The sequence below is a fragment of the Adlercreutzia shanghongiae genome, assembly GCF_035830635.1.
Taxonomy (GTDB): Bacteria; Actinomycetota; Coriobacteriia; order Coriobacteriales; family Eggerthellaceae; genus Adlercreutzia; species Adlercreutzia shanghongiae.
This window is the reverse complement of the sequence record NZ_JAYMFI010000037.1, coordinates 1-44,330: the sequence shown is the minus strand read 5'-3', so window position 1 is coordinate 44,330 and position 44,330 is coordinate 1. Positions and strand designations below refer to the sequence as shown.

The window sequence follows — 44,330 nt, the reverse complement described above, 5'->3', positions numbered from 1 at the left end:
AACCATACAGAACTGCCCTCAACTCCCTTTTCCACGGAGAAGACCATACTTTTGTATGGTTTGCGGAAAGAGCCGAGGCGAGGGGCAACGGGGCGAGGCGAGGCAGGAGGGCTGTCAGACCACGCGGGTGGCGAGGCGAGACGGAGGGGCACCCTCGACCGGATCCACCTCCCTCGCCTTCGTCTCGCCCACATCCTCGTCTCCGCCCCGCACCCTCGTCTCGCCTCGCACCCTCGTCTCGCCCACATCCTCGGCTCCGCCCCGCACCCTCGGCTCGCCCCGCAACTCCCCCGGCGCAAACTATGCAAAAGTACAGTTTTCTTCCTTCAAACCATACAGAACTGCCCTCAACTCCCTTTTCCACGGAGAAGACCATACTTTTGTATGGTTTGCGGAAAGAGCCGAGGCGAGGGGCAACGGGGCGAGGCGAGACGGAGGGGCTGTAGGGGACCACGCGGGTGGCGAGGCGAGACGGAGGGGCACCCTCGACCGGATCCACCTCCCTCGCCTTCGTCTCGCCCACATCCTCGGCTCCGCCCCGCACCCTCGGCTCGCCCCGCAACTCCCCCGGCGCAAACTATGCAAAAGTACAGTTTTCTTCCTTCAAACCATACAGAACTGCCTTCAACTCCCTTCTCCACGGAGAAGACCATACTTTTGTATGGTTTGCGGAAAGAGCCGCGGCGAGGGGCAACGGGGCGAGGCGAGACGGAGGGGCTGAAGCGGAGCGGAGGGGCCGCAGCGGGGCGGAGGGGCAGCGGGGCAAGACGGGGCGGAGGGGCTGCAGCGGGGCGGAGGGGCTGCAGCGGGGCAAGACGAGGCGGAGGGCTGCAGCAGGGCGGAGGGGCTACAGCGGGATTACGCGGGTGGCGAGGCGGGAGGCTAGGGCTGGGGAATGGGAGACGAAGATAAGACCCAGGTCGCGCTGGGCGGCCTGGTGCAGGAGCACCGACCAGATTTGGGCCTGGGTGACGGCATCGAGCATGGTGGAAATCTCGTCGGCGATAAGGTAGCGCGGATTCGCGAGCAGGGCGCGGGCGATGCAGAAGCGCTGCATCTCGCCGCCGGAGAGCTCGTGGGGGTAACGGGCGAGCCAGCGCGACTGAATGCCGAGGGCCTCGAGAAGAAGCGCGGTGGAAGACTCCGAGAGGCTCTCGCGCGGCGAGCGTATACGAGCGCGACGGCTTCGGCGGCCCCCTTCGTCCGCATTCGCGCCTTGCCCGGCAAGGGCCTCCATAAGGCTCGCCTCCATGCGCAGGCGCGGGTCCAGGGCGCGCTCGGGGTGCTGGCCGATGAGCTGCACGGGGCACGGACCCTTCTTGGGAAGCGGTGCGCCATCGACGAGTACCTTGCCTGCCTGCGGGGCGAGGTAGCCCGCAAGTACCCGGCACAGCGTTGTTTTGCCGGCGCCCGAAGGAGCAGCAATCTGCACGCGCTCGCCCGGCGCTATGGAAAGCGAGAGATTTTCGAAGAGAACGCGGCCGTCGAAGGCGACGGTGAGCTTGCGGGCTTCTAGCATGAGGGAGTTCCTTTGTCGGAAGCGTCATGGGTTCCGGCATCATCAGATGCCGGAACAGAGGGGCGCCCGAAGTCGCCCCCTACGTTTGAAGTCGAGGCGGTCGGGGCAGAGGCGATTGGGGCAGAGGCGGTCGGGGCAGAGGCGGTCGGGGCAGAGGCGGTTGGGGCAGAGGCGGTTGGGGCAGAGGCGGTTGGGGCAGAGGCGGTCGGGCTCAAGGCGGGGGCATGCTCCGTAGGGGCGGTGCTTGCGACTCCCTCCCGAACCGGTTCCACCTCCGAAGTCGCAAAATCGTGCTCGGGCAGGGCGTGCCAGAGTTGGCGGGTGAAGGGATGGGTGAGCGTTTCGGGCGAGGCGAAGGCGGCGACCGAGGTCTCTTCCACCACGGTGCCGTCGCGGAAGACGGCGACGCGGTCGGCCACGGTGAGGGCGAGCTCGATGTCGTGGGTGATGAGCACCACTCCCCCGCCTCCATCGGCAAACGCGCGAAAGTCCTCCAGAGCCTTCACGGCCAAGGGCAGATCGAGGCCCGGCGTGGGCTCGTCGGCCACGATGAGCTTCGGCTGCTCCATCAGCGCGCAGCACAACAGCACGCGGCGGGCCATGCCGCCGGAAAGCTCGTGGGGATACATCCGCGCCACGGCTTCGGAAAGCCCGTAGCGGGCGAAGAGCTCCTGGCGCCGGGCGCGACGGCGGGCCGCATCGGCACGACGAGCGGCCCCGCGACCCTGCGGCGTCCCTTCCACCTGGCGTCCCACGCGCATGAGCGGATCAAGGCTTGCCACCGACTGGGGCACAAACGCGATGCCGCGCCCGCGCTCGGCGGCAAGGGCGGCGGCGTCCATGGCCCGGCCGTCGAACCAGATGCGGCCGCGCACGAGGGCGTTGGGCTCGAACAGGCCCAAAATGGCATCGGCGAGCAGGGTCTTTCCCGATCCCGACGCGCCCACCACGGCCACGATCTCGCCCTCGTGCACCGAAAGGCTCAGGGAGTGAATGACCTCCACCTCCCGCTGAGGCGCATCCAGGAAGCGGCAAGGCGCGCTGGCGCGGCGCCGTTTTCGCAGAGGATTGCCGCGCGAATCGCTTTTCCCGAGCGCCTTGCCCCGCTCGTTTTCGCCGAGGCGCCCTTCCGCGCCGTCTTCGCTTTCGGCGCCATCCTCGTCGCGCTCCTCGTACATGCGGAAGGCGACAGAAAGGTTTTCCACCGTCAGCAGATGGTGGCCGTGCACATGGCGGGAATCGGCCGCGTGGGAATGGTGGTGGTGCACCGGCGATGCGCCATGGTCGAGAGATTCGTGCCCTGCGCCGCCGAGAGCCTCGTGCTCCGCGCGTTTGCCGAGTGGTGTGTGCTCCATGCTCCCCTCCTATTCCTGGGCGCTCAGCGGGTCGACGAGCTTGCGAAGGCTCGTGCCCACGACGTCGAACAGCATCACGCAGGCCACGAGCGCGAGTCCCGGGAACACCGCGAGCCACCACATGCCCGCCGAGAGATAGCCCATGGCCTCGGAAAGGATGATGCCGATGGCAGGCATCTCAGGCGGCAGGCCGAAGCCGAGGAAGGTGATGGCGGCCTCGTGCAGAATGGCGTGGGGAAACAGCAGCACGAGCCCCACGACGAACTGCGGCAGCACGAAGGGCAGCATATGGCGCACGGCGATGGAAAGGCGGCTCGCGCCGAGACGGGCAGCCGCGGCGACGAAATCGGCCGAGGCGCACTGGAGAATCTCGGCGCGCAGGACGCGGGTGAGGCTCGGCCAGTGCGTGAGGGCCACGCCGACGGTGACGCCCCAAAAGCCCTTCCCCAGCGCATAGGAAATGAGAATGAGCAGCACGATATGGGGAATGCCCATCACCAGGTCGGTCAGCCAGCTGACGGCGTGGTCGGCCCAGCGCGGTCCCAGGGCGGCAGCGGCGGCCAGGGCCAGGGCGATGAGCGAGGAGGCCACCGCGGCACCCAGCCCCACCAGCACGCTCGTAGACAGGCCCGCGAGCGTGCGCAGGAACATGTCGCGGCCCATCCAATCGGTGCCGAAGGGGTGCGCAAGGGAAGGCGCGAGGTTCTTCGCGGCGAAATCGGTGGCCTGGGCGGCGGGCCCGACGATAAGCCCCGCCACCACGACGGCGACGAGCAGCAGCGCGCCTCCCGCCGCGAGCGCAAGGGCGCGGCGGCGATTGGGAAGCCGGCGGCCGCGAGGCGCCGAGAGCACGGGAGCGGCCGACGCATCAGGCGCGGCATCGGCAGCGGCCCCGGCGGAGCCGAGAGCCGCAGAGCAGGCAGCATCAGTCATCGGGGACCTCCTTCCGCGGAATCCGGATCCTTCGACTCGCTTCGCTCGCCCAAGATGACATGAGAAGGTTGATCGTCCCCCACAGCGAGGAAAACCCGCGCATCAGTGTCATCCTGCGCGGAGGCGCGCGGCGGGCGACCACCCGTGTCATCCTGCGCGGAGGCGCGCGGCGCCGGAGTCGAAGGATCTCCACCTGCATCTCGGCGCACAGGGCGCATGCGCGGGTCCACCAAGCCGTAGATGAGGTTCGCGGCCAAGTTCCCCGTGAACACGAGCGCCGCCGACACGAGCGCGATACCGGCGAGCAGGGCCACGTCGCCCCCCAGACCCGCGGTTACCGCGGCCTGACCGAGCCCGGGATAGCTGAACACCTCTTCCACGAGCACCGAGCCGCCGAATATCTCGGCGATTTGGGAGAACTGCAGGGTAATGGCGGGAAGGGCCAAGTTGCGCAGACCGTGGCGGGCCATGGCCTCGCGGCGCGTAAGCCCGCGGGCCCGGGCGAAGCGGACATAGTCGCTGCCCAGCACATCGATGGCCTTGGCGCGGGTGTGCAGCGCCACGTTCGCCACGCCCACCACTGACAGCGTGATGGCCGGCAGCGCCATATGGCGCAGCGCGTCGGCAAAGGTGACGTCGGCAGCGGAGACGCCCACCGGCACCGAGAAGCCGAGCGGGAACCACCCGAGCCCCACCGCGAAGACCATGAGCAGCAAAAGGCCCACCCAAAACGTCGGCGAGGCGGCGAGCACGAAGCAGTAGGCGCAGACGACCTTGTCCAGCGCACGGCCCTCCCTCAGCGCCGCCGCCACGCCGAGGCCAAACCCCAGCACGCCCGAGACGATCCAGGCCACGCCCATAAGCGCCAGGGAATTGCCCGCCCGGGAGGCAATGACGTCGGCCACGGGCATGTTATAGCGCAGCGACAGCCCCATATCCCCTCGCAGCAGATCGCCGAACCAAGCAACGAACCGCTCGTGCATGGGAACGCCCGCGCCCCAGTAAGCCGCCAGCGCCTCCCGCTTCTCCTCGCTCATGCCCAACAGCGCCGCCTGCCCCACATTGGCCTGCAGCGGATCGACCGGCGATAAGCTCACCAGCGCGAAGGTAACCACGGCCACCGCCACCATCAGCAGCAAAAACCGTCCGATATGCTCCAAGACAAACCGCGTCATTCCAACAAGGTCAACCTCTCCTCGTTCGGGCCGGCAGGGGCGTCGGCGCCTTTCTCTGAACACTGCCTATAAAACGCGGCCAAAGGCCGCCCGTTGAATACATGAAGGAGCGCAGCGCCTGAGGCCGAAGGCCGAAAAGCGAAGCGGGAAAGTCGACGACGCCCCTGCCGGTCCGAACGCCGAGGAACCCCTAGCTCCACGACCACCGATCGATGTTGTTCACCAGCGACCACCCGTGCCCGTGAGGGTGCGGCTTCTGCTCCGCCACCTTAAGCCCGTCGCGCTCGAAGTACAGGTGGTCCACGTTGGCAAGCCACACCCAGGTAGCCGCCCCTTCAGGCGCCACGCCGGTCTTCGTGGCCGCATCCCACTGGGCGGCCTGGTAGAAGGGATAGGACTCCTCCACGGTGCGGGCCGCCTGGGCCGCCTCCAGGTTGGCGTCCACCTCGTCGCTCATGTACTGGGCGTAGTTGCCCCAACCCGCAGAGTAGGTGAGCTCGTAAAGCTCCACCGGCGAGTTGGAGCCCCAGCCCCACAGCACCGGGTCGGCGTACTGGCGCGTGTAGATGTCGTCCCAGCTGGCCCCCTTGGGCGTGACGGCTATGCCCAGCGCAGCGCACTGGTCGGCGAAGTCGTAGGCTAAGGCCTGGCGGGTGGAATCGCCCGCGGCGTAGTACAAATCGAAGGCGCAGGGCACGCCGTCGCGGGAGCGCGCACCGTCGTCGCCGCGGGCCCATCCGGCCTCATCCAGCAGGCGCTCGGCGGCCGCGACATCGGTTTCCACGCGCATGGCCGCACTCGACCAGGGCATGCCGTCGCCCACAGAGTAGGCGGCGCGCCCGAAACCGGACAGCACGCGCTCGATCATGGCCTCGCGGTCGACACCGCAGTTCAGCGCCTGGCGCACAGCGATGTCGCAGGTCACGTCGTTGCCGCCGAGGTACACCATGTCGCCTTCCACCACCACGTCGGTACCGGCGGGATTGCACGGCAGCGAGATGCCGCGGGAATCCACCGAGGCGCAGTTCAGCAGGCGGTAGCCCGCGGGCACCGCGCCGGCAAGAGCCGCCGAGGTGTAGGCCACATCGGCCACCCCCGAGCTCGCCGCGGCCAGCGACGCGTCCTCTTCCATGAACAGCACCACCACCCGGTCCATGAGCGGCTTCTCGCCGTAGTAGTCGGGATTGGCGCGCAGAATAACCTGCTGGCCGCGGTCCCACTGCTCCAGCATATAGCGGCCGCTGCCGATGGGGTTCTCGCCGTAATCGGCCCCGTAGGCATGGGCCGGCACGATGCCCACCACGGCCAGCGTGTACAGAAGCGCGTTGTTGGGGCGCTTCATGGCGATCTCGCAGGTAGTGGCATCAAGGGCGCGGGCTTCCTGCACCATGGACAGGTCGGCCTCGGCACCCTCGCCGCTGGCAATGCCGTTGATGGTGAAGGCCACGTCCTCGGCCGTCAGCGGCACGCCATCGGTGAACTTCACATCGTCGCGGATGGTGAACGTCCAGGTAAGGCCGTCCTCGGAACAGGAGTAGCCGGTGGCCAGGTCGTTCACGAAAGCCAGGTTGTTATCGGTGGCGATGAGGGTGGACTGGATGAGCGGCTCGTGCACGTGCTCGCCGGCGCCCCAGCCCACGAGCGGGTTGAAGCCGGCCGCCGGCTCGGAGGAAGGCGTCATGGTGATGACCACCTGGCTTACGCCGCTGGGTTCCGCACCTGCTCCCGCGGCCGCATCGGCAGCCGCGCCCGAAGCGCCCGCTCCCCCGTCGCCTCCGCACCCTGCCAGCGCACCGGCGCCCACGACGCCCGCAGCGCATCCGCACGCTTTCAGAAACGACCTTCTCGACAACGCCATGGCAACCCCCTTGTGGTGTTACATCTCTTCAAGACGTAACAATACCACAGAACGCCGCCTAGTGTTACGAAATTCAGTTTCGTAATCCCAAACGGCCTCTTGCGAAAAACGAAAGGAGGCGAGGCAGCCTACTGGCCCATCATGTCCTGGATCTTCTTCAGGTCCTTCATGGACATGCCGCCCATGCCCGGAATGCCCAGGCCGCGGCGGCGCTTCCCCTTCTTCCCCTTCTTGCCCTTGCGAGACGCCTGCTGCTCCATGCCGGCCGTGGCCTGCTTCACCATCTTCTTGGTCTCGTTGAACTTTTTCATCATCTGGTTCACGTCGGTCACCGTGACGCCGGCGCCACGGGCGATGCGCGCACGGCGGCTGCCGTTCAAAAGCTCGGGCTTGGCGCGCTCGGCTTTGGTCATGGAGTTGATGATGACCTCCATGGCGTCGAGCGCCCCCTCGTCCACCTGGCCGGACGCGAGCGCCTTGTCGCCGCCGGGCAGGGCCGAGACGAGCTTCTGCACGCCGCCCATCTTGCGCATCTGGGCGTTCATCATCACGAAGTCGTCCAAGGTGATCTGCCCGCGCATCATGCGCTCGGCCTCGAGCTCCTCTTCCTCCTGTTGCTGCACGCGCACGGCCTGCTCGATCAGCGACACCACGTCCCCCATGCCGAGGATGCGCTTGGCCATGCGGTCGGGATGGAACACCTCCAGGGAATCGGGCTTCTCGCCCGAGGAGATGAACTTGATGGGCTTGCCCGTCACCTCGCGCACGGACAGCGCGCCGCCGCCGCGGGCGTCGCCGTCCATCTTCGACATGATGACGCCGTCGAAATCCACAGCAGCGGAGAAGGCCTCCACGACGTTCACCACGTCCTGGCCGGTCATGGCGTCCACCACCATGAGAATCTGGTCGGGCTTCACGGCCTGCTTGATGGCCTGGGCCTCCTCCATCATGTCGGCGTCCACGTGCAGGCGTCCGGCGGTGTCGATGATGACCACGTCGCGCAGGTTGTCGATGGCGTCCTGGATGCCCTCGCGCGCGATGGCCACCGGGTCGCGCCCGTCGCCGCGGTACACGCGCACGCCGATCTCGTCGCCCAGCGTTTGCAGCTGGTCGGCGGCGGCGGGACGGTATACGTCGCCGGCGATGAGCAGCGGGGCGTGGTTCTCCTGCTTCAAGCGATAAGCCAGCTTGGCCGCCGCCGTGGTCTTGCCGGAGCCCTGCAGGCCCACGAGCATGATGACGTTGGGAATGCGGCTGCCCAGCACGAGCCGCGAATCGGTGCGGCCCAGAAGCTCGGTGAGCTCGTCCAGCACGATCTTCACCACGTTCTGCGCCGGGGTGAGCGAGTCGAGCACCTCGGCGGCAAGACAGCGCTCCTTGGTGCGGGCGACGAAGTTCTTCACCACTTTGAAGTTGACGTCGGCCTCCAGAAGCGCCAGGCGAATCTCGCGCATGGCGGCGTTGATGTCGTCCTCGGTCAGGCGGCCCTTCGATTTCAGGCCGGAGAAGATGCCCTGAAGGCGTTCGGAGAGGTTCTCGAGCATGGGGATTCCTTATCTAGTCAAACAGACGCTTCCAGAAGCTTTTCTTTTCGGGCTCGGCGGCCGGCTCGGGCTCGGCGGCCTCTTCCTCGGCGGCCTCTTGGGCCAGCTCGGCCAGCTCGTCGTCGGTGAAGGGGGCCTCCTCGGCCTCGACGTCATCCTCTTCAACGACGATGGTCTCGTGGGTGCGGTGGCCCAGCGCGGCCTCGAGGAGGTCGCCTTCGCCCTCTTCGGCGGCCTCGGCGAAGGCCACCTCGACGTCTTCCTGCTCGTCGAGCACCGGCTCGACATAAGGTTCAATAGCGTCTGCAACCTCGTCTTCCGGCACCGCTGCCTCCTCCGCTTCGGCGACCGCGGCAACCGGCGCGCCCTCGAGCACATCGCGGCGGCGCTCGCCGGCGGTGACGGCGGCCTGCTTGGCGTTCTCGCCGCGCAGGCTGTCCTCAGCGGCGTCGAAGCGCTCGTCAAAGGTGCCCACCAGGGCCAAGGCGAACTCGTGGGCGTCGAAATCGCGCAGATCGTCGATGCCCTCGCCCACGCCGATCTTCAGGATGGGCAGCTGCAGATCGTGGCTCACGGCCAGCGCGATGCCGCCTTTGGCCGTGCCGTCGAGCTTCGTGACGATGAGCGCGTCCAGATCGAGCGCGCGGTTGAACTCGCGCGCCTGCTGCAGGCCGTTCTGGCCCGTGGTGGCGTCGATGACGAGCACCGTGTACACCGGCAGCGAACTGCGCTTGCGCACCACCGAGACCACTTTCTCCAGCTCGCGCATAAGGTCGGCGGAGGTGTGCAGGCGTCCGGCCGTGTCGATGAGCACGAGCTCGGCTCCGCAGGCCTCGGCGCGCTCCAGGGTGTCGTAGCACACGCTCGCCGGGTCGGCGCCACGCTCGCGGGTGACCATCTCCACGCCGGCGCGGCGGGCCCACACTTCCAGCTGCTCGATGGCGGCGGCGCGGAAGGTGTCGGCCGAGCCTAAGATGACGGCGCGCCCCTCATCGGCGGCCACCTTGGCGAGCTTGCCCACGGTGGTGGTCTTGCCCGTGCCGTTGATGCCCACGAACAGCACCACAGCCGGCCCGCCGCCGAAGATGTCGGCGCCCGGCTCGGTGAAGGTGGAGGCGATCTCGTCGTTCAAGAGGTCGAGCACGGCGTAGGCGTCGGGCAGGGCCTTGCGGGTGGCCGCATCGCGCAGGTTCTCCACGATGTCGCTGGCCGCAGCCCCTCCCACGTCCGATAGGATGAGGGTCTCTTCCAAGCCCTCCCAGAACTCCTCGTCCAGATCCGGCCCGCGGTCGAGCAGGACGTTCATCGACTCCTTGAACTTGTCGCGCGAGCGGGACAGCCCCTCGCCGATGCGATCGAAAAAGCCCATCGGGCACTCCTTCGGATTTCAAATTGGCGTTCCGACCAGTTTACCCTATTAGCCGCCGAGCAGGTCGTAGAGTTCCTCGGGCGTTAGAGAACGCGCAGACTCGAAGGGGTCGCAACACGCGCCGGAAGCCACGCCCGCCGCCGCGCCTGAAGCCGCCTGGGGCCCGCCCTCGCCTTCCCCGCTCCCCTCGGCATCGAGGATAAGGGCGGCCAGCTCGTCCTTCATGCGGGCGAGCTCCACCATGCGCTCTTCGATGGTGTCGGCGGCCACCAGCTCGTAGATCGTGACGGGGCGGCTCTGGCCGATGCGGTGGGCGCGGTCGGCGGCCTGGCGGGCCGCGGCGGCGTTCCACCAGGGGTCGGTGTGCACCACGCAGGTGGCGCCGGTGAGGTTGAGCCCCACGCCGCCCGCTTTCAGCGAGATGAGGAACACCGGCACCTCCCCGCCGTTGAAGGCCTCGGCCAAATCGAGGCGCTCGGCGGCCGGCGTGGCCCCGGTCAGCTCGAAGAAGGCGACGCCCTCCTCGCCAAGGCGCGCGGCCACGCGAGTGAGAAAGCTCGTGAACTGGGAGTAGACGAGCATCTTCTGGCCCGATCCCACCCCATGGGCCACCACATCGAGCAGCGCCTCCATCTTGGCCGAGGCGCCCTTGTAGTTCTCGAAGACGAGGGCCGGATCCAGCGCGATGCGCCGCAGGGCCGTCAGCTCCGCGAGCACCTGCACCCGGGGCGCGGCGGCCTCGCGCTCCTTATCGCTCATATGCTTCGCGCCGCGGGAGCGCGACAGCCGAATCTGCGCGGCCAAGCGCTCGCGCAGCGACTGCTCGGCGCCGTCGTAGAGCCGCCGCTGCTCCCCCTCGAGGGCCACGAGCACCCGCGAGACCGTCTTTTCCGGAAGCTCCGGGGCCACCTGCTCTTTGGTGCGCCGCAGGATGAAGGGGGCCACAAGCGCGCGCAGGCGACGGGCCGCCTCCTCGTCGCCGCCGAGGATGGCGGCATCGAAGCGCTCGCGGAAGCGCTGGTAGGGGCCGAGCAGGCCCGGCATGAGGAAGTCGAAGAGGCTCCACAGCTCCGAGAGGCGGTTCTCCATGGGCGTGCCCGTGAGCGCCAGGCGGCGGCGCGCGCGCAGGCGCTTCACGGCGCGCGTGGTGCGGGTGGCGTGGTTTTTGATGTAGTGCGCCTCGTCGATGACGACGACGTCCAGGTCCGCCTCCTCCCACTCCCGGGCGTCCTGGCGCAGCAGGTCGTAGGAGGTGATGAGGATGGGAGGCGGGTCCTCCGCGCCGCAAGACGCCGCCTCCCGCAGCGCGCGGCGCTCAGCGGGCGTGCCCGCGACCACCGCCACGGGAAGCTTGGGCGCGAAGCGGTCGAACTCGGCCTTCCAGTTGTAGATAAGCGAAGCGGGGCATAGGATAAGGCTCGGAAGGTCCGGGGCGCCCTGGGCGTAGCGCTCGGCCAGGGCCGCGATGACCTGCAGGGTCTTTCCCAGCCCCATCTCGTCGGCGAGAATGCCGCCGAAGCCGTAGGCCCACAGCGCCCCGATCCAGCGCGCACCGGCGGCCTGATAGGGCCGCAGCACGTCCGAGAGCGCGCCCTCCCAGCGGCCCGCCGCGGCCCCCTCGGCCCCCTCGGCCTGAACCGAGGCGTGCAGCGCGCGGTACTGGTCGACGAAGCGGGCGAAGCCGTCCTCGCGGTAGGCGTCGGCAAGCTCGTTGGCGAGGTAGAAGGCCTGCCAGGTGGGCAGCTCCACCCGCCCGGCGGCCAGATCGGCCTCGCTTACGCCCATATCCTCCATAAGACGGCGCAAGGGCCCCATCTCGGCCTCTTCCACGTTCACGAACGCGCCCTGGCGCAGACGGTGGAAGCGGCGGTGGCGCCGATAGCTTTCCAGAAGCGCCGCCAGCTCCTCTTTCGGAACATCGGCGACGGCCACGTCCATGGCGATGAGGTCGCCGGCCAGGGAAAGCCCCACCTGTAGACGCGGCGCGCGCCCGAAGAGCAAGCGGTCGAAGGCGGCCGTGGTATGCACCTCGCCCAAAGCCTGGAAGCGTGCCAGACCCTCGAACAGCAGGCGCCCGGCAGCCTCCTCGTCGGCAAGCTCCACCACGCCCGTGGGCGGGAAATAGGCGCGCAGAAGCTCCAGGGCCGCCTGCTCGCGCGCCAGATCGCGCACGGGCAGCGCCACGGCATCCGGCCCCTCGCCCTCAGGCGGCGCCGCAGCGATGCCGGAGACGACCACGGTGCCCTCGCGCACCCGATCTAGCGCCGCCGGCACCGCCGAGCGTGCCACGGCCAGGACCACCTCGCTCTCGCCGTAGCGGGCGCAACAGGCCACTTCCACCGCATCTGCCACCTTGTCGAAGAAAAAGGCGAGCTTGCAGGGGCGGCGGCGATAGGCGGCCAGCGCGGGCGGCACGGACACCTCGAAGGCGCGCTCGAGCCGCGGCAGCACATGGGCGCCGAAGGCAGCGGCGTCATCGGCGGCCAGGTGCAGCTCGCGGTCATCGGAGCGGTACACCTCGCGCAGGAAATCGGCACCGTCGGAAAAGGCCTCGGTGGTGCGGTAGAACACGCCGTCGTAGAGCACATAGGACGCACCGCCCGCCGCGGCGCCGATGAGGGCGTCGTCGCGCACGAGCGTAAAGCCCTCGCCGTCTTCCACCAGCCTCAGCACCGCCGGCGGGTCGCCCGCCTGCACCGATACTGTTTGGGAAGCGCGCACCGAGCCGTCGGTGCAGCGGAAGGCGAAGGAGAGCCCGTCCATGGCATCGAGGAAATCCACCGCCTCGGCCTCGGTCAGATCCACCGAGCGCCCCAGCGCGCCGCCCGACGCCGCGCGGCCCACCCGAGAGGCGCCCCGGCCCCGAAGCCCATCGGGCGCCCCGCTTGCCGCGCCCTCGCGCCCGCGGGCTTGCGCGATGCGCTCGATGAAGCGCAGAAGCGGCCGGCTTGCCGGCGCGAAGGCTGCCGCCCGGTGCACGAAGGAGAGCTTCGGCCCGTAGGTGGCCGCCTCCACCGCGCGCACCGCCTGGGCAAAGGCCCCGATAGAGGGCACCACATAGCGGCCGCGCGGCCCGCGCAGGGCCAGCTTCAACGAGAATTCCCCGAAGCCGTAGGCAAGCTCCGGCTCGATGAGCACCGAGCCGTCCTCCGTCTCGGGAGCGGCGGCCATGGCCTTAAGGTAGGCCGCAAGCGACGGGCTCGTCGACGTCACAGCCACGAGCTCACGATAGGCACCCAGCCCATGATGAGGATGATAATCACGAGCACCGGCACCCCGAAGCGCATCCAGGGACGCAGCCACACGGGGAACTTGAGCCCGTCGCCCTCATTGGCCTCGGCAAGGAACCTCTTCCATCCCCAGCCGCCCTTCGACACGCAGAACAGCACGTAGACCAGAGAGCCCAAGGGCATGATGTTGCTGGAAACGAGGAAGTCCTCCACCGTTTGAATATCGCCCACGCCGGGCATGACCACGTCGGAGAGCACGTTGAACCCGAGCGCGCAGGGCAGCGACAGCAGCGGGATGGCGATGAGGTTCACCGTCACCGCGCGCTTGCGCGACCAGCCCCACTCGTCCATGGAAAACCGCAGGATGCCCTCGAACACGGCGATGACCGTGGAGAGCGCCGCGAAGGACATGAACACGAAGAAGAGCGTGCCCCACACCTGCCCGCCCCACATCTGCTCGAAGACGCTCGGCAGCGTGATGAACACGAGCCCCGGGCCCGAATCGGGCGCCACGCCGAAGGCGAAGCAGGCCGGGAAGATGATGAGGCCCGTGGCCAGGGCCACGCCGGTATCCAGCACGCCGATGGTGGCCGCCTCGCCCATGAGCGAGCGGTGCTTGTCGATGTAGCTGCCGAAGATGGTCATGGACCCCATGCCGATGGAGAGCGTGAAGAAGGCCTGGCCCATGGCCGCGTAGGCCGCCTCGAAGAACGTATCGGGGCTGCCGAAGATCTTCGAGAAATCGGGCAGCAGGTAGAAGGCCACGCCCTCGCCGGCCCCGGGCAAGGTGAGCGAGCGGATGACGAGCACGCCGAGAATGGCCAGAAGCGCGATCATCATCACCTTCGTGATGCGCTCCACGCCCTTCTGCACGCCCAGCGAGCAGACGAGGATGGACACCACGCACACGAGCGCCATCCAGAACACGCACTCCACCGGCGAGGCCAGCATGGCGTCGAAGGCGGCGGAGGTGGCCGCGGTGTCGGCCCCCACGAACTGCCCCGAGGCGAACTTCGGCACGTAGGCCAGCATCCAGCCGGCCACGGTGGTGTAGAACATCATGAGCAGGTAGCAGCCGACGATGCCCACCCATTTGTACTTGTGCCAATGAGTGCCCGCAGGCTCGAGCACGTTGAACGCCCGGGCGATGGAGCGCTGGGAGCCGCGGCCCACGGCGAACTCCATGACCATGATGGGAAGGCCCAAAATGACGAGGAACACCAGGTACATGACGAGGAAGGCCGCACCGCCGTATTCGCCGGTGATATAGGGGAAGCGCCAAACGTTGCCAAGGCCGATGGCGCAGCCGGCGGAAATGAGGATGAACCCCAGACGGCTTCCGAATCGCTCTCGTTCCATGAGTCTCCTTTAAGCGGGCGGCGTGCGCGCCTCCGCATCGTTTGCATTGGACACCATGCTACCAGAAGGCGGAAGCCCGCTGCCGGGAATTATCCAAGCAGCGGGCTTCCGCCGGGCGTCGTTGGGAACAAGCCTGATTTATTTGCCGGCGGCCTTCTTCGCCTCGTCGGCCTTGTCGGCAGCGGCGTCCTTCAAATCGGAGGCCTTCTCGGCCGCGGCGTCCTTGATCTCGCTCGCCTTGTCGGCGGCGGCGCTCGCAGCGTCGGCGGCCTTCTGCTTGGCGGCGTCGGCCGCATCCTGGGCGGCGTCGGCGGCCTGGGAGGCCTTCTCAGCGGCGGCGTCCTTCAGGTCCCCCGCCTTCTCGGCGATGTCGTCCTTCAGATCTCCGGCCTTCTCGGCGATGTCGTGCGCCCCGTCCTGGAACGCCTCCTTGATATCCTCGCCGGCTTCCTTCATCTTGTCGATAAAGCTCATGGTGAATCTCCCTTCATCGGGGGCCTGCTTACTCTGGGGTAGCCTCACCATAGCCCCCGGACAGGGCGGACATCATGGGCAATCGCAGCTGACGATGACCCCTTGACTGTCCGTTATGGAGCGGTAATCTGAACGGCCGCCTAAGCGCGGCGGCCCTCGCACGCCTCCTGAATGCTCAAGGCTTTCAGAAGGAGGCGAAGGCGCCGGCCTCTAGCGCGGGCCGGCCAAGGCGAACTCGAGCGAGCTCGTCGCGACATCGGCGCTCTTCAGCATCACGGCGATGCGCTGGCCGAGGCGGTAGGTCGCCCCCGTCTCGTCGCCTGCGAGCTGATAGCGGGCGGCGTCGAAGAAGAAGTACTCGTCGCCCAAGGCGCGCACGGGAAGGAGCCCTTCGGCCGTGCACTCGAGGCGCACGTAGAGCCCGTAGCTGGCCACCCCCGACACCACCGCCGAGAACAACTGGCCCACGAACGCGGACAGGTACTCCACCATCTTCAGCTCCTGGGACTGGCGGGCCGCCTCGTCGGCCACCCGCTCCATATCCGAGGAGTGCTCGGCGATCCAGGGCAGGGCCGCCACTTCCTGGTCGAACTTCTCGGGCCGGCGCGCGAGGGCCGCCCGCAGCATGCGGTGCACCACCAGATCGGGATAGCGGCGGATGGGGCTGGTGAAGTGGCAGTACACCTCGCTCGCCAGGCCGTAGTGCCCGAGGTTCTCGGGACGATACACCGCCCGCTTCATGGCCCGCAGAAGCAGCGAGCTGACAAGCTCCCCCTCGCTGCGCCCGGCGCTGGCCGCAAGAATCTCCTGGATGACCTTGGGATCTCCCGCCACCAGGCGCGCCTCCATGGGACGGGCGAACCAGTCGAACTCTTGGAACACGGGGATGAGCGAGCCCAACGCGTCGGAGGCCGGCGCCTCGTGCACGCGGTAGATGCAGGGAAAGCGCTTCGCCTCCAGAAAGCCCGCCACCGTCTCGTTGGCCAAGATCATGGCCTCCTCAATGAGGCGCGTGGCGTCGGTCTTCTTCCTCAGGACGATGTCGACGGGACGCCCTTCCGCATCAAGGGCCACCTTGGCCTCGGTGGTGGCGAAGTCGACCCCCCCGGCGCGAGCGCGGGCCGCCTCGCGCAGCTTGGCCAGGCGCGAGCACTCCGCGAGGCGCCAGGCAATAGCGCCGCCCGCCGCAGCGTCGCCGCCCGCCGCAGCGTCGTCGCCCGCGCCGTTCGCAGCGCCCCCCGCGCCTGCCGCGAGCCCGCCTCTGCCGTTAAGCAGCATAGCGTCGGCCTCGCCGTAGCTCAGGCGCGCCTTCGACCGAATAAGGGCCGGGTACAGCTTGAAGCGCACGAGCTCGCCCTCGTCGTTCAGGAACAGATCCGCCGTCATGGAGCGGCGATCGACCCCCGGGGCCAGCGAGCACAGCTCGTCGGAGAGCGCCGGCGGCAGCATGGGAACGACGCGGTCGGCCAGATACACGCTCGTGGCGCGGCGGCGGGCGTCCAGATCCACCGAGGAGTTCCAGGGCACGTAGTGGCTCACGTCCGCGATATGCACGCCGAGCCGCCACAGGCCCTCTTCCTCAAGGAAGTCAAGGGACAGCGCGTCGTCGAAATCCTTTGCGTCGGCCGGGTCGATGGTGAACACGAACCGACTGCGCAAATCGCGGTAGCCGGCCGCCAGGGCGCCTTCCTCGTCCAAAACCGCAGCGGCGGCATCGGCCAGGGCCCCTTCCGAGAAGACCGTCTCCAGCTTGTGGCGGCCGATGATCAGATCGATGCCGGCCCGGGGCGCATCGGAGGTCTCGGCGAGCACCTCCTCCACAAAGCCCGTGGCCGCCGAGCGGCGCGTGGGGAACTGGGCGATGCGCACCCGCACGAGCGCCCCGTCGGGCACCTCGGGCGATTCGGCGCGCATGGTGAACACGTCGTAGGGGATGCGCGGATCGGCCGGCACCACCACGCCGAAGGGCTCGGCCACCTCGTAGCGGCCCACCACCGTGTCGTGGGCGCGATCGACCACCGAGAGCACCCGGGCCGCGGGCCGGCCGGACATATCGCCCTCATCGGCCGCCGAGCGCCCCTTTTTGCGCGCGCCGGAGCGCAACGGGGCTATTTCCACCAAGTCGCCGTCGAAGGCCCCGCCTAAAGACGAGGCGGGGATGAAGTACTCCCCCTCGGCCGTCTGCACGAAGCCGAAGCCGCCGGCGCTCACCGACACGACGCCCCGGGGGTTCGCCTTGGGACGGCGCCGGGCGCCGCGGCGGTTCCTAGCCATTGGTCGGCACCAGGGCGCGGGCCATGTCCACGCCGGTGGAGAGCTGGGAGTCGGGGGCGTCCTCGGTCTCGCCGTTCACCACGCCCACCTGGGGCACCACGCCCACGTTGTCGATGGGCTGGCCCTGGGGCGTGAGGTAGTAGGCGGCGGTGTAGCGCACCGCCCCGCCGAAGTCGAGCTCGCGCACCACCTGCACCGAGCCTTTGCCCACGCTCGTCTCCCCTACCACCTCGGCGCGCTGGTTGTCCTGCAGCGCCGCGGCGAGCACCTCGGCGGCGGCCGACGTGTAGCGGTTCACCACTACCACGAGCGGCGTCTTCTCGAAGGGGCAGGTGCCCGAGGCCGCCTTGGAGGTGGGGGGGCCGTCGTTGGTCTGAATCTGCACGAGCACGCCGGAGTTCACGAACAAGCTCGCAATGTCCACGGCCTGGGTAAGATAGCCGCCCGGGTTGTCGCGCAGATCGAGCACGATGGCGAGCGCCCCCTGCTCGGTGAGCGATTCCACCGCATGTTTCACCAGCTCGGCGGCGTTGCTCGTGATCTGGCGCACCTTCACCACGCCCACATTTCCCAGAAGCTCGGTGGTGAGGTTTGCCTCCTCGTACACCTTGCAGGTAAGATCGGTGGTGAACTGCTCGCCGGTCTGGGCATCGAGGCTCGAGGGCCGCATCCACGCGATGGAGACGCTCTCGCCCTCGTCCTTGGCCAGGGCGTTCACCACTTCGGTCATCGACCAGGCGGACACGTCCTCGCCGTCGATGGAAGCGAGGAAGTCGCCCTGCTGCACTCCTTTGGCCTCGGCCTCGGACCCTTCGAACACATCGGAGACGTAGGCGCGCCCGTTGTAGTCGGCGAACACCACGCCGATGCCGGCATAGCTGCGCTCGGTGGTCTCCTTGATATAGCTGTTGTACAGATCGGGGTTGTAGTAGGTGGCATAGGGGTCGCCGGTGGACTTCATCATGTCGTCGAGCATGGAATAGGTGGCCGAGGTAAGGTCGACGCTGTCCATGGAATAGGTGGCCAGGATGTCCTCCACATCGCTCACGCGGGCCGAGATGGACTCGTAGGTGTTGTTGGCCGCCGCGGCGGCGAGGGCCGCCTGCTCGTCGTCGGACACGGGGATGCCCCAGCTGGCCACCAACTCGGTCTGGCTGCGCAGGGCAAAGCCCCCGACAAAGGCCACCGTCATCAGAATGACCATGGAAAAGACCTTGAACATCATGTGATTCGTCGCCTGTTCCATGCGCCGCTCGCTGCGCTCCTTGGAATTCGGGACGAGATGCCGCCCGTTGCGTTCCCTGGCCATGGGCACTCCTTACCGCTAAAAACGCGACCCCCGCGGCCTTGCGGCGTCGCGGGGGTCGCGCCGAATCGCTTTCCGTTGCGCTTATTCTACACCTTCAGATAGCGCCTCATCGCGAAGGCGGAACCGAGAAGGCCGATGACGAGGCCGGCGATCACGAGCACGATGTAAATCATGAGGTAGGTGTTGCCGGACACATCAAGGGAGAGGAACGACAGCGCGCTTTGCAGCTTCGGCACGCCGTACATGCGCAGAAGCTGCAGCACGCCGACGGCCAGAAGCGAGCCGATGATCGCGTGCAGGGCGCCCTCCATGAGGAAGGGGCCGCGGATGAAGCCGTTCGACGCGCCCACCAGGCGCATGATGGCGATCTCCTTGCGGCGCGCCATGATGGCCAGACGGATGGTGTTGTTGATGAACACGAGCGCGATGAACACGAGCAACAGCACCAGGGCCACGCCCAGGTAGCGCACGTACTTGGTCACCGAGAACAGGCGGTCGACGGTCTTTTGGCCGTACTTGAGCGAGTCGGCCGGGTCGTCCGGCTCGTCGCAGATGGAGCGGAACGTCTCGTCGGCCTCGATGGCCGCGGCGATCTCGTCCACCTTCTGCGGGTCGGACAGGCTCACGTCGATGGAGGCCGGCAGCGGGTTGGTGCCGTCCAGCTGCTCGATGATCTCGGGGTTGGTGGTCATGGAGTTGCTGAAGCTCTCCAGCGCCTGCTCCTTGGTGGTAAAGCCGACGCTTTCCACGCCCTCCATGCCCTTGATCATGGACGAGACGGCGTCGATGGACTCCTGGGGAGCGTCGTCGGCCACGTACGCGGTGATGGACACCTCGTCCTCGATGGAGGACACGAGGTGCTCGACGATGGTGCCGCCCACCAAAAACACGCCGATGATGAGCAGCGACAGGAAGATGGTGATGATGGAGCCGAGCGTCGTGGAGAGGTTGCGCGCGAAGCCCTGCAGCGACTCCTTGAAGAAGTAGAAGAGACTAGACATCGAAACCGTACACCCCCCTGTCCTGGTCGCGGGTCAGATGACCTCGGTCGAGCGCGATGACGCGACGGCGCATGTTGTCCACCATCTCGCGGTCGTGGGTGGCCACGAGCACGGTGGTGCCCGTGCGGTTGATGCGCTCGAGCAGATCCATGATGCCGCGGGAGGTTTGCGGGTCCAGGTTTCCCGTGGGCTCGTCGCAGATGAGCAAAGGCGGGCGGTTCACGATGGCACGCGCGATGGACACGCGCTGCTGCTGGCCGCCGGAGAGCTGGTCGGGGTAGCTGTTCAGCTTATCGGACAGGCCCACCAGACGCAGCACCTCAGGCACCTGGGTCTTGATGACATGGCGGCTCTTGCCGATTACCTCCAAGGCGAAGGCGACGTTCTCGAAGACCGTCTTGTTCGGCAGAAGCTTGAAGTCCTGGAACACGCAGCCGATGTTGCGGCGCAGGTAGGGCACGCGCCAGTTGCGCATGGTGGTCAAATCCTCGTCGGCCACGTAGATCTTGCCGCTCGTGGGCTTGATCTCGCGGGTCAGAAGGCGGATGAAGGTGGATTTGCCCGATCCAGAATGGCCCACGAGGAAGATGAACTCGCCAGCGAAAATCTGCAGCGTGATGTCGTGCAGGGCGGGTTTCTTCGGCTGGGCCGGGTAGGTCTTGGTCACGTGATCGAAGGTGATGACCGGCGCGCCCATGGGGGCGGCCATCTCGTCCACTTCGAGCACGGGCAGGGCCTGGGACAGCTGGGAGGTCATCGACGCCTTCTGGGCGCTACCGGTCTGGGGGGCCGCCGCGCGAGAGCGCGGGTTGTTGCCCTGGGCCGATACGCCGGCGTGACGGCCGGTGCGACCAGGATTTCCCTGGTTCCGTTCATTCGTCACAGCTTGCTCCGTTCAGGTTGTTCGTTACTGAGACTGAGTCATTCTATCAAAGGGCCGCGCGTTCACGAACCTTTTTCACAGCTTCAACAATGGAGGCGGCATCGATGGCGAAGTAGGCGAGCAGTTCCTCGAACTCGCCGGACTTGCCGAAGCGGTCGCGCACCGCCACCTGCTCGACGGGCACCGGGTCGGTCGCGGCGAGCAGCTCGCACACGGCGCTGCCCAAGCCCCCGATGGCGGAATGCTCCTCGGCCACCACCACGCAGCGGGTCTTGGCCACCGAGGCCAGGATGGTCTGGTCGTCGAGCGGCTTCACCGAGAAGGCATCGATGACCTCGGCAGAGACGCCCGACTCGGCGAGCGCATCGGCGGCGGCCAGGGCCTCGCGGATCTCCACGCCGTTGGCCACGATGGTCACGTCCGCGCCCTCGCGCAGCACGTAGGCCCGACCGATTTCCAGCTCCACGTCATCATCGTAGACGCAGGGCACCGCGGCGCGGCCCATGCGCACGTACACCGGGCCGGGGGTCTGGGCAGCCAGGCGCAGGGCGGCGCGGGCGGCGGCGTAGTCGGCGGGCACGAGCACGCGCATGCCGGGAAGGCCGCGCATGAGGGACACGTCCTCGAGCATCTGGTGCGACCCGCCGTCGGGGCCCACGGAGATGCCCGCGTGGGTGGGGGCGATCTTCACGTTCAAGCCGGAATAGCACACCGTGTTGCGAATCTGGTCGTAGGTGCGCCCCGTGCCGAACACGGCGAAGGAGCCGGTGAAGGCGATGTTGCCGGCCAACGAGAGGCCGGCGGCCACATCGATCATGTTCTGCTCGGCGATGCCGCAGTTGAACAGACGGTCGGCGTGTCCCGCATCGGCAAGCTTCTTGGTAGTGGTAGAGCCGGTAAGGTCGGCGTCCACAGCAACGACGGGCAGACCTTCGCCGGCCAGCTCCGCCAAGGTGGCGCCAAAGGCGGCGCGGGTGGCCTTCTTCTGGGCAGCAGCCTTTTCACTTGCGAGTTTCACCATGACAGGCCTCCTATTCCGCAGCGGCGGCAAGCTCCGCCAGGGCCGCTTCAAGTTCTTCAGGTTTCGGCGCCTTGCCGTGCCAGCCGGCCTCGTTCTCCATGAAGGAGACGCCCTTGCCCTTCACCGTCTTGGCAATGAGCGCGAGCGGGTGGTCGTTCTCCTGCGCCTTGCGGGCGGAAAGCACCTCCACGAGCGCCTCGATGTCGTGGCCGTCCACGCGCTGCACATCCCAGCCGAAGGCGGCGAACTTATCGCCCAGATCGCCCGGGTCGCACACGTCGTGGATGCAGCCGTCGATCTGCAGCTCGTTGTTGTCGATGATGGCCACCAAGCGCCCGAGCGCCTTGTGGGCGCCGAACATGGCGGCCTCCCACACCTGGCCCTCTTCGCACTCGCCGTCGCCCAGCACCGTGAAGACGAACCCGTCCTCACCAGTTAGGCGCAGACCCGCCGCCAGGCCGCAGGCCACGGAAAGCCCCTGGCCGAGCGAGCCGGTGGACACCTCCACGCCGGGCAGAAGGTTCGAATCGGGGTGTCCCTGCAGGCGCGTACCGAGCTTGCGCAGGGTGTGGATCTCTTCCTTCGGGAAATAGCCGGCCTCGGCAAGGGTGGCGTAGAGCGCCGGTGCGGCGTGCCCCTTGGCCAGGATGAAGCGGTCGCGGCCGACCATCTTCGGGTCGTTCGCGTCGTAGTTCATGACGCCGCCGAAGTAGAGCGCCGTCAGAATGTCGGCGCAGGAAAGCGACCCGCCGGGGTGCCCGCTTCCCGCCTCGGTGATCATGGTCAGGATGTCCCGACGGATGTCGGTGGCCTTCGCCTGCAAGGCGGCAGTATCCATGTGTCTTCCCTTTCCCGTATGGCACTATGAGTTGGCTACACGCCACGTATGATACCCGATGATGAAGGGTTCCAGGGCGCCGCCGAGGACGGCGTCCACATTTCCCGTCTCAATGCCGCTGCGCAAGTCCTTCACCAGCTGGTACGGGAACAGCACGTAGTTGCGAATCTGGCTGCCGAAGGAGTTCTCCCTGCGCTCGCCGCGCAGCTCGTCCAGCTCGGCCTGGCGCTTGCGCTCCTCCAGCTCGTAGAGCTTGGCGCGCAGCACGCGGAAGGCGGCCTCCTTGTTCTGCAGCTGGCTCTTCTCGTTCTGGCAGGTGACCACGATGCCCGTGGGCTCGTGGGTGAGCCGCACGGCGGAATCGGTGGTGTTCACGCACTGGCCGCCCGGACCCGAGGAGCGGTAGACGTCCACGCGCACATCGGCGGGGTTCAAATCCACCTCGATGTCGTCGGAGATGACCGGCAGCACCTCCACCGAGGCGAAGGTGGTCTGACGGCGCTTCTTGGCGTCGGTGGGACTGATGCGCACCAGGCGGTGGATGCCGATCTCGCTGCGCAGCATGCCGTAGGCGTAGCGGCCCTCGATCTGAATCGTGGCCTTGTCCAGCCCGATGCCCTCGCCGGGCACCAGGTCGAGCACGGTGACCTTCCAGCCCTTGTCCTCGGCGTAGTGGACGTACATCTGGTAGAGCATCTCGGTCCAGTCCTGAGCCTCAAGGCCGCCCTGGCCGGGATTCACCGTGAGGATGGCGTCGCCCGCGTCGAACTCGCCGGAAAACCACGACTCCACCTCCAGCTGGTCGAGCAGCTCGGTCAGCTCGGAAGCGGCCGTCTCGGCCTCGGCGGCGAAGGCCTCGTCATCGCCGGCCAGCTCCAGCGCCGCGGCCGCATCGTCCAAAAGCCCGCAGGCGCGCTCGTAGTCCTCGATGGTGGCGCGCACATTCGCGGCCTTCTTGGAGACCGCCTGGGCCGCCTCCGGGTCGTTCCAGAAATCGGGGCTCGCCGTCTGCTCGTTAAGGGCGGCAAGCTCTGCGCGCTTCTCGTCGATATGAAGGAAGGAGAAGGCGTCCTCCACCCGGGCGGCCGCCTTCTCGATATCTTTCTGAATGTCTTTCAGTTCCATGCCTTGCCTGCTTTTCCTTGAAGCTCTCCCGGGGCGGAACCGCCGGGTGCCTTGACTCGCTCAAACAGTCCTCGCTTTGCGAAACAGGACATTGAGTCCTGTTTCAGTCGCTGCGGAACTCGCTCGGTCAAGACACCCGCCGCTTCCGCTTTACTCAACCATTATCGAGCGGGCGTCAAAGGTTCTGGCCGTGACACTTCTTGAACTTCTTGCCCGAGCCGCAAGGGCAGGGGTCGTTGCGGCCCACGTTGGCGTAGGGGTCTTCCTTGTCCTTCACGTAGGTCTGGGGCTTGCCGGCAGCGGGGCGCGGCGCGGCGGGGGGCATGCCGGAGGCGGCGCGGGCAGCGGCGGCGTGGCGGCCGCGGATGGCCGACTCTTCCAAAGCCTGCTCCGGGGCCGAGTAGCTCATCTTGCGGGCCAGCGGGTCCTCCCCTTCGTCGAGGGCCGCATGGGCCGGGCGCTTGGCGCCCTCGGGGCCCGGCTCGGCGGGCTTGGCGGCAATCTCCAGGCGCAGCAAGGTGCGCAGGTAGTCGTCGTACATCGAGTTCGTCAGGCTCTGGAAGGCGTTGTAGGCCTCGTTCTTGTATTCTACGAGCGGGTCGCGCTGGCCGAAGGCGCGCAGGCCGATGCCGGTCTTCAGGTAGTCCATCTCCTGCAGGTGCGCCATCCAGCGCGTGTCGATGATGCGCAGCATCACCTGGGCCGACAGGTTCTCCATCAGCTCGCTTCCCAGCTGCTCGCTTTTCTGCTCGTAAATCCAGGTGAGGAACTCGTTCAGCGCATCGGCGACGTTCTCGGCGTCGTCCTCGTGGTCGAGCTGCTCCACGGTAAAGTCGTTGCAGCCGGTCATGTTCGCGGCCCACAGGTCGATGGCCTTCACGTCCCAGTCGTCGGAGGCGGAGTTGCCCGGGCAGCACTCCCCCACGATGGCGTCCACCGCGTCGCGGATGATGCCGGGGATGCGGTCGGTCATGGACTTGCCGTCCAGAATGGCATTGCGCTCCTCGTAGATGGCCTTGCGCTGCAGGTTCATCACATCGTCGTATTCCAGCACGTTCTTACGGGCGGCGAAGTGCATGCTTTCCACCTGGCGCTGGGCGCTCTCGATGGATTTGGACACCATGCCGGCCTGGATGGGCATGTCGTCTTCCTGGTTGGTCTTCTCCATCATGTGCGCGATGGAGTCCATCTTCGAGCCGCCGAACAGGCGCATGAGGTCGTCTTCCAGCGACAGGTAGAACTGGGTCACGCCCGGGTCGCCCTGACGGCCGGCACGACCGCGCAGCTGGTTGTCGATGCGGCGCGACTCGTGGCGCTCGGTGCCGATGACGCACAGGCCGCCCGCAGCGAGCACCTGCGCCTGCTCTTCGTCGCAGATCTCGCGGGCGCGGGCGAGGGCCGCCGCGCGGTCGGCCTCGGTGGGAATGCGCCCCAAGGCGTCCTCGTCGCCCGCCTCGGCCTCCGGGTCAAAGCCGCGCTCGCGCAGGATGTCCTCGGCGAGCATGTCCGGCTCGCCGCCCAGACGGATGTCGGTACCGCGGCCGGCCATGTTGGTGGCGATGGTGACAGCGCCCAAACGACCCGCCTGGGCCACGATGTGGGCCTCGCGCTCGTGGTGCTTGGCATTCAGGGTCTCGTGCTTGATGCCGCGCTTGTCCAAAAGGCGCGAGAGCTTCTCGGAGTTCTCGATGGACACGGTGCCGATCAGGCAGGGCTGCCCGGCGGCGTGACGCGCCGCGATGTCGTCGGCCACGGCGTTGAACTTGCCGTCCACCGTGCGATAGACCAAGTCGTTCTCGTCGTTGCGGACGACCGGCTTGTTCGGCGGGATGGCCATGACCGGCAGCTTGTAGATCTGGCGGAACTCCGCGTCCTCGGTCATAGCGGTACCGGTCATGCCGGAGAGCTTGTCGTAGAGGCGGAAGTAGTTCTGCAAGGTGATGGTGGCCAGCGTCTGGTTCTCCTCGCGCACGAGCACGCGCTCTTTGGCCTCGAGCGCCTGGTGCAGGCCCTCGGAGTAGCGACGGCCCTCCATGATGCGGCCGGTGAACTCGTCGACGATCTTCACCTCGCCATCCATGACGACGTAATCCACATCGCGATGGAAGAGGAACTGGGCCTTCAGGGCCTGCTGCAGATGGTTCGCAAGCTGGCCGGACGGATCGGCGTAGATGTTCTCGATGCCGAGCATGACCTCGATCTTCTCAAGGCCGCTCTCCGTGGCGTTGATAGTGCGCTTGGCCTCGTCCATGTCGAAATCGACGCCCTCTTTGAGGCCGGGCATGACGCGGGCGAACTTCTTGTAGGTGTCGGCGGCCTGAGTGCCGGCACCGGAGATGATGAGCGGGGTTCGCGCCTCGTCGATGAGGATGGAGTCGACCTCGTCGACGATGGCGAAGTGGTGGCCGCGCTGCACGCGCGAGCTGCCGCGGGTGACCATGTTGTCGCGCAGGTAGTCGAAGCCGAACTCGGAGTTGGTGCCGTAGGTGACATCGGCCTCGTAGGCGGGAATCTTCGCCGCCGGGGGCATGCCGTTCTGGATGAGGCCGGTCTTCATGCCGAGGAAGCGGTAGATCTGGCCCATCCACTCGCAGTCGCGCTTCGCCAGATAGTCGTTGACGGTGACGATGTGCACGTTGTGCCCGGGGATGGCGTTCAGATAGCCCGCCAGCGTTGACACGAGCGTCTTGCCTTCACCGGTCTTCATCTCAGCGATCTGGCCCTCGTTCAAGGCCATGCCGCCGATGAGCTGCACGTCGAAGTGGCGAAGCCCGATGGTGCGCACACTCGCCTCGCGCACAGCGGCGAAGGCCTCGGGCAGCAGATCGTCCAGACTCTCGCCGGCCTGGTAGCGCTCGCGGAACTCAACGGTTTTGGCAGCGAGCTCTTCGTCGCTGAGCGCCTGGAACTCAGGCTCCAGGGCGTTGATCTTTTCTACCTTGGCCTGATAGCGCTTGAGCTGCTTGCCCTCGCCCATGGTGAGCAGTTTCGAGAGAAATCCCATAGGTTGCGTTTCCTTATCTGTGGTCGGCGACGTTGCTTCAAGGCTCGGCGAGCGCCTTCCCCGAATAGCTCCCGTCACCATGTGAAACGGCCCGTGCGGCCGCCTCGGTGCAAATCTGCTTCACTCTACCACAACGGGCAGATGGCAGCCGCAATTCCACAGGGACTGCAAGCCCACCGCCCCCATCCGCCCATCCATCCACCCATCCGCCCCTTCTCCTCCTCACCCCTTCGCCTTCCTCGCTCTCGCCCCTCGCCCCTTCGCCGCTTCGCCCGTTCGTCTCCTCGTCCCTTCCTCGCTCTCGCCCCTCGCCCCTTCGCTCTCGCCCCTTCGCTCTCGCTCTCGCCCCTTCGCTCTCGCCCCTTCGCCTCCCTCGCTCCCTATACCCCGCCAATCCCCGCATCTTCCGCCATTCGTCGCTTTCGACGCCCTCTTTACCTTCACCGCTCTTTTTGCCCCTTCCCCCTTCCCTCCCCCCGCTGCGTGAAACTTTTCCTCTCAATTTGCAAGAAAAGCCTGTTTGTTTGCACTTTCATGAAACATGAACGCGCTCAGATAAACCAGCTGTCGAAGCAGCCAAGACTCTCCACGTTATTGACCTGGGAATACTTCAACTCCCTTTTTCTATCTCAGATTCTTAAGCCGGCGCGACCGGCAAAAGCAAGAAGAGCCTGTCTAACAAAACGCTGTTTCGTGCAAATTTTCAGGAAAAACCTTTCGCGTCTTGAACAAAGGCTCGCCGCAACCCCCGTTCAAAAAGAATCCGTCGACGCAAAACGCTACAAGCCCTTCTTCAGCTCGCTTCGTAGGCGCATATGCACCTCTAGCTGCTTGGCATTCATGCGCCTCAGATACGTTCCCGATTCGCGGAAGGCGTGCACGACCGTCTCCTGGAACTCGAAGACGTTCGCCATCTGCCCACTGGTGATCGACCGCACGACATATCCGTTGGCGGCAAGAGCGCTGCGCCGCCGCGAGTCTTTGACAACGCGCTCGCCCGTGCCGTGATAAGCCGCGCTGTCGTATTCGAAGGCGACCTTATCATCCGGCCACACGATGTCGCACACCAGCGCGCTCGCCTGCGCAATACGCTCCGCGTCGGCGTTGAGGGAAACGGGATCGTTGAGCCTCGCCTGCGAGAGGCCAAGGCCGCCCAGGGCACGCGGCGTCGTTAAAAGCGCCGCCATCGACGTTTCAGCCGGAGAAGCTGATTTGGCCCGAACGCAACGGGCCGCTTTGCGCGCCTTTACCGCGCCATGGGCACCGCGAAGCTGCTGGGCAAAGGCAGCGAGCCGATTGGGCGTTGTGAGGGGGTGCCGCACCTGGTATCCGCTGCCCTCAATCGGATAGCACCCGCACAGCTCGTAGCCCAGCGCGAGCAGGGAGCCGAACGGCAGATGCTGCGCCAACTGGCAGAACACAAGCTCCGGCGCACTCACGAAAAGGTGCCTTCCCATTTTCAGGAAGGCCCCTTTGGGATAAGTCGCCATTCCGTGATGGCGGGCAATCGCCTTCGTCTGCCGCGTTCCGGGCGAGCGACGTATCAGCACGTGAAGGGGAAGCTCGCCCGGGTCGAGCGCGCGGCCCAAAGCCTCCTCGATTTCGTTCTTGCTCGAAGCCGGAGAGGTCAAAACCGAAGAGCCCGCGAACAATCGAGCCGGCAGACCGTCCACTTGGTTGATTCTGCGCGCATGGAACTCTTGGAGGGAAATGGGATTGGCCATAGACCACAGCCTCCAAAACGCCAAAGCGCTCACATGTGAGAGATATACCGATTTCACAGTCCTCGCCTCCTCGTGACCCTTCTCCGCTAGGCCCCTCTTGAGTCTTGCTCCTCGCCCCTTAGTCCCATGCCTCGAACCCCATTGGAGCTTTTGCAGGGTTCCTTCAGAGTCCCCTCTTGCGGCCCCATTGGGGCTTTTCGGAGGGTTCCCTTGCGGCCCCATTGGGGCTTTTCGGAGGGTTCCCTTGCGGCCCCATTGGAGCTTCCTCTTCGCAACCTCCCTTAGAGCCCTTTTCTCGCAGGCCCGCTGGAGCTTTTCCGCGACTCCTTTAGAGCCCTCTCTCGCGGTCCCATGAGGGCCTTCTTTTCGCAGCTCCTCAAGAGCCTTTTCTCGAAGCCCCTTTTCTGCTTGGGGGAGCTAGTTTACGCGGTTTCGCCAACATCCTAACGCGCCGCAGACAACCCGACCGAACATCCATTCATGAGCAGAATTATCACGTTTCGTGAAAGCATCCGGCAATGGCTAGCCCTTCCAGAAGCCAGCAAACCCCCTTCCGCTCTGCGGACAGAACCCCTTTAGGCCGCGACACGCTACTCCAGCGAGCACACGCTATTCCGGCCAGCACGCTCAATTTGGGCTAGCACGCACTATTCCGGCGACACGCACTATTCCAGCGAGCACACGCTATTCCGGCCAGCGCACGCTATTCCTGCCAGCGCACGCTATTCCTGCGATCACACGCTATTCCTGCGACACGCACTATTCCAGCGAGCACACGCTATTCCAGCGAGCACACGCTATTCCGGCTAGCACACGCTATTCCGGCCAGCACGCACTATTCCGACAAGCACGCTCTATCTGGGCGAGAAATATCTCTCTTTTTTGCAGAAAAAATGCGATTGTTAGACATTCGCGAAATGGACAGCAGCATTCGACACCATTAGCGAGCCGCATCCTTCACCCCTTGCACCACTCTGAGCTGGCCTTTCTCGCAAACGACACTACCTCGCAGTTTGCTCGACGCCGCTTCTCAACCTTAAAAGTGCAAACAATCGCCCTTTTTCTGCAAAAAACAGCGAGAAACTTTTCCCGAAAAGCACGAGGAGGGGAAGCAGAAGGGCAGGAAGGGGAAGGGGCGGGAATGAAGCTGGAGGCGGAACCGGTAAAGGAGAGGAGCTGGAACCGGTAAAGGAGAGGAGCTGGAACCGGTAAAGAAGAGGGATGGAACCGGGAAGGGAGCCGGACGAAGGAGGGGAACAGGAGCGGGGAATCGGAGAGGAGGGTCCAGCTGGGAAGAGGGGTGGAGCGGACCGGGGGATAGAAAGCGGGAAGCCCTCACTGGAGCGGACCGGGGGATAGAAAGCGGGAAGCCCGCGCTGGGGCGGGCCGGGGTAGAAAGCGGGAAGCCCGCGCTGGGGCGGGCTTCCTTGGTTCGCTTATCGTCAAACGGCGACGCTTAGTATTCTTCCAAGTCGGCGGGGTTCACGCGGCCGCGGAAGGTGCGATAGATGACGACGTGGTAGACGAGCACAAGCGGCAATCCGATGCACAAGATGATGGTCATCCAGGTCAGCGACAGCTCGGAAGAGGCGGCGTTAGCCAGGGTGATGGCCGGGCCTACGGAATCGGCCGTGGCATTCACGAGCACCGGGAACATGGAGCAGGCCAGCAACGCCACAAGCGCGATCATGGCAGCGGACTGGGCCAAAAACGCCCTCAGATCGTCGCCCGCCGTCTTGCCCAGCACAAGCGAGGCAAGCAGACCCACCACCACAAGGGCGGCGAACAGCCAGCGCAAGATGCCCAGGCTCGGATCCATCTCCGGCCCGATGAGAGCCAGCGCGTACACCGACACGACGACGAACAGCACGAGCGAGACCACCTGCAGCGGCAGGCGCAGAGAAGCGGCGCGCGCCTGAAGCTCGGAGGGCAGCGGCGCCTTAAGCGCGGCCCACGAGGCGCCGGCGGCCAAGAACATAGCCAGACCGAGCAAGCCCGTAAGCAGCGTAAAGGGCGTGATGAGGCCGATAAGCGGCACGCCGGCATAATCGCCGATGGCATCCATGGGAATGCCGGCGAAGATGTTGCCCACGGCCACGCCGAGCAGAAGCGCGGGAAGGAGCGAGCCCACGAAGAAGCACACGTCCCACAGCTTGCCCCAGCCGGGATCGCCGGCGCGGAACTCGAAGGACACGGCGCGCACGATAAGCCCGAACAGCACGAGCATCACGGCCAGGTAGAAGCCGGAAAACGTCGTGGCATAGGCGTTCGGGAAAGCGGCGAACAGGGCGCCGCCGGCTGTGAGCAGCCACACCTCGTTGCCGTCCCATACCGGACCGATAGCCCGACGCAGCACCGCGCGCTCCTCGTCGTTTTTGGCGATGAAGGGCGAGAGCACGCCAACGCCCAAATCGAAGCCGTCAAGGACGAAGTAGCCGGCGATGAGCACGAAGATGAGGAAGAACCACAGCACGCTCAGAAACTCGAACATGGCTACTCACCTCCCTTCGCGGGCGCGGCCTCGACAGGCGCATCGTCCGCCTCGGTCACGACGACCGCCACATCGCCCTCGCCATCGGCCGCCACGGCGACCACGGCTTGGGCACCCGCACCCGCGCCGGCATCGGCGGCATCGCCCAGCTGGCGGTCGAGCGCGGTGTCGCCCTCAACCACGGGCCCCTCCTTGATGAAGCGGCCGATAACGCGGGCCCAGCCGATGAGCAGCACCGCGTACACCAGCACGAACAGGCCCAGCGTCAGCCACAGCTCGGGCGCCGACACGGACATGGAGATGCCCTCGTCGGTGAGCAGCGACACGCCCTCGGGCCCGGTCACGCTCGGGTACACCACCCAAGGCTGGCGGCCCACCTCGGCGGTGATCCAGCCGGTCTGGATGGCAATGAACGGCCAGACGGGCGAAATCAGCGCCGCCCGCTGCAACCAGCGCATCTTCGCGATGCGGCCGCCCTTGAAGGTGAAGACGAGCACGAGAATGCTCGTTAGCATGATGAGCCCGTACATGGCCACCATGAGGTGGTAGCTCTGGAAGACGAGCCCCACGGGCATGTCCTCGACCACCATGTCGCCGTACTCCTCGGTCTGGGCGAGCTCGTTCAAGCCCGGATACTCGGTATCGAAGTTGCCCGTCGCCAAGAAGCTCGTGCCGCCGGGAATGGCGAAGGGCGCGATGACTTCCTGGCCCTGCTCGTCCACGATGCCCACGGCGTACAGCGGCGGCACCTCGGAGTCGTACATGCCCTCCATCATGGCGAGCTTGGTGGGCTGCTCCTCCCACACCACCACGGCCGAGGCGTGGGCGAACACGATCATGGCGCAGGACGTCACGATGCCCACCACCGCGGCGATGCGCATGGTCTTCATGGCGAAATCGGTGTTGCGGTTCTTCAGCAGATACCACCCGGCCACGGCCATGGCCACGAAGGCGCCCATGATAAGCAGGGCATCAACCGTGTGGGTGTAGCGCGCGAAGATGGAGGGGTTGAAAGCCGCAGCGAAGAAGTCGGTGATGACCGCTTCGGTGCCCTCGGCGTTCAACTCGCCGCCGGCCGGCGTCTGCATCCACGAGTTCGCGATGAGAATCCACAGGGCCGAAAGACAGGAACCGGCCCAGACGAGCCAGGACGACACCATATAGAACTTCGGGCTCACGCGGTCGCGGCCGAAGAGCAGAACACCCAGAAAGACCGATTCCAAGAAGAAGGCGAACAGGGCCTCGGCGGCAAGCGGCGCGCCGAAGATGTCGCCGACGAACCGCGAGTAGTTCGCCCAGTTGGTGCCGAAGGAGAACTCCATGGTAATGCCCGTAGCCACTCCGATGGCGAAAGTCGCAGTGAAGATCTTCACCCAGAATTTCGTCGCCGCAGCGTCCTCCGGCTTGCGCGAGCGGTAATAGCGGGTCTCGTTGATGGCCAGAATGAGCCCCAGTCCGATGGACAGCGGCACGAACAGGAAGTGGTAGGCCACCGTCAGCGCGAATTGCACGCGCGAGAGCAGCGCCACATCAGCGAAAGCCTCCATTGCACACCCCCTTTCCTTGCGCGCCCGAAGCCCCAAGGCCCGTCATCGGGCGCAATCGAATGATGCTTCCATCCCTCAGCGGAATAGTCATCGTCCATAGTACTCCTCTTTTGCCCTCGCCAAGGTATCAAGGCTGTATCACTTCTCGCGTTTTCGCCCCTACCTACGCCCAGGGCCTCGCGCGTCGCTTTTGCGCGAGGCCCCGGGCGGGCTTTAAGCTTCCACGGGCAGCATCCTGCCCTCCAGCAGGGCGTCGTAGAGGGCCACGAGGCTCGGAGAGGGATCGAGGCCGAGGTGGTCGGCCAAGAAATCGCGGCAGCTGAAGAAGGTCTCCACGGCCGCCGAGCGCTGGTCGGTGGCCATCTGCGCCCGCATGAGCGCCGCATAGGCGTCCTCGCGCGTGGCGTTGCGGCGCAGGGCCTCGCGGGCGAACCACAGCGCACCCTGGGGCTCGCCTTGGGCCAGCAGGCGCCGGGAGGCGGCGAGCAGGCCGTCGACAAGCTCGGAGGCGAAGCGGCGGCGGAAGACGGCCAGCGCCTCGTTGCGCGGCTCGGCGGGCAGAAGGGGCGCGTCGAAGGACTCTTGGATGGTGAGCAGCGTGCGCTCCCAGGCCATGCTGTCGTTGGCGGAGCCGAACAGCAGCTGGCGGTTCAAGCGCTCGAACTCTTCCACATCGCTTGTGAACAGCGAGGCGTCCAAACGACAGCCATAGCGGTCGCGCAGCAGGTAGGGGCAGCGGCCGTTCTCGGCGAGCACCTCCCACAGATCGCTCCACACCCGGTAGAAGTTCTTCGCTCCCGTCCGCGGGTTGGTGGCCGGCCACAGCATCTCCGCCAAGCGCTCGCGCGTGAGCTCGCGCCCGCGGTGCAGGGCCAAAAGCGCCAGCAAGAGCCGCGCCCGGTTATGCTCGAGAAACGTACGGGTCAAGTCGCGCTCCCCCACCGCCACCTCCATCGAGCCGAACAGGCGCAATCGCAGCAGCGGCACCGTTTGATCGCGCACGGCGAGGGACTCTTCGGCCAGCGAGGCGCGGGCCGGCGAGAAGGGGGCCGCCAGGCGGTCGCGCGCCAAGACCCCCTCCCGCTGCCCTGAGGCGCGAGCGCCCTTGCGCCGGGCGGTGCGGGCACGCCCCTCTTCGACGAACGCGGCGCGCATGGCGCAGGCCACAGGCTCGCTCAGCATGGGAATGCCGGCCGCAGCGAGGGCCTCGGCCACGCGATCGAGGGCCGCCGAGACGCGCAAGGCGCCGTAGCCGAGGCCCAGGCCCCGTCCGACGAGCGCCTCGAGAGCGCGATGGCATGAGGCCACCAGCCGCACCAGCTCCGGGCGGCCGAGCGCCTCGCTCTCCCTGCGCCGCTCGAAGAGCCCTTGGGCCTCAAGCTGCTCAACGACCAAGGCAGCGGCCAGCAGGCGCATCTCGAGCGTCTCGCGCGCACCTTCACTCCATGCCGAGGGCCCTTCGGCCTGGGCCGCCCACACCGCCAGCGGGTCGCGCTCCATGCGCGGGGCGAGGGCCAAAGCCGCGAGCAGGGCCAAGCGCCCCTCTTCCGTCTGCGCCGGCTCGCTATCGCCGCACTGGGCCAGCCACAGGGCAAGCTCGCCCTCCATCACCTCGCGGGTGGCGGCGTTTCCCTGGTCCCATCCGACCAAGGCCGCGGCGGCCCGCACGGCCTGCGAGGCGTCGGGCGCAGCCAGGACCCGCTGAGCGAAGGACACAGCGTGGGCGCGATTGCCCTGCTGGGCCCAGGCCCAGGCGAGCTGGGCATTCAGCACCGGGCGCCGGCCCACGTGCACCCTGTCCACCGAGTCGTACAAATCGCACACCTCAAAGGCGGCCCGGCCCCACAGCACCTCCCAGCCGTGCTCGACGAGCCAGCGGCCCTGCTCGGCGCGCCCGGCCAGCGCCTCGATGGCCCCCACCGCCCGACGACTCTCGCCGCGGGCGGCCAGGCGGCCGGCGATGAGGGCCGCCAGCTCGTCGCGATCGGCCAGCGGGGACGTGCGGGCCATGGCCTCAAGGCGCGGCGCGGCGGCCTTGCGCAGCGCCGCCATGGGCACCGCGAGCGCCGCGAAGGCGCCGGCGTCCTCATCGATGCCCGCGCAGGGGTAGGCGGCCGCCAGGTACTTCCACGCCGCGCTCCCCCGCTTGTCGCCGAGCAGAGCGCGGGCATCGTCCTCGTCTCCGCTCCCCAAGGCGAGCAGCGCCCACAAAAGCAGCTGGGCGTCGCCGGCAAGCCCGTCGCCGGCCAGGCCCTCCAGCAGCGCCGTCGCACCGCCTCCCCAGCGCACGCCGGGAATCCGGCGCTCCAAGGTCAACGGCTGGCGCACCCCCTTGCCCATAAGCGCGTCCGCCTCATCCTCCGCGGCGTCCACCAGCATCTCGCGCGGCTCCACCACAAGCGCGGCCGGGAACAGATCGCGCAGGGCGTCGCGGGCCGGGGTCGTTGTGACGAGCACCTCGCAGCCGGCATCCAGAAGGCAGTCGATCTCGCCGGCCAAGCGCTGCGCGCGCTCGTCGGAGAGCTTCGGCAAATCGACGATAACCACCAGCCGCGCCTCCGCATCGGCCGCCAGCACCTCCCCGGCGATGACGGCGGCGTCGATGTCCCTCAGAAAACAGGGCGAGGCGCCGTTTATCCAGAACACGTGCATGAAGTCGAAGGCCATGAGGGCATACTCGAAGGCGACAGCGGCCTTGCCGAACTCATCGGGCGCCTCGATGATGCGCAGGACGCGCCTCTCGGCCATCAGGCGGGACACGAGCCGAGGGCGCGATACCAAGCGGTCTAAGGCAACGGAAGCAGGACGATGGCCCCTGCAGGCGCTCTGGCGGATAAAACGGTTCATGGGCGTTCCCCTCTCTGCGGTTTCGTCAATTGCGAAGCGCAGGATAGGAGCGGGGGCGCCGGCGGGCAACAGGCAAGGCGCCCCGGCGCGATTCGGCCCCCTCATCTGAGCCGGACGCCGCCTCATGCGGCAACGCACGAGGATGTCGGAAAGCCCCGCGCAGCATTCCCGCAGGCGCGTCGGGGCGGGGCGGGCACCACCGGAAAGCACCAGGAAACAAGGGCGCCGGAGCAAAGGGCGACGACGGCAGCTTCGCGCGAAGGCGGCGCAGCCCCCCGAGGCCCCGTTGCGCCAAAGCCGCAACAAGCCGCCAGGGCCGGGCGCCGCAAGAAGAGAAGCCCCGTCGCCGTTTCGCGACCCCGTCCCCACGATTCCTCCACGGTTTGCGGGAGAATCGCAGGGGCTCCTCCCCGATTCGCGGGAGAATCGAGGGCGGTCAAGCTCCGCACGCAAAAAAAGGGGGCCTGTTGCCAGGCCCCCGGACATGCGAATGCGCGTCTGGTTAGGAGAGCGACCCCGCCTTGGGCGATTCGGCCTCGGTGGCCAACGCCCGGGCCTCGTAAGAGAGCAGCTTCGAGATGCGCTCGGAGTACTGCAGGTTCTCAAGCCCCGCCTCGGCGGCCAGATCCACCACCGGCGCGTCGTTCCACAGCGCTTCCAGGCGGTAGTACTCGCGGGTCTCGGGCATGAACACGTGCACGACGATGTTGCCGTAATCCAGAAGCGACCAGCTTCCATCGGGAGACATCTCGCGATGGGTGGGCTTGATGGACGCATCCTCGCGCAGCTTGTCCTCGATCTCGTCGATGATGGCGTCCACCTGGCGGGAGTTGGCGGCCGTGGCGATGATGAAGTAATCGGTCACGCCGATAAGCTCGCGCACCTCCTGCACCATGATGTCGGTGGCCTTCTTCTCATCGGCGGCCTTCGCGGCGATAAGCGCGCACTCGCGCGAGAAGGCGGCCTGCTTTTCAACGGCGTCGGTCATATCTATCCTCACTTTCGAGAAGTTGAATTTCGCGTGCATACCTTAGCACATATCCCTCCGGAAAGAGTCTCGGGAGGGGGTGCGCGGAGCCCGCTTCGCTCATCTCCCCCTGCGAACGCAGTTAAGGGAAATAGCGGAAGGAACGCACACCGGTCGGCACTATCCCAGCGCGCTTGCTGCTGAAGTGGAAGCTATTTCTTTAAATTACTGCGTTCTCCGGGGGCGCTCAGAGGTCTCCGCGTACCCCCTCCCGAGCCTCTTCCCTGCTCTTCCTCTGGGCCCCAACGTCGTCGGTTAGGGTCGGCCCCAGGGGATGGGGTCGGGGTTGGCCTCGGAGAGGAAGACCTCCTGCTCGGGCATGTATGAGTTCCAGATCTCGGTGGTGCGCGAGTACATGGGATGGCGGCGCTCCATGATGAGCAGCACCCAGTAGGCGTACACGTCCAAGAACAGCTCGCGCAGATTCGATTTTCCAACCTGCTTGCGGAGCTTCTCCACGGTTTTGCCCTTGCGGCCAGGCTCCAGCGCGTCGGCGATGTAGACGATCATATCCGAATCGCTCATGTCCACATCTCCCAAGGTATGGCGCTCGATGGCAGCGAGCACCTCGGGCGGCAGCTCGGGGAACTCGCGGCCCAAGGCCTCGGCGGCGGTAAGACCGTGGAGCACCCGCGGCATGGCGACAAGCTCGTCGGTCAGCTCCATGCCCAGCTCGTCGGCGCGAGCGAGAATGCCCGGGTCGTCGTAGCCCTTGTCCCAGTCGTGGAGCAGGCCCGCCACCCGCGCCGCCGTCTCGTCGGCGCCGTAGATGCGGGCCAGCGACGCGGCCGTCTCGGATACGCCGAGGCTGTGCTTGAAGCGGTGCGGCCCCACGCGGTCCTCAAGCTCGGCGCGGCGCGCCTCGTAAAACTCCTCGCTACGCCAGTCGGCCATGGTCGAGCTCCTCTCGGTACAAATACTGCTCTTCAATCATCACTCGCACCGGCTCGGGCACGAGATAGCGGATGGTGCGCTCCTCCGACACCCGACGGCGGATATCGCTTGACGAGATATCCAGCGCCGTCGCGGCGAAGGGCCGGATATCGAAGCCGCGGGCGGACAGGTCCGCGAGCGCCGCCGCGTCAAGCTCGTAGCCCGGACGGGCAGCGACGCCGAAGGCGGCAAGGTCGGCCAGCGCCCCGCTCTCCCGCCAGCGCGGGAGGGTAAGGGCCGCATCGGCACCCGTGATGAACACGAGCTCGACCTCATCGGGCAGAGCCGCGCGCAGCGCGCGCAGGGTGTCGGCGGCATAGGTGACGCCCGGGCGCTCCACTTCCAAAGCGCTCACGGCGAAAGCGTCGTTTCCGGCAACGGCGGCGCGAAGCATCGCAAGCCGCAGCTCGCCATCGGTAACGGGGCGGTCGAGCTTGAAGGCGGGACGTCCCGTCGGGATGAACAGCACCGCGTCCAGCCCCAGCGCCTCGCGGGCCTGCTCGGCGCAGACGAGGTGCCCCCCATGCACCGGATCGAAGGTGCCGCCCATGATGCCCAAGCGCCCCAGCTCGCCGGCACGGGCGCGCTCGGCCAGGGCCTCCACCGCCCCATCCACAGCGTCTAGGCCCTCACCTGGCCCGCGCCGCGCAGCACGTACTTGTAGGACGTGAGCGCGTCGGCGGCGAAGGGCCCGCGGGCGTGAATCTTCTGGGTGGAGATGCCGATTTCGGCACCGAGGCCGAACTGCCCGCCGTCGGTGAAAGCCGTAGAGGCATTGGCGTAGACCGCCGCCGCGTCCACCTGGGCGAGGAAGGCCTCGATGGCCTCCTCGTCGGCGGCGACGATGGCCTCGGAATGCTTGGTGCCGTAGCGATTCACGTGATCGATGGCCGCCTGCAGCCCTTCCACGCAGGCAACGGCAAGCTCCGGCCCGAGGTACTCGGTCGCCCAATCATCCTCGGTGGCAAGCACCGCATCGGGGTTCTCCCCCGCCGTGGCCAGCCCCGCCGCCTCGGCAACGGCCAAGGCGCGGGCATCGGCGTGAACGAGCACGCCGGCCTCTTGCATATCCTGCAGAATGGGAGGGAGCACCGCATCGGCCGCCGCGTCGTCCACCAGAAGCGTCTCGGCGGCGTTGCACACGCCATAGCGGCGGCACTTCGCGTTCTTGATGATGGCCCGCGCCATCTCAGGGTCGGCCGAGGCGTGCACGTACACATGGCAGTTGCCCGTGCCCGTCTCGATGACCGGCACCTTGGCGTGCTCCACGCAATGGCGGATGAGCCCCGCGCCGCCGCGCGGGATGAGCACGTCCACCAGGCCGTGCAGGCCCATGAGCACATCGGTGGCCGCCCTATCGGTGGTGGTGACAGCGCAAATGCTGCCCTCGGGCAGACCGGCTTTGACCGCCGCGGCCGCCAGCACATCGGCGATGACCTCGTTGGAGCGGGCCGCCAGGCTGCCGCCGCGCAGGATGCAGGCGTTGCCGGACTTCACGCAGACGCCGGCCGCATCGGCGGTCACGTTGGGCCGGGCCTCGTAGACCATGGCCACCACGCCCAAAGGCACCGACACGCGGCGCAGACCGATGCCGTTGTAGAGGGTCGACTCCAGCGACACCACGCCGAGCGGGTCGGGCAGGGCCGCCACGTCTTCCAACGCGTCGGCCATGGCGTTCACACGAGACTCGTCCAGCATCAAACGATCGAGCAGGGCCTCGGAGGTGCCCGCCTCGCGGGCCGCCGCCATATCCTCCCCGTTGGCCGCCACGATGACCGCGGCCTCGTCGCGCAGCGCCTTCGCCATGGCGACAAGCGCCCCGTTGCGCTCGCCTTCGCTCGTCACGGCCAGCTTCACGCTCGCCGCCTTGGCGAGCCTCGCCAGCTCGCGCACTTCCTCTTCAAGGATCATACGAGTGCTCCTATTCGAACAGAACCAGCTCGTCGCGGTGAATGACCGGACGGTCGGCCAGAATGGACAGGATGGCGTTACTCGCCACCTCCTCGCGGCTGCGCCCGCAGGCCAGCTTCAGAAGGTCGCTTGCCGCCGCCGCGCGTCCGCGGGCGAACACATGGCCCGCCTCGTCGGCCACGTCCACGATATCATCGAGCCCGAAATCGCCCGACACGGCGCGCACGCCCACGGAAAGGAGCGATTTGCCGCGCTCTACCAGGGCATCGCGCGCGCCCTCGTCCACCATGATGGTGCCGTGGACGGAATCGCCCAGGGCGATCCAGAGCTTCTTCGCCGTGATCTCGTGGGGCCTGCCGGGCGCGGTGAACAGCGTGCCCACCGACTCGCCTGCCGCCGCATCCACGATGCAGCCGGCACGGCGCCCCTGGGCTATGACCATGGGAATGCCCGCGGCCATGAGCACCCGGGCCGCCTTGATCTTCGTGATCATGCCGCCAGAGCCCACGCCGGACACCGCGCCGCCCGCCGCCGCCAGGATCTCGCGGCCCACGCGGTCCACCACGGGAATGAGCGTGGCCGCAGGGTCGATCTGCGGATTGGCCGTGTACAGGCCGTCGATGTCCGACAAGATGACCATGAGGTCCGCATCGATCAGGCAGGCGACCAGCGCCGCCAGAGTGTCGTTGTCGCCGAAGCGAATCTGCTCGACGGACACCGTGTCGTTCTCGTTCACGATGGGCACCACCGACAGCTCCAAGAGCCGGTTCAGCGTATCGCGGGCATGCAGGTAGGCCGTGCGGTCCGCCGTGTCGCGGCGGGTGAGCAGCACCACCGAAGTGAGCATGTCCCGGGCGCCGAAGGCCTCGGCGTAGGCCGTGGAAAGGGCGCTTTGGCCCACGGAGGCCGCCGCCTGAAGGCTCGGCATGTCCGTCGGGCGCTTGGCGATCCCCAAGGCCTCCAGGCCGCAGGCGATGGCCGCCGAGGTGACGACCACCACGTCCCACCCCGCCGCGCGCACCCGCGCGACCTGGTCGGCCAGGTCGCGCAGAAACCCGTAGTCGATGGAGCTCTCGGAGGTGGTGAGCGTGGCCGAGCCGATCTTCACCACCAGGCGCTTGCGCGCGCCGTCTGTCTCGCTCATTAGATGTCCAACTCCTGATAGATGTCCTCGGCGCCGGCAGTGGGAGATTCGAAGGCGAAGGAGAAGCCGAGGATGCGCACCTCGTCGCCGTCGCGGGCGCCGGCCTTCTCCAGGGCCGTGTCCACGCCCATGCGCTTGAAGCGGTGCTGGAAGAAGGCCACCGCCTCCTCGTTCTCCCAATCGGTCTGCACCACCATGCGCTCCACCTGCACGCCCTTCACGCGCCACGCGCCATCGCCCTCGGGCAGAATGTCGAACCGCTTCTCGCGGGCCTCGCGGCGCAGCTCCCACACGTGGTCGTACTGCAAATCGGCCGCTGCCGCCTCGCGGGCCGCCTCGCGCAGATCGTGCACCTTGGTGGCGATGGCCGCCTTCAGCGAGTCCACGCCCGCACCGGTCAGCGCGCTGATACGGTAAAGCTTCGGGTCGATGGGGCTTTCCACGAACTCGTTGCCCCCGGCCGCGGCGATGGAATCCTCGCGCACCCGCTCGGCCAGGGCCGCACAGGCCTCCTCGGTCCCGGGCACGTCGATCTTGTTCGCCACCACGATGCGCGGACGGCTCGCCAGCTCATCGGCGTACAGGCCCAGCTCGTTTTTGATAATCTCGTAATCCTCGAGCGGATCGCGCCCCTCCCAGTCGCCCGTAAGGTCGACGATCTGCACGATAAGGGCCGTGCGCTCGATATGGCGCAGAAACTCATGCCCCAAGCCCTTGCCCTCGTGGGCGCCCTCGATGAGCCCGGGGATGTCCGCCACCACGAAGGAGAGGTCGCCTGAGGTGGCCACGCCCAAATTCGGCACCAGCGTGGTGAACGGATAGTCGGCGATCTTCGGCCGCGCCGCGCTCATCTTCGCGATGAGCGAGCTTTTGCCCGCAGACGGCATGCCCACCAGCGCCGCGTCGGCCATGAGCTTCATCTCCAGCTCGATCCAGCGCTCTTCGGCCGGCTCGCCCAGCTCGGCGAAGGCCGGCGCGCGACGCGTGGAGGTGACGAAGTGGATGTTTCCGCGGCCGCCCATACCGCCGCGGGCCACCGTGACCGCCTCGCCGTCGTGGGTGAGGTCGGCGATCATCTCCCCCACGTCTCCCTCGTCCTCGAAGTACTCGCGCACCACCGTGCCCACCGGCACCTTCAGCACAAGGTCCTCGCCCGTGGCGCCGTGCATGCGACTGCCCCGGCCGTGGGTGCCGCGCTCGGCCTTGAAGTGGTGCTTGAAGCGGTACTCGATAAGCGAGGACACCGAGGCATCGGCCTGCACGACGACGTTGCCGCCATGGCCGCCGTCGCCTCCATCGGGACCGCCCTTGGGCACATGGGCCTCGCGTCGAAACGACATGCACCCGGCGCCGCCGTTGCCGCCCTTCACATTGATTCTCACCTTGTCTATGAACATAGGAACCCTTCCCTAACTGTCAGCATGCCGATTATCGCACAATCTGGCTGTGAACCTTGTGGGGAGGCGGTGGGAGCGCGTGCTCGCCGCCCGCTGATCGCGGTATCCCCCTCCGAACGCGGCAAAAGAAACAGCGAAAGGAACGCACATGAGTCGGTACCCTCCCAACACGATTGCTGCTGAAGTGGAAGCTGTTTCTTAACGGCCGCGTTCTCCAGGGGGCGATCAGAGGTCGTCGAGCACGCGCCCCCACCGCCTCCATGCAATTCTTACACGAATACAACAATGCCCCCTGGAAAACTCAGGGGGCATTGGCTTGCGCTATATGTTACGCAGTCGTTGAGACTGAAGCGTTTAGGCGGTCTGCTCGGCGGGGATCACGTGGATCTTGCGCTTGTCGCCGCGCGTGAACTTCAGCGTGCCGTCGCACAGGGCGAACAGGGTGTCGTCCTTGCCGCGGCCGACGTTCTCGCCGGGGTGGAAGTGGGTGCCGCGCTGGCGAACGATGATGTTGCCCGTCTTCACAACCTCGCCGGCGAACTTCTTCACGCCCAGTCGCTGTGCGTGGGAGTCACGACCGTTACGGGTAGAGCCCAAGCCTTTCTTGTGTGCCATGAGAGATTCCTCCTTTACCCGTTTACTCGGCCTTAGCCGTTCCGACGGATTCGATCTTGACGCGGGTCAGGTTCTGACGATGACCGCGCAGCTTCTTGTAGTTCTTGCGCTTCTTGAACTTGAAGACCAGCGCCTTGTCGCCCTTGAACTGCTCGAGCACCGTGGCGACGACCTTGGTCTTGGTGGCCTTCTCGGGGTCGGCCTCCACCTTGTCGCCGTCGACGACGCAGATGGCCTCAAGCTCCACCTTGTCGCCGGGCTCGACGTTGAGCTTCTCGATGTTGATCTTGTCTCCGGGGGCGACTTTGTACTGCTTGCCGCCCGTTTTCACGATTGCGTACATGTAAGTTTCTCCTTGAATGTGACTAAACGCAAGGCGATATCTTACCAGCGTGACCCACCCGCGTCAATGATTTTCTCCTACCTTTTCCCACCGTTCACCGACCATCTCCATATATAGATGCGGAAAGGGCGCCCCGCTCATGGGCGCCCTTCCGGAAGGATGACAGCCGGCAGGCTGTTATCGACGCGAATCTTAGGCAGCGCCAGGCAGAATGAGCATAGCTGCCGTAAGGATGATCATGCAGACCACGCCGAGCACGACGAACAGCTTGGCGCCGAACTTCAGCCAGGTGGAGTACTCGATCTTGGCCAGGGCCAGACCGCCCATGATGGCGCCGGAGGTCGGCGTGAACAGGTTCACGAGGCCGTTGCCGGCGGAGTAGATCATGACCATGGTCTCGACCGAGAAGTTCAGCTGGCTGGCCAGGCCGCCCATGATGGGCATGGACACCGTGGCCATGCCGGACGAGGACGGGATGAGGAACGACAGCACCACGTACAGCAGGAACGACAGCGGCGCGAAGATAATGGCCGACATACCCGCGAGCGCGTTGGCGGCGTTGTTCAGGATCCACATGTCCAGGCCCGTCTGAGCCATGAGCACAGTGATGGAACGGGCCAGCGCGATGATCAGCACGACGGACATCATGTCCGCGGCGCCGTTGATGAACGCCTTCACGAAGCGGCTCTCGGAGACGCCGCCGATAACGCCGATGATCAGCGCCATCAGCAAGAACCAGGTGGAGGCCTCATCGAAGTACCAGCCGCCCAGGGGCACGCCGGTCAGGAAGGACGACCAGGCGGGGGTGACTTCCTCCTCGGCCACAGCAACGCCCTCGAAGTCGCCCTCGACGGTCAGGGCCGTCTCGGTGGCCTCGTCATAGGTGGCGACGATTTCCTCGCCGCTGACCGGGGTGGCAACCTCCTCATAGGTGGCGCCCGCCTCGAACACGTTCACGTTCAGATCGGTCCAGGGAATGAAGGACACGATCATGACGACGAAGGTGAGGGCGAACACGATGAGGGACGCCTTCTGGCGACCGGTCATCTTCGGGGTGCCCGCGGCCTGACCGTCGGCAGCCTCTCCCTCGGACTCCTTCAGGCCCCACTCGTTCATCATGTCCTGCTGCTCCTGCAGGGACAGGAACGTGGAACCCTTGTCCTGCATGACCTTCTTGGCATAGCGCATCACGAAGATGATGGAGATGACCAGGGTCACGACCCACAGGATCAGGCCGAGCACGATGATGATGCCCTGGTTCACGGCGATACCCACGCCGGACAGCGCGTCAACGGCCACGCCCACGGCAAACGGGTTCACCGTAGAGCCCAGAACGCCGCAGCCGGCGCCCAGAAGGACGACCGCCGCACCGGTCAGGCTGTCGAAGCCCGCGGCAACCATGGTGGCGGCGAGCAGCAGGTAGAACGGAACCGTCTCCTCGCACATGCCGTAGGTGGAGCCGCCGATGGAGAAGATCGCCATCAGGATGGGGATGAGCACGAGCTCGTTGCCCTTGAGCTTGTGCACCAGCGCGGCGATGCCGGCATCCAGCGCGCCGGTCTCGGTCACGATGCCGAGGAAGCCGCCCAAGATCATAACGAACAGGCACACGCCGATGGCGTCCTGGAAGCCGAACACCGGAGCGGTGAGCACCCCGGAGAGCGTAGCGCCCTCGATACCCTCCACGCCGCAGGCGGACATGATGACGGTAACGACGGCGAGCACCACGAGGATGATCAGCAAAATAGTAAACGAAGAAAGGCTCGCGCGCTTCTTCTTCTTTGTCTCTGCCATGAGAATCTCCTTATGGGAGCGGGGCGGCCGACCCCTCCCTGAATACGGCCGCCCGATGAACAACGGGAGAGGCGGGACGCTGAAGCGCCCCGCCAGTAAGCCTTAGAGCCTTACAGCGCCTCGCGCCAGGCCGGCATGGACATGCAGCGCGGGCCGCCGCGGCCGCGGGAGAGCTCCGCGGACGGCATGACCAGGCAGTTGATGCCCTCCCTGTACAGCACGTCGTTGGTGACGTTGTTGCGCTGGTACACGACGACCGTGCCGGGGCGCACGCACAGCGTGTTGG

The 44,330-nt window shown here is 66.6% G+C and carries 32 protein-coding genes; all 32 read right to left on the bottom strand.

What is annotated here, in order from left to right; genetic code table 11:
* Nucleotides 1-847: 847 nt before the first annotated feature.
* Entirely contained in the window at nucleotides 848-1,519 is a 672-nt protein-coding gene (locus tag VJ923_RS11935) for an ABC transporter ATP-binding protein (protein ID WP_326441777.1), read from the bottom strand.
* Nucleotides 1,513-2,874 (bottom strand): ATP-binding cassette domain-containing protein, encoded by a 1,362-nt coding sequence (locus VJ923_RS11930; RefSeq protein WP_326441775.1) that lies wholly within the window; start codon nucleotides 2,872-2,874, stop codon nucleotides 1,513-1,515. Before VJ923_RS11930 ends, VJ923_RS11935 begins: the two co-directional genes overlap by 7 nt.
* 9 nt (nucleotides 2,875-2,883) lie before the next feature.
* A complete protein-coding gene (locus VJ923_RS11925; protein ID WP_326441773.1) occupies nucleotides 2,884-3,807 on the bottom strand; it encodes an ABC transporter permease in 924 nt (307 codons plus the stop codon).
* Complete coding sequence (locus VJ923_RS11920) at nucleotides 3,804-4,982, bottom strand: ABC transporter permease (RefSeq protein WP_326441771.1); 1,179 nt, start codon at nucleotides 4,980-4,982, stop codon at nucleotides 3,804-3,806. The genes VJ923_RS11925 and VJ923_RS11920 overlap by 4 nt, the downstream gene beginning before the upstream one ends.
* Before the next feature lie 190 nt (nucleotides 4,983-5,172).
* Nucleotides 5,173-6,840 carry an ABC transporter substrate-binding protein gene (locus VJ923_RS11915; RefSeq protein ID WP_326441770.1) on the bottom strand — a complete coding sequence of 556 codons (1,668 nt, stop codon included), beginning with the start codon at nucleotides 6,838-6,840 and terminating at the stop codon, nucleotides 5,173-5,175.
* 128 nt (nucleotides 6,841-6,968) lie between these two features.
* Nucleotides 6,969-8,384 carry a signal recognition particle protein gene (gene ffh / locus VJ923_RS11910; RefSeq protein ID WP_326441768.1) on the bottom strand — a complete coding sequence of 472 codons (1,416 nt, stop codon included), beginning with the start codon at nucleotides 8,382-8,384 and terminating at the stop codon, nucleotides 6,969-6,971.
* A gap of 13 nt (nucleotides 8,385-8,397) precedes the next feature.
* The gene (ftsY, locus tag VJ923_RS11905; RefSeq protein WP_326441766.1) at nucleotides 8,398-9,753 is read right to left on the bottom strand and encodes a signal recognition particle-docking protein FtsY; all 1,356 of its coding nucleotides are present in this window, start codon (nucleotides 9,751-9,753) and stop codon (nucleotides 8,398-8,400) included.
* 48 nt (nucleotides 9,754-9,801) lie between these two features.
* Nucleotides 9,802-12,972, bottom strand: a complete 3,171-nt coding sequence (locus VJ923_RS11900; protein WP_326441764.1) for a DEAD/DEAH box helicase — start codon at nucleotides 12,970-12,972, stop codon at nucleotides 9,802-9,804.
* Nucleotides 12,963-14,342: a sodium-dependent transporter gene (locus tag VJ923_RS11895; RefSeq protein WP_326441762.1), complete on the bottom strand. Its 1,380-nt coding sequence runs from the start codon at nucleotides 14,340-14,342 to the stop codon at nucleotides 12,963-12,965. Before VJ923_RS11895 ends, VJ923_RS11900 begins: the two co-directional genes overlap by 10 nt.
* Before the next feature lie 138 nt (nucleotides 14,343-14,480).
* Nucleotides 14,481-14,816 carry a hypothetical protein gene (locus VJ923_RS11890; protein ID WP_326441760.1) on the bottom strand — a complete coding sequence of 112 codons (336 nt, stop codon included), beginning with the start codon at nucleotides 14,814-14,816 and terminating at the stop codon, nucleotides 14,481-14,483.
* 210 nt (nucleotides 14,817-15,026) lie between these two features.
* Nucleotides 15,027-17,090 (bottom strand): ribonuclease R family protein, encoded by a 2,064-nt coding sequence (locus VJ923_RS11885; RefSeq protein ID WP_326441758.1) that lies wholly within the window; start codon nucleotides 17,088-17,090, stop codon nucleotides 15,027-15,029.
* Complete coding sequence (locus VJ923_RS11880; protein ID WP_326441756.1) at nucleotides 17,083-18,399, bottom strand: S41 family peptidase; 1,317 nt, start codon at nucleotides 18,397-18,399, stop codon at nucleotides 17,083-17,085. The genes VJ923_RS11885 and VJ923_RS11880 overlap by 8 nt, the downstream gene beginning before the upstream one ends.
* An 86-nt stretch (nucleotides 18,400-18,485) precedes the next feature.
* Nucleotides 18,486-19,400 (bottom strand): permease-like cell division protein FtsX, encoded by a 915-nt coding sequence (ftsX, locus tag VJ923_RS11875; RefSeq protein ID WP_326441754.1) that lies wholly within the window; start codon nucleotides 19,398-19,400, stop codon nucleotides 18,486-18,488.
* Entirely contained in the window at nucleotides 19,393-20,283 is an 891-nt protein-coding gene (gene ftsE / locus VJ923_RS11870) for a cell division ATP-binding protein FtsE (protein ID WP_455423871.1), read from the bottom strand. Before ftsE ends, ftsX begins: the two co-directional genes overlap by 8 nt.
* Nucleotides 20,284-20,329: 46 nt before the next feature.
* Nucleotides 20,330-21,304, bottom strand: a complete 975-nt coding sequence (locus tag VJ923_RS11865; protein WP_326441752.1) for a transketolase family protein — start codon at nucleotides 21,302-21,304, stop codon at nucleotides 20,330-20,332.
* Nucleotides 21,305-21,314: 10 nt separating this feature from the next.
* Complete coding sequence (locus tag VJ923_RS11860) at nucleotides 21,315-22,142, bottom strand: transketolase (RefSeq protein WP_326441750.1); 828 nt, start codon at nucleotides 22,140-22,142, stop codon at nucleotides 21,315-21,317.
* Between the two features lie 24 nt (nucleotides 22,143-22,166).
* Nucleotides 22,167-23,267 carry a peptide chain release factor 2 gene (gene prfB, locus VJ923_RS11855; protein WP_326441748.1) on the bottom strand — a complete coding sequence of 367 codons (1,101 nt, stop codon included), beginning with the start codon at nucleotides 23,265-23,267 and terminating at the stop codon, nucleotides 22,167-22,169.
* Between the two features lie 175 nt (nucleotides 23,268-23,442).
* The gene (gene secA, locus VJ923_RS11850; RefSeq protein ID WP_326441746.1) at nucleotides 23,443-26,271 is read right to left on the bottom strand and encodes a preprotein translocase subunit SecA; all 2,829 of its coding nucleotides are present in this window, start codon (nucleotides 26,269-26,271) and stop codon (nucleotides 23,443-23,445) included.
* Nucleotides 26,272-27,050: 779 nt separating this feature from the next.
* Nucleotides 27,051-27,995 carry a hypothetical protein gene (locus VJ923_RS11845; RefSeq protein WP_326441744.1) on the bottom strand — a complete coding sequence of 315 codons (945 nt, stop codon included), beginning with the start codon at nucleotides 27,993-27,995 and terminating at the stop codon, nucleotides 27,051-27,053.
* A gap of 1,456 nt (nucleotides 27,996-29,451) precedes the next feature.
* Nucleotides 29,452-30,486, bottom strand: a complete 1,035-nt coding sequence (cydB, locus tag VJ923_RS11840; RefSeq protein ID WP_326441742.1) for a cytochrome d ubiquinol oxidase subunit II — start codon at nucleotides 30,484-30,486, stop codon at nucleotides 29,452-29,454.
* A 2-nt stretch (nucleotides 30,487-30,488) separates the two neighbouring features.
* Nucleotides 30,489-32,033 carry a cytochrome ubiquinol oxidase subunit I gene (locus VJ923_RS11835; protein WP_326441740.1) on the bottom strand — a complete coding sequence of 515 codons (1,545 nt, stop codon included), beginning with the start codon at nucleotides 32,031-32,033 and terminating at the stop codon, nucleotides 30,489-30,491.
* Nucleotides 32,034-32,246: 213 nt separating this feature from the next.
* Entirely contained in the window at nucleotides 32,247-34,880 is a 2,634-nt protein-coding gene (locus VJ923_RS11830) for a bacterial transcriptional activator domain-containing protein (protein WP_326441738.1), read from the bottom strand.
* Between the two features lie 502 nt (nucleotides 34,881-35,382).
* The gene (gene rsfS, locus VJ923_RS11825; protein ID WP_326441736.1) at nucleotides 35,383-35,868 is read right to left on the bottom strand and encodes a ribosome silencing factor; all 486 of its coding nucleotides are present in this window, start codon (nucleotides 35,866-35,868) and stop codon (nucleotides 35,383-35,385) included.
* Between the two features lie 294 nt (nucleotides 35,869-36,162).
* Entirely contained in the window at nucleotides 36,163-36,801 is a 639-nt protein-coding gene (gene yqeK / locus VJ923_RS11820; RefSeq protein ID WP_326441734.1) for a bis(5'-nucleosyl)-tetraphosphatase (symmetrical) YqeK, read from the bottom strand.
* A complete protein-coding gene (gene nadD, locus VJ923_RS11815) occupies nucleotides 36,785-37,456 on the bottom strand; it encodes a nicotinate-nucleotide adenylyltransferase (protein ID WP_326441732.1) in 672 nt (223 codons plus the stop codon). The genes yqeK and nadD overlap by 17 nt, the downstream gene beginning before the upstream one ends.
* 5 nt (nucleotides 37,457-37,461) lie before the next feature.
* Nucleotides 37,462-38,751, bottom strand: a complete 1,290-nt coding sequence (locus tag VJ923_RS11810; RefSeq protein WP_326441730.1) for a glutamate-5-semialdehyde dehydrogenase — start codon at nucleotides 38,749-38,751, stop codon at nucleotides 37,462-37,464.
* A gap of 10 nt (nucleotides 38,752-38,761) precedes the next feature.
* The gene (proB, locus tag VJ923_RS11805) at nucleotides 38,762-39,895 is read right to left on the bottom strand and encodes a glutamate 5-kinase (RefSeq protein WP_326441728.1); all 1,134 of its coding nucleotides are present in this window, start codon (nucleotides 39,893-39,895) and stop codon (nucleotides 38,762-38,764) included.
* Nucleotides 39,895-41,292: a GTPase ObgE gene (obgE, locus tag VJ923_RS11800; protein ID WP_326441726.1), complete on the bottom strand. Its 1,398-nt coding sequence runs from the start codon at nucleotides 41,290-41,292 to the stop codon at nucleotides 39,895-39,897. Before obgE ends, proB begins: the two co-directional genes overlap by 1 nt.
* Before the next feature lie 354 nt (nucleotides 41,293-41,646).
* On the bottom strand, nucleotides 41,647-41,907 hold the full coding sequence (gene rpmA / locus VJ923_RS11795; RefSeq protein WP_275208079.1) for a 50S ribosomal protein L27: 261 nt from the start codon (nucleotides 41,905-41,907) through the stop codon (nucleotides 41,647-41,649).
* A 22-nt stretch (nucleotides 41,908-41,929) separates the two neighbouring features.
* Entirely contained in the window at nucleotides 41,930-42,250 is a 321-nt protein-coding gene (gene rplU / locus VJ923_RS11790; RefSeq protein WP_326441722.1) for a 50S ribosomal protein L21, read from the bottom strand.
* 192 nt (nucleotides 42,251-42,442) lie between these two features.
* Complete coding sequence (locus tag VJ923_RS11785; RefSeq protein WP_326441720.1) at nucleotides 42,443-44,044, bottom strand: YfcC family protein; 1,602 nt, start codon at nucleotides 44,042-44,044, stop codon at nucleotides 42,443-42,445.
* A gap of 110 nt (nucleotides 44,045-44,154) precedes the next feature.
* A partial coding sequence (locus VJ923_RS11780; RefSeq protein WP_326441779.1) for an arginine deiminase family protein occupies nucleotides 44,155-44,330 on the bottom strand: 176 nt, incomplete at its 5' end.

What these genes read in the sequence shown, in the direction of transcription:
- VJ923_RS11885 (WP_326441758.1), bottom strand. Translation starts at nt 17,090, where the DNA reads ATGGCTAGGAACCGCCGCGGCGCCCGGCGCCGTCCCAAGGCGAACCCC.
- VJ923_RS11920 (WP_326441771.1), bottom strand. Translation starts at nt 4,982, where the DNA reads ATGACGCGGTTTGTCTTGGAGCATATCGGACGGTTTTTGCTGCTGATG.
- VJ923_RS11890 (WP_326441760.1), bottom strand. Translation starts at nt 14,816, where the DNA reads ATGAGCTTTATCGACAAGATGAAGGAAGCCGGCGAGGATATCAAGGAG.
- VJ923_RS11830 (WP_326441738.1), bottom strand. Translation starts at nt 34,880, where the DNA reads ATGAACCGTTTTATCCGCCAGAGCGCCTGCAGGGGCCATCGTCCTGCT.
- yqeK (WP_326441734.1), bottom strand. Translation starts at nt 36,801, where the DNA reads ATGGCCGACTGGCGTAGCGAGGAGTTTTACGAGGCGCGCCGCGCCGAG.
- VJ923_RS11880 (WP_326441756.1), bottom strand. Translation starts at nt 18,399, where the DNA reads ATGGCCAGGGAACGCAACGGGCGGCATCTCGTCCCGAATTCCAAGGAG.
- VJ923_RS11810 (WP_326441730.1), bottom strand. Translation starts at nt 38,751, where the DNA reads ATGATCCTTGAAGAGGAAGTGCGCGAGCTGGCGAGGCTCGCCAAGGCG.
- secA (WP_326441746.1), bottom strand. Translation starts at nt 26,271, where the DNA reads ATGGGATTTCTCTCGAAACTGCTCACCATGGGCGAGGGCAAGCAGCTC.
- rpmA (WP_275208079.1), bottom strand. Translation starts at nt 41,907, where the DNA reads ATGGCACACAAGAAAGGCTTGGGCTCTACCCGTAACGGTCGTGACTCC.
- VJ923_RS11925 (WP_326441773.1), bottom strand. Translation starts at nt 3,807, where the DNA reads ATGACTGATGCTGCCTGCTCTGCGGCTCTCGGCTCCGCCGGGGCCGCT.
- VJ923_RS11845 (WP_326441744.1), bottom strand. Translation starts at nt 27,995, where the DNA reads ATGGCCAATCCCATTTCCCTCCAAGAGTTCCATGCGCGCAGAATCAAC.
- VJ923_RS11860 (WP_326441750.1), bottom strand. Translation starts at nt 22,142, where the DNA reads ATGGATACTGCCGCCTTGCAGGCGAAGGCCACCGACATCCGTCGGGAC.
- rsfS (WP_326441736.1), bottom strand. Translation starts at nt 35,868, where the DNA reads ATGACCGACGCCGTTGAAAAGCAGGCCGCCTTCTCGCGCGAGTGCGCG.
- rplU (WP_326441722.1), bottom strand. Translation starts at nt 42,250, where the DNA reads ATGTACGCAATCGTGAAAACGGGCGGCAAGCAGTACAAAGTCGCCCCC.
- cydB (WP_326441742.1), bottom strand. Translation starts at nt 30,486, where the DNA reads ATGTTCGAGTTTCTGAGCGTGCTGTGGTTCTTCCTCATCTTCGTGCTC.
- VJ923_RS11835 (WP_326441740.1), bottom strand. Translation starts at nt 32,033, where the DNA reads ATGGAGGCTTTCGCTGATGTGGCGCTGCTCTCGCGCGTGCAATTCGCG.
- ftsY (WP_326441766.1), bottom strand. Translation starts at nt 9,753, where the DNA reads ATGGGCTTTTTCGATCGCATCGGCGAGGGGCTGTCCCGCTCGCGCGAC.
- VJ923_RS11865 (WP_326441752.1), bottom strand. Translation starts at nt 21,304, where the DNA reads ATGGTGAAACTCGCAAGTGAAAAGGCTGCTGCCCAGAAGAAGGCCACC.
- VJ923_RS11785 (WP_326441720.1), bottom strand. Translation starts at nt 44,044, where the DNA reads ATGGCAGAGACAAAGAAGAAGAAGCGCGCGAGCCTTTCTTCGTTTACT.
- VJ923_RS11930 (WP_326441775.1), bottom strand. Translation starts at nt 2,874, where the DNA reads ATGGAGCACACACCACTCGGCAAACGCGCGGAGCACGAGGCTCTCGGC.
- prfB (WP_326441748.1), bottom strand. Translation starts at nt 23,267, where the DNA reads ATGGAACTGAAAGACATTCAGAAAGATATCGAGAAGGCGGCCGCCCGG.
- VJ923_RS11895 (WP_326441762.1), bottom strand. Translation starts at nt 14,342, where the DNA reads ATGGAACGAGAGCGATTCGGAAGCCGTCTGGGGTTCATCCTCATTTCC.
- VJ923_RS11915 (WP_326441770.1), bottom strand. Translation starts at nt 6,840, where the DNA reads ATGGCGTTGTCGAGAAGGTCGTTTCTGAAAGCGTGCGGATGCGCTGCG.
- proB (WP_326441728.1), bottom strand. Translation starts at nt 39,895, where the DNA reads ATGAGCGAGACAGACGGCGCGCGCAAGCGCCTGGTGGTGAAGATCGGC.
- obgE (WP_326441726.1), bottom strand. Translation starts at nt 41,292, where the DNA reads ATGTTCATAGACAAGGTGAGAATCAATGTGAAGGGCGGCAACGGCGGC.
- ffh (WP_326441768.1), bottom strand. Translation starts at nt 8,384, where the DNA reads ATGCTCGAGAACCTCTCCGAACGCCTTCAGGGCATCTTCTCCGGCCTG.
- ftsX (WP_326441754.1), bottom strand. Translation starts at nt 19,400, where the DNA reads ATGTCTAGTCTCTTCTACTTCTTCAAGGAGTCGCTGCAGGGCTTCGCG.
- VJ923_RS11935 (WP_326441777.1), bottom strand. Translation starts at nt 1,519, where the DNA reads ATGCTAGAAGCCCGCAAGCTCACCGTCGCCTTCGACGGCCGCGTTCTC.